This window comes from Geminicoccus sp. (genome assembly GCF_036263595.1).
Classification (GTDB): Bacteria; Pseudomonadota; Alphaproteobacteria; order Geminicoccales; family Geminicoccaceae; genus Geminicoccus.
Genome location: NZ_DATAGQ010000116.1, coordinates 1 through 56,143, shown reverse-complemented (window position 1 = coordinate 56,143; position 56,143 = coordinate 1). Strand labels below are relative to the sequence as shown.

Below are 56,143 nucleotides of genomic sequence, written 5' to 3'. Positions count from 1 at the left end.
CCGGGTCCTACCCCCATGATCGCTCCGCCGCGCCGCGCATCGAGCAGCCATCTGGCTTCGTGGCCCGGCAGCGCCCAGTTGGCAGCCTCGTAACGGCGAAAGCCCAGGGTCCGGGCCGCCAGATCGAAGCGAAGGCGTTGATCAGGCGGGACCGCAAGCCCAGGACGCAGGGCCAGGTGGACCACGCCATGCTCCAGCAGCCGGCGCAGCCGCTGCAGTTGATCGGCCGCGGCGAGGTCGGCCCGGCCAAGGTCGACCGCCTGCAACTCGCCTGGTGCCAGCCTGGCCGACGGGCTCGCATGTCGGGTGGCACCGAGCGCCTTGGCGGCTTCCTTTCCGGTAGCTTGCCCATACCAGGTGATCTCGGCATCGCTGGTCAGCCGGCCATCGCCTTCCAACAAGGCGCGGAGATCTCCCATCGGTCCGGCTTCGGCGCCATGGAGAGCATCGACGAGCATGGTCGCAAAGCGCGCTTCGGGACAGGTCGCCAAGGTCCGCCGGACGGCCTGCCCGAGCAGGTCGAGGCCGGTGTCGGACCGGTCGACCCGCAGGACGAGGCCGGCGCGGCTACCGTTCATGTCTGATTGAAGCAGCGTTCCTTCAGCAAAGCGAAGGCGCGGGTACGATGGCTCAGCGCGTTCTTGGTCGCCGGCGCCATCTCCGCGAAGGTCTGGACTTGGCCATCCGGCACAAAGATCGGATCGTAGCCGAACCCGTGGCTTCCCCGCGGTTGCGGCACCAGCATGCCCGTCACCTTGGCTTCCACCACCTCGTCATGTCCATCCGGCCAAGCCAGGCACAGGCAGCTCACGAAGGCAGCCGACCGGTCGGCTGCCTCGAAGCTTCCAAAGCGCTGGACGAGCTCGCCGACGACCCGCGCCATGGCTGGGCGGAAGTCCTTGCCGGGTCCGGCCCAGTTCGCGGAGTAGACTCCCGGCGCCCCGTCCAACCCGTTGCAGGCGATGCCGCTGTCGTCGGCCAGGGCAGGCAGGCCACTGGCCTTGGCCGCCGCATGCGCCTTGATCCGGGCGTTGCCGACGAAGGTCGTCTCGGTCTCGTCCGGCTCGGGCAGGCCGAGTTCGCCCGCCGTCACCAGCTCCACCGGATGGCTGCCCAGCAGGGCGCGCAGCTCGGCAAGCTTGCCCTTGTTGTGAGTCGCCACGACCAGGCGCGGCTCGGTGAAGCGGCGGGTCATGCCAGGCCTGCCGCGGCGAGTGCGGCCATCTGCGCCTCGACCAGCTGCCGCACGCCCTGCTCCGCCAGGATCTGCAGTTCCGCGATCTGGGCCAGTTCCAGCGGCGCGTCCTCGGCGGTGACCTGCAGCTCCACGACCTTGCCGGACGCGGTCAGCACGAAATTCGCATCCGCCTCCGCCCCGCTGTCCTCGACATAGTCGAGATCGAGCAGGGCCTGCCCCTTCACCAGCCCGCAGGAGATGGCCGCGACAGGCTCGCGCAACGGCAGCTTCGGCAGGTCGCCCTTCTTCACCAGTTTCTGCAGCGCCTCGTGCAGCGCCACATAGCCCCCGGTGATCGACGCGGTCCTGGTCCCGCCATCCGCCTGCAGCACGTCGCAATCCACGACGATCTGCCGCTCGCCCATCGAATCCACCAGTGCGACCGCGCGCAGCGAGCGGCCGATCAGCCGCTGGATCTCCATGGTCCGCCCGCTCTGCCGCCCCTTGCCGACCTCACGAGCCGTGCGGGAGTGGGTAGCCCGCGGCAGCATGGCGTACTCCGCCGTCACCCAGCCCTTGCCGGTGTTCCGCAGGAAGGGCGGCACCCGTTCCTCGACGGTAGCGGTGCACAGGACCCGCGTATGGCCGAAGCTGACGATGCAGGAGCCTTCCGCATGGCGGTTCACGCCGATCTCGATCGCCACCGGCCTGAGCACATTCGCCTGCCGACCATCTGTCCTCATCTGCCCATCGTCCTTGCTTGCTCCGGCGCGGCCAGCGACGGCACGCTCTTCGGCCGGCGCGATGGCACGCCTGGGCTGTCGGAGGCAAGGACAACGAGCCGCGCCGGCTGCTATGTTCGCGGCGACCGGACCAGAAGGGAACGCCCATGACCGCCGACGCCGCCATGCAGGCCGCCGCCGACCTCCTGTTCCGGTGCTGGCAGGAAGGGTGGAAGCTCCCGGCGCTGCCGGACGACATGCAACCCAGGACCCGGGCGGATGGCTACGCGGTTCAGGCATTCCTCGAGCATCGCAGCACGTCGCCCCTGTTCGGCTGGAAGATCGCCGCCACCAGCTTGGCCGGCCAGGCGCATATCGGTGTCGATGGACCGCTGGCCGGGCGCATCCTTCAGGAGCGCGTGGTCGAGCCGGGCGGCACGATTTCCCTGAAGGGCAACCTGATGAAGGTGGCCGAAGCCGAGTTCGCCTTCCGCATGGTCGAGGACCTGCCACCACGTCCGGCCGACTATACGGTCGAGCAGGTGATGGCCGCTGCCGGCACGCTGCACCCGGCCATCGAGGTCCCGGACTCCCGCTACGAGGATTTCGTGACGGCGGGCGAAGCGCAGCTCCTGGCGGACGATGCCTGCGCGCATCTGTTCGTCCTGGGCGAAGCCACGAAAACAGACTGGCGTTCGGTCGATCTGGTCGGCTTTGCGCCGCAGGCCGTCGTCCGCCGGAGCGGGCAGGTCGTGATGGACCGAACGGGCAGCGGCGCCAACGTTCTGGGCGATCCCAGGCTGGCGCTGACCTGGCTCGCCAACGAGCTGTCCAGGCTGGGCATCACCTTGCGTGCCGGGGAGGTCGTGACGACCGGGACCTGCATGGTCCCGCTGGCCGTGGAGGCCGGCGACCAGGTGCATGTCGACTTTGGCGAGCTGGGGCAGGTCCAGGTCGGTTTCTCGAACTGACCCCCCGGGAGCGGCGTCATTCCCACCAGGCACTATCTTCGTGAGCTGGCGGGGCTGACCCGGCTGGCTTTCCCGATCGTGTGCGGCCTGTCGGCCTTCGCGCTCCTCAACAGCACCGATACGGCGATCGTGGCGCCACTCGGAACCGACGCCGTGGCGGCGCTGGGCCTGGCCAGCGCCGTCTGGCTCCTGACCTACGGGAGCGTCTACGGCGCGCTCAGCCCGATCAGCATTGCCGTTGCCCGCGCCCATGCCGGCCAGGATCTCCGGGCGATCGACCGCATCCTGCGGGCCGGGCTCCTGCTGGGTGCCGCCATGGGCATGGTGGCCGCCGTCGTCGTGATCCTGCTCTATCCGGCCATGCCTTGGCTGGGCCAGCCGGACGAACTGCTGGCCATGGTGTTCGGCTACTGGATCACCCTGGCCCTGTCGCAGATCCCGATGGGCCTGCTGGAGATGACGCGGGAGACCTATGCCGCGATCGACCGGCCCTGGACCGGCGTGGCGCTGGGGAATGTCGCGGTGGTGCTCAACGTCCCGCTCAGCATCGTGCTGGTGCATGGTGGCCTTGGACTGCCAGCACTCGGCCTCTTAGGTGCCGGGATCGGCACGCTGGCCGCGATGATGGTTGGGGTCATCGTGGCGTTGGCCAAGCTCAGGCGTGATGGCCTGCTTCCAGGCGGCACGCCGCTGCAGGACATCCTCGCCGAGGCCAGGAGGCTGCTGCTGCCATGCCTGGGTGCCGGGGTGCAGTACCTGGCCGAGGCCAGCGCGTTTTCCGGCGGCATGCTGCTCATCGGCCTGCTCGGGCCCGTGCCGCTCGCCGCCAGCCAGATCGTGCTGTCGGTCGCCACCCTGGTCTACATGCTGCCGCTCGGCATCGCGGTGGCGGCAGGCCTGCGGCTAGCCGGCGCGCTCGGCGCCGACGAGACGACCCGCCTGCGCCCGATCGCGGTCACGACGCTGCTGGGCACCAGCCTGTGGATGGGTATCACGGCGCTGGTGTTCGTGCTGGGCGGCAGCGCCTTCGCCGGATGGTTCAGCGACGATCCGGCGGTTCTCGTCCTGGCCGCACAACTGTTCGGGCTGGTGGCGCTGATGCAGCTGGCGGATGGCCTGCAGTCGGTGGCGGTCGGCGGGTTGCGCGGCCTGAACGACGTGCGCGTCCCCACAATCGCGACGGTGGTCGGCTACTGGGTCCTGTCACTGCCGATCGGCTGGGGCCTGGCTTTCCCGCTGGACCTGGGGGCTGCGGGCATCTGGATCGGGTTCTTCATCGGCCTGTCGGTCGCCGCCGCCGTGCTGGTGCCCCGGCTGCTGGCCCGGACCGGATAGCCGGCCGGGCGCGATCCGCTCGGAACCATGCGGTCAGTTCGACCGGGCCAGATTGTCCAGGATCGCGCAGTCCTTGCGGTCGTCGCCGGCGCAGCGATCGGCCAAGGCCGACAAGGTCGCACGGATCGACATGAGCTCGCCGATCTTGCTGTCGATCTGGGCGATGCGCGCCAGGGCCAGCGCCTTCACTTCGGCAGCGCTCCGGTCGCGCGCCCGGTAGAGCGCCAGGAGGTCCCGGCAGTCCTCGATCGAGAACCCAAGCGAGCGCGAGCGCTGGATGAACAGGAGCATCTGCACGTCGGTCTCGTCATAGTCGCGATAGCCGCTGATGCGCCTGGCCGGCTTGTCGATCAGCCCGATCTGTTCGTAGTAGCGGATGGTCTTGGCTGGCAGGCCCGACCGCTCCGCCGCCTGTCCGATGTTCACCGCCCGTCCTCCGCGCGTGATAGCCCTTCGCCACCATGTCGCCACGAGAACTGCCGAACGCAAGGTTCGGCTCAGGCCGCGATCCGTGCCGGCACGGACGGCTGTTCCCATTCCGCCCCCCAGACCTGGACGACATGGCCAGGCGAAACCTCGCGGTACTGGCGGCGCGGCGGCTCGTAGTCGGGTGGGCGGACCGGGCTCTTGATCTCGTCCACGGCGACGTCCCGCCGCTCGTGGCGCCTTGCAGGATCCGCCACGGGCACCGCGGAGAGCAGCTTCTTCGTGTAGGGATGCTGCGGATTGCCGAACACGGCCGAGCGCGGGCCGATCTCGACGATCTCGCCGAGATACATGACCGCGACGCGATGGCTGACCCGCTCCACCACCGCCATGTCGTGGGAGATGAACAGGTAGGCCAGACCGAACTCCGCCTGCAGGTCGAGCATCAAGTTGATCACCTGCGCCTTGATCGAGACGTCCAGGGCCGAGACCGATTCGTCGGCGACGATCACCTTTGGCTGCAGGGCGAGAGCCCGGGCGATGCAGATGCGCTGCCGCTGGCCGCCCGAGAACTCGTGCGGCAGGCGGTCGGCCATGTCCGCCTGGAGGCCCACCCGCTGCAGGAGGTCCGCGACCCTGGCACGCGCCTCCGCCGGGCGGGCAAGACCGTGCGCCAGGATCGGTGCGGCGATGGCCGCCCCCACGCTGCGGCGCGGGTTCAGGCTGCCGAACGGGTCCTGGAAGATCATCTGCATGGAACGCCGCATCAGGCGCAGCCCCGGCTTGTCCAGGCGCCGGACATCCTGCCCGTCCACCAGGATCGAGCCGTCCAGCGGCTCGATCAGCCGCATGATCGAACGTCCCGTCGTGGACTTGCCGCAGCCGGACTCGCCGACCAGCGCCAGGGTCTCGCCGGCCCGCAGGTCGAACGACACGTTCTCGACCGCGTGGACGCGACCGGTGACCCGCCCGAACAGGCCGGTGCGGATGTCGAAGCGCGTGATCAGGCCGCTCACCTCGAGCACCGGCCGCGTGCCGGGTTCGATCGTGGTCCCGGTCTCGACCGGGACGTCCGACAGCCCGGTGGCCGTGTCGACGACCGGGAAGCGCATCGGCCGTGTACGCTCGCCCATCTCGCCCAGCTTCGGCACGGCCGCGAGGAGGGCCCGCGTATAGGGCCGGGTCGGCCGCTGGAAGACGTCCAGCGTCGGGCCACTCTCCACCACCTCGCCGCGGAACATCACCACGGTCCGGTCCGCGATCTCCGCCACCACACCCATGTCGTGCGTGATGAACAGCACGGCCATGCCGTTCTCGTCCTGCAGCTCCTTGATGAGTTGCAGGATCTGCGCCTGGATCGTGACGTCCAGTGCGGTGGTCGGCTCGTCGGCGATCAGGAGCTTGGGCTGGCAGGCCAGTGCCATGGCGATCATCACGCGCTGGCGCATGCCGCCGGAGAAGCGGTGCGGGTACTCGTGGAAGCGGGACTTGCCCGCCGGGATGCGCACCCGCTCCAGGAGGCGCAATGTCTCAGCCTCGGCCTGGGTCCGCGACATGCCGCGGTGCTGGACCAGCGCCTCGGCGATCTGGAAGCCGATCGTGAGCACCGGGTTCAGGCTCGTCATCGGCTCCTGGAAGATCATCGCGATGTCGTCGCCGCGAATCGCGCGCATGTCGCGCTCGGGCAGGCCCAGCAGTTCCTTGCCCGCGAGCTTGACGCTGCCGGTGATCCGCCCGGCCTGCTTGGGCACCAGCTGCATGATCGACAGCGCGGTGACGCTCTTGCCCGAGCCGGATTCGCCCACGATGGCCACCGTCTCCCTGGGCGCCACGTCGAAGGCCACGTCGCGCACCACGCTGCGCCATTGGTCCTCGACGCGGAACGAGGTGGAAAGGTTGGAGACGGATAGGATGGGGACGGTCATCGGCGGGAGGGCTCCGATGGTTCGATGATCACGCAGGGCGGCCACAATGATGACAGCCACCGTCCGCCGCGTCCACGCCAGCCGAGTGGCCCCTTAGGCGTCGATGGCCATCACATGCTCGAACGGCGCCATCGGCTCGCAGCCGGAGGCCGTCACCCGCAGCATGTACTCCGACCGCACGCCGCCGATCTCCGGGTCGTAGGCGCCCGGCTCCACCAGCACGACCATGTCTTCCCGGAATTGCGTCGTCTCGTAAGGTACCAGGCGCGGCCATTCATGCACGGCCGTGCCGATCGAGTGGCCGCTATGGTGCGGGTAGGCATAGCCGGCCTTGCCAACGAAGCCGCGGATCGCCCGGTCGAACGTGTCGATCGCCAGGCCCGGCCGGATCATCTCGATGGCCAAGCTCAAGGCATCCTTGGAGGTGCGGAACAGCCGCTCGTGCCCCTTGCGCGGCTTGCCCACGACAGTGACGGCGCAGCAGTCGCCCCAGTAGCCGCCGACCCGCGGCGCCAGGTCCGCCATGACCGGGTCGCCCGGCTCGATCACCCGGTCGGTCGGCCAACCCGTGAAGCCGGCGGTTCGCGCGACACCAGAGATGAAGTCGCCGGTGAACGGCACCCGCTCCCCGGCGAACTCCTCGACGGCACAGCGGATGTCCGCAAACACCGCGAGTTCCGTCCGCCCCGGCCGCAGCGCCTTCAGGAAGGCCGCCTGTCCCAGCGCCGCCGCATCCGCACAGCGCTGCAACGCCACGAGCTCGGCAGCCGTCTTGGTCGCCCGCGCCCGATCGAGCCCGGTCACCATGTCGATGGCCGGATCCACCTCCAGGACGTCCGTCAGCGCCGCCGGAAAGGAGCGCGGATCCGCAGCGACCTTTCCGTTCACGCCCAGTCGGGTCACCAGATCCCGGACGGCATGGCGGTAGTTCGCCACGTAGGGCGCTGCGTGCTCGAACCCGAACCCTTCATAAACGACACGCTCGGCCACCCAGGCCTTTTGGGCAGCACCGGCCTCGACATTGGCGGCCACCAGCCCGGCGGTCCCGTCCTTGCCGACGATGGCCAGGGTGGGACCGCCGGCGAACGGCGACGGACCGGCCTCGACCGGCACCACGTGGCCGGTCGCATAGGCCACGGCATCCGGGCTGGTCAGCACCGCCCAGTCCGCACCCGCTTCACCGATCGCGCGCGCCGTCCGTTCCAGCCGCTCGTCCATCCCGTCCTCCGCCTTGGTCCTGTTCCCGTCAGCCGCAGGGATTGGGCGTGCTTGCGAAGTCGTAGCCGGGCGAGCCGGCACCCTTGCGGAAGTAGCCGTCCAGCATCTGCTCGCTGATCGGGTCGCTCGGCGGCACCGGGAAGATCGAGCCGGACTCGACCGTCATGCAGGGTGCCGCCCACTTGTCGAGATCCTCCTGCTTGATCTCCGGCACCGGCACGATGATCGTGTTCACGAGCGGCTGCTGGCCTTCCAGGAGCCTCGTCGCGGCACGATAGGTGTTCTGCGCGGCCACGGTCGGCAGGATGGCGCCGCCATAGAACTTGAACGTGTCCTTGTGCTCCTTCCAGTAGCCGAGCGCGTCGCCCGACATGGAGCCGGTGACCAGCGGGACCGGCCGGCCGGCTTCCTCGAACGCTTCGGCGACCACGCGGGTCTCGCTGCCGGTGGTCCACACCGCGTCGATCTGCGCCGGGTTCGTGGCGAGCGTCTGCAGCACGACGCTCTTGGTGACGTTGGCGGTCCAGTTGCCGCTCACCATGCCGACGATGGTGATGTCCGGATGCTCCTTGAACGCGCGCTCGCCGCCGCTGTTCTCCTGCGCGACGATCGGGCTGCCGGGAATGCCTTCCACCATCAGGACGTTGCCGGGCCCGTTCAGGTAGGCGGCCACGCCCTTGCCCATGTTGTAGCCCCAGACATTGTGGTTGTGCTGGATGTTCAGGGCATAGGGGCTGGTCACGGCGCTGGCCGTGGTCACGACCGGAATGCCGGCCTTGTAGGATGCCTCGATCACGTCGTTCAGCGCGGTCGACGAGCCGGCGATCATGGTGATGACGCTGCAGCCCTTGTCCATGAACGCGCGGATCTGGGCGATCTGCTGGGTCACGTCGCCGTTCGAATCCGACATTTCGAACTCGGAGACCAGGCCCGCCGTCTTGGCACCCTCGACGAGCCGCTTGAGCTCGTTCGCCATGTTCACGCGCCAGGGATTGCCCATGTAGGATTCGGAGTGGCACCACTTCCAGGGCTTCGACGGCATCTTGAAGTCGTCATAGGCCGAGGGGCCGACCGGGATGCCGTCCGTGTAGAGCGCCTGGAGTTCCTGGGGCAGGTCGCTCAAGGACTGGGCCGCGGCCGGACCGGCTGCCGCCGCAGCCAATGCGGCCGATCCCAAGGCCATCATCAAGGCCTGGCGTGACAAGGCGATCGTCATCATTCGTCCCCCTGGCCGGTCTTGTAGCTGCACCGGCTCTCGTCATGAAAACGATAACAGGGCCCACTTGCGCCTGCCAGCGCAAAGCTTTACGGCCGAATCGGGGCTGCCGGAGAACGGCAGGGAGGGGAGAGCGGATTGGCGACGGCGATGCTGACGATGTCCAGCGTCACGAAGCGCTATGGCGAGACGATGGCGCTTGCCGATGCCGATGTCGCCTTCGCCCCCGGCCACGTCCACACCATCCTGGGCGAGAACGGCTCGGGCAAGAGCACGCTGGTGAAGCTGCTCTCCGGCGTGGTCAGGCCCACTGCCGGGGAAATTAGCCTGGACGGCCGCCCGATCGAGCTGGGTCGACCCGTCGACGCGCACCGGCTAGGGATTTCCACCGTGTTCCAGGAAGTGCTCCTGGCACCCGAGCGAAGCGTCCTCGAGAACATCTTCATGGGCTTCGACGGGCTGCTGACGTTCCGGCTGAGCAAGGCGGAACGGCGCTCCAAGGCATCGGCCGCCCTCGCCTCGATTACCCGCACGCCGCTCGACCTGGACCAGCCGGCAGGCAGCATGCCGCTCGCCCAGCAGCAGCTGATCGTCCTGGCCCGCTCGCTGGTGCGCGATCCGCGCATCCTGATCCTGGACGAGGTCACCGCCGCCTTGGACTTCGGCGACCGGGACGTCCTGTTCGGCGCCATCCGTGCCTTCGTCGAGACGGGCCGCCTCGCCATCTTCATCTCGCACCGCATGGACGAGGTCCGCCGCCTGTCCGACCGCGTGACGGTGCTCCGGAGCGGCAGGGTCGTGGAAACACTGGAGGCCGGCCAGATCACCGGCCCACGCCTCCTGTCGCTCATGCTGCCGGACACCCGCATCCCCGTCGGGCACCACGTCTAGCCGGAGCGGTCATTCCACCGGGCTCAGCCAGCGCCGATGGACCCATCCCGCCGCGGCATCGGCGCGCGCGATCCGGTACCAGTCATCGTCCTGGCCACTGGTCTGGACGATCTCCCCTTCGCTGAGGAAGCCGACACGGTCGAACGACGTGCCGGGCCCGGCCCGCAGGCTCACCGCCCCGACCACGCGGAAGCTTTCGACCGATGGCCCGGCGGCTGGTTCGGCGGCAACCGGCGCCGTCGCGATTATGGAGGTCTCGGGCACCTTCGGTTCCGGCGCCGAGAGCACTTCCATCGGCGGGGGCGCCGTCACTGGCATCGGCGGGGGCGCCGTCACGGGTGGCACAGGTGGCGCCAACGGCTGGACCCGATCAGGCGGTGGGGTGTCCTCGACGGCAGCGACCACATCCGCCGGAGGGTCTTGCTCGGGTGCATCGGGGGGCGGCGGCTGGACAGGCGCCACCGTGGCCATCGCCGCGGCTGGCCCGGCCGGGGCGCCGCCTGCCGCCGGCTCGGCCGGAGGACCCTCCAGGGCGGCCAGTGCCCCGCTCGCCGCCGGATCGTTCGGCTGGAGCATCAGCACGTGGCGCAGGTCCGCCGCGGCGCCGACCAGGTCGTGCATCTCGACCCTGAGCAGGCCGCGCTGCCGCAGTGCCAGGATATCGTCCGGATCGATCAGGAGAGCCTGGTCGTAGTCGTCGAGCGCCCGGTCCCGATCCCCGTTCGCGACATGCCGCAGGCCGCGCTGCACATAGGCATGCGCCAGGTTGCCGTCGACATTGGCCGTCTGGGGACCGAGCTGCCTCGCCTTCAGATATTCCGCGATAGCCTCGTCATAGCGGCCGGCCTTGGCCAGCGCGGCGCCACGATTGTTCAGCACGACGGCCATCTGATCCTGTGTCAGCTCTCCCGACCCGATCGCCAGCCCGAAGGCCTCGGCCGCCGCCTGGAAATCACCGGCCTGATAGGCCCGATAGCCGGCCTGGACATCGTCGATCGCCGAAGCAGCCGCCGGGCCGGTCGGAAGCGCCAGCACGCCTGCCAAGGCCATGACCGTGAGCAGGGAGCGCACAGGATTTCGCAGCGTCATGCGCTGCGCCTCCTTCCGGACGTTCGGCATGTGGCTTTGCGATCTGCGTGACGATCCGGTCATCCTGCTTCTTCTAGGTCCGCCTTCCCGACATGGGACAGGCATGGGACGAGCCGCCTGCCCGTTCGCGCGATTGTTCGGTCATCCGTCCCCGGCGCGGCAAGGGTCCGGGTCGTCGCATGGGAATGCAGGCCCAGCAGTCCGGCGCATCTGCCGATCTTCGGGCTTGTCCTGGCGACGAACTTCGGCAGGATCGGAAGAGGAAGGTGCCGGCCGTCGTGACGCCGGCCAATGACGAACAAGAAATTCATGTTCAGGAAGCAGACGCTCCCCGACCCGCGCGACGAACCGCTCCTCACGGCGCGCGGCATCCGGCTGGCACCTGCCGCGGCACCAATCGACTTCGCGGTCGGCAAGGGCGAGATCGTGGGCCTGGCTGGCCTGGAGGGCCATGGCCAGGACGCGTTCATCCAGGTGCTGTGCGGCCTGCATCGGCCGCAGGCCGGCCGGGTCGAGCTGGTCGGCAAGGATGACAGGTCCGTTCCCGTCACCGACTTCGCCAAGGCGGCGGCGCAGGGGCTCGCCTATCTGCCCCGCGACCGCCGGACGACCGGCGTGTTCGGCGGGCTCTCGGTCTTCGACAATTTCGCCATCGCGGCCCTTCCCGATCATGCCCGGCTGGGTGTGGTCGCGCGCACCGGCCTGAAGGCGAAGCTGGCCCATTTCACCCGCGAGCTCTCGATGGTCTACGGCTCGCCCGACGCCTCCATCGGCACGCTGTCCGGCGGCAACCAGCAGAAGGTGTTGCTCGCCCGCTGGCTGGCCCGGGAGCCCAGGGTCATGCTGATGAACGACCCGACCCGCGGCGTCGACCTGGGCACCCGCATGAAGCTCTACGAGGTCTTCCGCCGCCTCGCCGCCGACCAGGGCATTCCGCTGGTCGTGCTCTCCACCGAGATCGAGGAGATCCTGCAGCTCTGCCATCGCGTGCTGGTGTTCCGCGAGCAGGCCGTGTTCGCGGAGCTGGACCGAACGTCGATGACCATGGACCGCGTGATCGCCGCCATGTTCGGCCAGGAGGCCGCCTGATGCCCCGCTGGCTCGCCGGACGCTCCTATCTCGGGCTGGCCGCGACGCTGTTCGTCGTGCTGCTGCTGGTGAACCTGGTCCTGAACCCGACCCGCTTCTCGCCGGCGAGCCTGGGCGTCACCGTCGGCCTCGCCTCCGGCCTGATGCTGGCGGCGATCGCGTCCATGCCGCCGATCCTAGCCGGCCGTGGCGGCATCGACATCTCGGTCGGGCCGCTGATGGGGCTGGTCAATGTCGTGGTCGTCCGCTGGCTGGTGGAAGGTCTCGCCATCGAATCGCCGTTCGTGATCGTGCCGATGGTGCTCCTGCTCGGCCTCCTGTCCGGCATCCTGAACGGCTTCCTCGCGACCGTGGTCCGCATCCAGCCGATCGTGGCCACGCTTGGCACCTCGCTGCTCTATGCCGGCATCACGCTGACGATCGCACCCTCGCCGATTGGAACGGCGCCGACCTGGATCAAGGCGCTGGCCGGGCCGGCCTCAATCGTGCCGCTGGTCCTGGTGGCCCTGGCCTGGCTGCTGATCAAGCGCCTGCCTTTCTACGAGCAGCTCATGTGCGTCGGGAGCGACGACCGTGCCGCCTATACCGCCGGCATCCCGGTGACCACCGTGCGCTGGCTGTCCTACGTCCTGGCAGGACTGTTCGCCTCGGTAGGCGGCCTGTGCCTGACCGGCCTGATCGGCTCGGCCGATCCCAACATCGCGAATACCTACACGCTGCTGGCGATTTCCGCCGTGGCGCTGGGTGGCGTCAGCCTGGCCGGAGGCCGCGGCGGCCTGATCGCCGCGGTGCTGGGCGCCGCCGACATCTTCCTCCTGCAGACGGCGCTGACCTACTTCAATGTTTCCACCTTCGTGCTGCAGATCGTCTACGGCGTCGTGCTCACGGTGGCGGTGGCGCTGAACGCCGATCGCCTGCGCCAGTACCTCCGCCGCCGGAGCCCCGCATGACCGCCGTCCTGGCCAGGATCCCCCGCCCGGTCGCAGCGCTGCTGATCGCGCTGGCCATCCATCTGATCGGCATGGCGCTGATCCGCGGCTTCGGCACGATGTTCGGCATCCGCGCTATGCTGGTGCTGGCGACCCTCCTGGCGATCGCCGCGATCGGCCAGACGCTGGTGATCATCATCGGTGGCATCGACCTGTCGATCCCGTTCGTGATCGGTTTCGCCAACGTCACGGCCGCCCAGCTTTATGGCGATGGCGTCCCCTTCGTCCTCGTCCTGCCGATCGTGCTGGGCCTGTCACTGTTGATCGGCGCCTTCAACGGTGCCCTGTCGGCCTCGCTGGCCATCCATCCCCTGATCGTCACGCTCGGGACAGGGACGGCCCTGCAGGGTGCTGTCCAGCTTTGGACCGCCGGCTTCCCGACCGGGGCCGCCCCCTCCTATGTCACCAAGTTCGTCTCGATCGGCGGCTCCATCGGCCCCATCCCGGTGCCATGGCTCATCCCGGCCTTCGTCGTGCTGGGTGCCCTGGTGATCCTGGCGCTGAGCCGCACGGTCTATGGCCGGCGTCTCTACGCGCTCGGCAGCAACCCGCGCGCCGCCAGGCTGGCCCTGGTCGATCCGGTGCGGATGTGGACGATCACCTTCGCGCTCAGTGCCGGCTTCGCGGCGCTGGCAGGCATCCTGCTGCTGGGCTTCTCCGGTGCCGCCTATGCCCGCGTCGGCGAGCCCTACCTGTTCCAGACCATCGCGGCCGTCGTCATCGGCGGCACGGCACTCATCGGCGGCAAGGGCGGCTATCTCGGCACGATCGCGGGCGCCTTGTGCCTGATCGAGCTGACGACGGTGCTGGTGGGCCTCGGCCTAAAGCCGCCGCTGGTCCAGGCGACAATGGGCGCTGCGATCGTGATCCTGGTCGCGATCTATGGCCGCGAGGCGCATGTTCGCGAGTTGATCTGACAGACAGCTTTGCATCGGCCGATCAGATCTATCCAACTACTCGGCCGCGCTGCTTATCACGTTGCCGCGCCGTAGTTGTGCTTTCGGAATGCTGGAACCTCGCGTAGGATGCCGGCCGGAGACGGTCTGGCAGCCGCAACGATACGAAGAGACGTGAGGGGATACGCAAGACCATGAAGATCGACGGTACACCCCGCGGCGACAATCTGAGCGGCACGAACGGCAGGGACAGCATCTATGGCCGCAGTGGCGACGACCTGCTGTTTGGCCGCAGCGGCAACGACTTCCTGAACGGCGGACTCGGCAACGACCGCCTCCACGGGGAAGATGGCAGCGACCAGTTGTTCGGCGGTGCCGGCAACGACCTTCTCCGCGGCGGAGCGGGCGGCGATCATCTCGACGGCGGCAGCGGCTTCGACACGGCGACCTTCGCCGACGAGGTGGACGGGGTCACGATCGACCTGTTCGCCGGCACGGCGGAAACGTCGACCGGCATCGACACGCTCACCTCGATCGAGCGTGTCCACGGGTCCACTGGTGACGACGACATCACCGGCACCGACATGTTCTCGCTGACGCCCCGGTCCGTTGGCTATGCTGTTTCCCTCTCCGGCATGGACGGTGACGACTACGTCATCGGCGGGGCCGGCAACGACCGCCTGGAAGGCAATGCCGGCAACGATCTCGTCGGCGGCGGGCCTGGCAAGGATGTGCTGCTGGGAGGGGCCGGCAATGACGGCTTCTTCCTCGACATCCTGCTGGATGCGAACGAGGGCCAAGGCGCCGACAGCAGCACGACCATTCTGGATTTCGCCCGGGGTCAGGACAGCTTCGGCGCCTTCGCCTTCGTCAGCTATCCGACGCTGCAGGAAGTCTTCCTGCTCGATGTCCTGGAGGAATTCGACAGCAACGGCGACAGCAAGCTCACCGCCGCCGACGAGGCGGTAAGTCTCACCAGCATCACGCCGTCGGGCCAGGCGGCCAAGTCGTCGCTCATGCTAGACTTCTCGGACATCGATCCGGTGAAGGGATTCGGCAGCGACCACACGGTGACGTTCTACGGGATCACGACACTAACCGGCAGCGACCTGTCGGTAGGGTAGGAGCCGCATTCCTGCCGTGATCGGCACGGCAGCGGATCATCCGGGAACAGGTGAGAGAAGGCAGGCCGGGTCGACCGGCCTGCTTCGCGTCAGAGCGTCTTCAAATATTCGAGCAGCGCGCGCTTGTCGCTGGGCGACAGAGTCGTGCCGTACTCGTGGCCGCAGTTGCTGTTGCCCGAGTCGAGATCGTCGCAGCCTGTGGCCTGGTAGATGTAGTTGAACTGGGTCTGCGTCGTGGCGAGGCCGATATTGGTCTGGTCATAGTTCGGCCCGACCGCGAAGGACTTCACCCGCTGTGCTGCCGGCGTGAGCAACTGCGCCAGGGTCGGCACCGAGCCGTTGTGCAGATAGGGTGCCACCGCCCAGATGCCTTGCAGGACGCGCGACTCGTAGGCACCTGTGGTCGAGTCTTCCAGGTTGTACACACCACCTTTCAGACCACCCAGATCCTGGCGCTGCTGCAGGGCCTGCTTGCTGCCATCGAGCAGGCAGGTGGCCGGATTTTCCAGGCAGTACTGTTCGATGGAGCCCAGCACAGCCATGCCCAGGATGTTGATCGACAGGTCGACCGGCTTGATCGGCGTCGTGTCGGCCAGCGTGTAGGCCCCGTTCATCACGCCGCTCTGGGCGGTCCAGGGCAGGATGTTGTACTGCGCCGTGTCGGTGCCGACGTTCATGATCGGCGTCAGCCAGGTCTTCTGGTTGATCGGCCGGGTGATGCCAGGCTGGATGCCATGGCAGTCGGCGCAACCTCCGCTCGCCGTGGGAAGGTTGAAGATGTCCTCGCCGCGATCGGCGAGCGTGTTGTTCACCGTCCACGGCCACTGTGGCGGGCCGAGATCCTCCATCAGATCCCCCAGGGTGAACAAACCCGGGAAGTTGGCGGAGTTCACCTCGAGATAGTCGATCCCGTACCATCTCTGCTGCGGCATGAAGGTGGCGAATACACCATAGACTTCGCCGACATTGCGCGCGAGCGACAAGATCGTGTTGCCGTTGGCAGCGAAACCCGGCCACTGCGTATGGTCCTGGATGTCCGCGTTCCAGAGGAACGGATAGCGCACCGGTGCTGTCGCCTGGCGGATATTGCTGGGGATCAGGTAGCTGGGTGGCGGACCGAGATCGAGGCCGGTCAGGCGGTTGAAGATCATGGACACCGCATCGAGACGGCCCGGCCCCCAGGGCTGGGGCGGCAGGGCGCCCTTGACCAGCGTGTCGAAGCGCAGGAACCAGGCCTGGACCTCGGCCTGGAGCGCTGCCTGCTGGGCCGGCGAGGGCGAGGGGCCGAGCACGCTGGAGGCGAACGCGCTGAAGGCCGTGTTGCTGCCGAGCACGGTCGCGACGGCCGTATCGAGGTCCTGGAGGAAGCTCTGGAAATCGACGATCGCGGGCCCGCCGTCGATCCGGTACTGGATCCCGCCAGACGCGATCTGACGGGTATGGCAGGCGGCACAGGTCATGCCCACCATCGTGGTGCTGCCCGTGCCGTTGACGGTGAAGCCGACCGGCAGGCCGGGGGTGGGGCTGGCCGGGTTCGGCAGGTAGCCGTAGCGGCTCAGGCTCTGGCCAATGAAGGGCTGGCCGTTCGGCTGCTTCAGCGCCACGAACCAGGACAGCGGCATGATCTGCGAGCCCTGGTCCTGGCTGTAGAACTGCAGGCGCGTGGCGGAATTCCAATTCGGGCCCTGCGGGACGGCCACCGGCGCGGACGCACCGCCCAAGGGGTTCCGGTAGAGCTTGGCCAGCCGCTTCGACGCGAGCCCGCTTTGCCCCTGCAGGACCAGCCCCGGCTGATTCCGCGTCAGCCGCTCGGTAGCGCCGGCATGCTCCGCCGCGACGGCCAGACCGACAAAGGCCAGCAACGCCGATGCCGCGCGCCGGACAACTGCCCAGGTCATGTCGATTTCCCCCCGTCACGGCCGTTCGCCCGTACCGAATATCGCCTACTGGATGGCGTAAAAACTGTAAAGGAGGCGAAACATGAAATGATTTGGCAATTACTTGAAGCCGGCAAGTAGGCTCAGACGTTGCGGCTGAGATGACGGTGCCGGGGCACGGCTCGCGTCAAAGCTGAACGAGCATTGGCAATGAGATGGAAAACATTGGTGGTCCCTTCCGGTCCTGCCTGTCCGGCAAGTGGAGTCCTGTCCGCCAAGCGCGGCGTCCAGGCCATGCCGAACCGGTCGACCAGCCGAGCAGCGCCGACTTCGACCGCCAGAGCTGCCGGCAGCGCAACCTGGCCGAGCGCCTGGTCGCCAAGCCCAGGCAGTGCCGGCTTGTCGCGGCCAGGTACGACATGACCTGGTCTGGCAATCCGTCGTGCACCGCGCGCCTCGCATTCCCCTCGATGGTCCCGATCGGGCGCGCTGCCGCCCGGCGCGTCACTCGGCTTCGGTGACGGCGCGGACCTGGTAGCGCTCGAAGGCCAGCGGCTCCCGCCGCAGGGGCGCCAGCCGGTCCAGCACGTCGAGCCGTCCCATGTATTCGTGCCATTCGTCCACGCTCTCGTCCTTGCCGAAGAACGAGACCACCACGACATCGTGGCGTTCGGGATTGACGAGGAAATAGTTGAGCCGGGTCTGGCCCATCCGGGATTGCGCCGCCGTGAACTCCTCCTCGACGATCTTCGCGCCCTGCTCGAAGTCCTTGGCGTTGAACCTGTGGGTGTAGACGACGACTTCGTCGCCGGCGGCGGGTGCGTGGATTGGCCGGTCCTGCGCCATCGACGATCCGGCAGGCGCGAGTGCCAGGAGACCCGCGATCGCGAGGGCCGCTCTTCGGACAAACGCCTTCATCGGTCATCTCCCACGTCGGTCAGGGTTGCGTCGAGAAGCTAGCCATCCCGGCACTTGGCAGCAATTGCGGCAACACCGGAAACAACGGCTCCCATGCCTTTAAGCTCAGGCAGCATCCATGGGTCGGTCGACCTCCCGGAGCCTGGCGCCACGGTCCTGGGACGGCCTGCCCGACAAGCATGCTGCTGAACGTAGCGAGGTCGCACCCCGACCCGCTTGCAGTCCTCGCAGGTCCCCTGCCCCGTCCCGATTCAAGCCGCGCGGGTATCCACCTTTCCGAAGAAGTTGGCCTTCAGCCCCCGCTGGTTTTCGTAGATCGACCCCTGGCTCTTGGCCGGTGGCAGAGGCAGCCGGACCGGCACGTCGGCCAGCCTGGGCGTGATCGGGTCGGTCTCGCCCGTCAGCATCAGCGCCTGCCATGCGTCCCAGTCCATCTGGTTGGACGCGCAAAGCGGCCAGGCATCTGCCGCGCGGTACTGGAACAGCAGGAGCCGGCGCATCTTGTTGGATGTGTTCAGCGCGGAACCATGGATCGTGCGCGCGTGGTGGATCGAGATGCTGCCGGCCGGCCCGATGCAGGGCACCGCCTTGTCGAACGCGATGTCCGAGCCGGTCGGGTCGATGGCACCGCAGAAATGCCCGTCGGCATGGTGGTCATAGACCGGGCCCTTGTGCGTGCCGGGGATGCAGAGCAACGGCCCGTTCTCGATGGCGCAGTCGTCCATCATCACGCCCACGGCGCACAGGTCGTCATTGGTGTGCGGATAGAATGCCCAGTCCTGGTGCCACTCCACCGCCGCCCCATAGCCGGCCGCCTTCATGTTCAGCTTGGACGTGTCGAACCGGATGGCCGGGGACACGAGGTCCTGCAGGATGGCAAGGATGGTGGGATGGCGCATGACGCGGTCGTAGATCGGTGCTTGCAGATGGGGGCTCTTGATCCGCCGTACCCGCGGCTCCGCCTCCGAATGCGTGGGCTCCAGGTCGTAGACGTCGGTATGCGCTTTGACATCTCGCGCCTTCTCGACGAAGTCGTCGGTCACGGTCCGCAGTTCCTCGATTTCCGCCGGGGAAAGCACGTTCTTGACAACGATGAACCCGTCGCGCTGGTACGCAGCGATCTGCTCGCTGGTGAGCGTCGCCATGGTCTGCCTCCTGATCCTGTCCCTGCTTGATTGCCGATGAACGTGCGCGATTGGAATGAAAACGTCAACATGCAGAATGTTCACGTTTTCATTGTAGATTCCATTGCTGTTCGGCATTGGCGATGAGCCTGTCTCGGCGTCCCACGATCCGCGACGTGGCCCGTGCGGCCGGCGTCTCGACGGTGACCGTATCCAGGGTAAGCAACGAGCCGGAGCTGGTTGTTGCCGCGACGCGTGAACGGGTCCAGTCGGCGATGCGGGCGCTGGGCTATGTCCCCAACCTCGCGGCGCGCACGATGCGCACCAATGCGACCCACACGATCGGTTTCCTCGTCCCCGACCTGACGATCTATCCCAACGCCGCCGTCGCCCAGGCGGCTGCCCGCCGCCTGGGCGAGGCCGGCTATGCCCTGCTGCTGGCCAGCAGCGACCAGCAGCCCGAGCGGGAAATCGAGGCTCTCTCGATCCTCCGCACCCGCCAGGTCGACGGCGTCATCCTCTATGCCTGCGACCAGGACCATCCGAGCCTGCGCGCGGCCGTGCGGGACCTGGACGTTCCTTCCGTCCTGCTCGACCGCGACATGCCGTCCCGCGCGGACCGCATCTACAGCGACCATCGCTCGGCCATGCACGAAGCGGTGCGGCGGCTGGTCGATCTAGGCCACCGGCGGATGATCCTGCTGCAGTACGACATGCGGATCCGGCCATCGCTCGAGCGCCGCGCGGCCTTTCTGGAAGTGATCGAGGAGGCCGGGATCGTGGCGACCGAGGGGCAGGCGATCCGCCTGCCCCTCGACCTCATGACGCTGTCGGAGATCGGCGCTGCCCTGCTGGATGGCGATCCGGCCCCGACCGCCGTCATCGTGGAAGGAAGCCGGCTGCTCCTGGCGACCATCCAGGCCGCCCGCCTGCGCGGTCTGGCGATCCCGGCGCAACTTTCCGTCATCGCCATCGACGCCGCCGACGTCGCCACCGCCGCCACGCCCGAGATCAGCTGCATCCTCCGGGACTTCGAATCCATCGGCACGGCGGCCGCGGACACCATGCTGGCCCGCCTGAAGGACCGGGATTCCCGGCCTTCCGCCACCCACCTGCCCAGTCGTTTCGTCGAGCAGCCCAGCCTGGCGCCGCCGCCCCCGTCCTGAGCAATGCTCGCCGCCGCTCCTGCCCTGCTCTATGGAGGGGCCCAAGTCAGCCTCTTGGGGATCAACGTGACCAATTCAAACACGCGCGTGCTGGTGACCGGCGGTGCCGGCTATATCGGCAGCCACGTGGTCAAGTACCTTGCCAAGTCCGGCTTCACGCCGACCGCCTTGGACAACCTCTATGCCGGCCACCGCTGGGCGGTCACGTCAGCCGAGCTGGTGGAGGCCGACTTCGGCGACGAGGCACGCGTCGACGAGATCCTCGCCGCCGGGCGCTTTGATGCGATCGTCCACATGGCCGCCCATATCTGGGTCGGCGAATCCGGCAAGGACCCGGCCAAGTACTATCGCAACAACACCGTCAACGCGCTAAACCTGTTCAGCCTCGCCGCCAGGCACGGCATCCGCCACGTCGTGTTCTCGTCCACCGCCGCCGTTTATGGCGAGCCGGACATGGACCCGATCCCCGAGGATGCGCCGCTCAACCCGATCAACCCCTATGGCGCCTCGAAGATGATGGCCGAGCGGATCCTCTCGGACATCCAGGCGGCCTCGGGCGGCAACTATATTGCGCTGCGCTACTTCAACGTGGCCGGGGCCGACCCGGACGGCGAGATCGGCGAGGCCACGCCCGACAACAGCCACCTGGTCAAGCTCGCCTGCATGACCGCGGCCGGGCTTCGCCCGCGCATGGCGATCTTCGGCCGCGACTATCCCACGCCCGACGGCACCTGCATCCGCGACTACGTCCACGTCCAGGATCTCGCCCGCGCCCATGTCGACGCGCTGCGCTATCTGATGGATGGCGGCCGCTCGATGGCGCTCAACTGCGGCTACGGCCACGGCTTCAGCGTGAAGGAAGTGCTCGATACCTGCCGACGGATCACCGGCGTGAACTTCCCGATCGTGGACGAGCCGCGCCGCCCGGGCGACCCGTCCCGCCTGGTCGCCGACGGCCGGCGCATCCGCGAGGTGCTGGGGTTCAAGCCGGACTTCGACGACCTCGACACCATCGTCGCCCATGCCTGGCGCTGGGAGCAGAAGCTGGCGCAGATGCGCGCTGCCTGACCGGCCATGGAGCGGACCGGCCACGTCCTCATCGCCTTCGTGCCGGTTCTGCTCCTGGTATCGGGCGGCTACCTGGCGCAGCGCACCGGCAAGGTCGACGCCTCCTTGCGCAGCGGCCTGGAGCGCATCAGCTATCACGTCTTCCTGCCGGCCCTCCTGTTCGGCAATGTCGCCTCCTCGGCCGCACCGTCCGCGATCGTCCTGCCGCTCCTCGCGATCACGGTCCTGTCCATCCTGGCCGCCTCGGCAGCCATGCTCCTCTGGTGCAAGCTCGCCGGAACGCCTTCGCCTCAGGTCGGACCGATGGTCCAGGCCTCGATGCGCTTCAACAATTTCGTGGGCTTCTCGCTGCTCTCGCCCCTGTTCGGCCAAGCTGGCCTCGCCGCCGGCGCCCTGGTCGCGACCTTCGCCGTGATCACCGCCAACACGGTGAGCGTGAGCGTCCTCCTGGTCCATGCCGGCAAGGAGCCGCCCGGCTTCGTGCGGCTGGGCCGCGAGCTGGCCCGCAACCCGCTGATCCAGGCATCCGCCGCCGGCCTCCTGTGCAAGGCGCTGGGCCTGGACCTCCCCTCGCCGCTGGCAACGACGCTCGGCATGCTGGGTCAGGCCGGCATCGTCACCGGCCTGATCGTGGTCGGTGCCGCCCTTGCCGCCGCACCCAGCGTGCTGCCACCGCTGCACGCCCTGCTGCCGGCTTCGGCGATCAAGTTCGTGCTGCTGCCGGGCCTCGCCTGGGCGGCCTGCCGCTGGGTCGGCTTCGACCCGGTGATCACCGCGGCCATCACCATGTTCTTTGCCCTGCCGACCGCCCCCGCCTCCTACCTACTGGCCCGCCAGCTTGGCGCGGATGCGGACCTGATGGCGGGCCTCGTCGTGGCGCAGTCGGTCCTGGCGCTGCTGACCCTGCCGACCGTGGTGCTGCTGACCTCGCCCTAGCGGCGGGACACTTGCCGTCCCGAGGTCAGACCCGTCGGACCCGCCCGCTCGCCAGCAGGTCCGCCACGAACGGGAACACCGTCAGCCCGCCCTGGACCTTCGCCAGCGTCGCCGCCTCGGCCGCGCGCACGGCCTTCAGCGCCTCGGCCACCTGGGCCAGCCGCTCGCGGGGCACGATTACGACGCCGTCCGGATCGCCGACGACGACATCGCCGGAGCGTACCACCACGTCACCCAGCACGATCGGCAGGTCCACCGTGCCGGGGCCGCTGCGTGCGGGCGAGTTCGGCACGAGGCCACGCGCGAAGCAGGGGACGCCCATGTCGCGGATCCCTTCCAGGTCGCGCACCATGCCGTCGGTCACGAAGCCGACCACGCCCTGGTTGCGCGCCATGCCGAGCGTCAGGTCGCCCGTCACCGCCGCCTTCTCGTAGCCGGCCGTGGTCGTCACCAGCACGTCGCCGGGCTTGCAGTCCGCGATCGACGCCATCAGGGCCAGGTTGTCGCACGGGCCGCAATCGGACGTCCGCGCCACGCCGCAGAACCGGTCCTGCCCCGGCACGATCGGCTTGATCCGCCAGTCCACGGCGCCGCTGCCGCCCATCGCGTCCACGATCTGGCTGGTGAGCATCCCGCGCATCGCGTCGACCAGCTCGGCCGGCGGCCGCTCGAAGCCTTCGGCGATGGTCAGGATGGGCGCTTCGTCGATCATGCTGCAATGGCCTTGGGTCGGATGGATGGGACGATGCCGGGTGCCAGCAGGCTGGCGTCGACATCGGCAAAGCGGCTGACACCGCATAAGGTGAGCGCCCGGTCCAGGTCGCGGCGCAGGATCTCCAGCACCGCCGCGACCCCCGCCTCGCCGCCAACCGCTAGACCCCAGAGCTGTGGCCGTGCGATCAGGCAGGCATCGGCACCCATGGCCTTGGCGATCAGCACGTCGACGCCGCGCCGGATGCCGCCATCCAGCAGCACCTTGAGCCGCCCGCGCGCCGCTTCCGCGACGGCCGGCAAGGCGTCCAGGCCCGCCGCCGCCTTGTCCAACTGACGCCCGCCATGGTTCGACACGATCACCCCGTCCACGCCATGGTCGATCGCGATCTGGATGTCGGCCGGGTGGAGCACACCTTTCAGGATCAGCGGGCCCTGCCAGTGCTTGCGCAGCATGGCGACATCGGCCCAGGACATGGTCGGGTCGAGCAGCGCGTTCATCCGCCCGGCCAGCGTGTTGCGGTCGGCCCCGCCGGCGATCTCGGCATAGTTCGCGAACGTGAAGTCGCGCCGCTCGCGCATCCGCCACAGCCAGGCGGGCCGGATCGCCATGGAGCGAATCACCTGCGCCTTCAGCTTGGGCGGGATCGAGAAGCCGTTGACGACGTCCCGCTCGCGCAGGCCGAGCGCCTGGTTGTCGATCGTCAGCACCAGCGCGTCGTAGCCGGCAGCCTGCGCGCGGTCGGCCAAGGCACGGGTGAAGGCGCGGTCGCGGTACACGAAAACCTGCATCCAGCGATGCCCGCTCTTCGGCAGGGCCTCGATCGGCACCGTCGACGCATGGCTCAGGCAGAAGCCGGTACCTTCGCTCACCGCGGCGCGATGCGAGTGCAGCTCGCCATCCGGCCACAGCATCCCGGACAGGCCGGTCGGCCCGATCAGCACCGGCATGGCGAGCCTGGTGCCGAACATGTCCACGGACAGATCACGATCCCCCACGCCCTGGAGCGGGCGCGGCAGGAGCGTGGGCTCGCGGAACGCGGCCTCGTTGCGGCGCAGCGTGACTTCGTCCTCGGCTCCGCCATCCGTGAAGTCGAACACTGGCCGCGGCAGCACCCGCATCGCTGCGCGCCGAAAGCCGGCCACGTTCAGGTGGCGCTGCACCAGCAGATCCCGGGTCATCATCCGGCTGCCTCCCCTGACACCGGTCGTGTGCCTGTCAGCTAGGCCCCAGGAGGGAGCATGGTCAACCGCGGCGTGGCCGGATGATCAGCCGGGGATCTCGTCGGTCACCACCTTGAACCCGGTGAGCGTGCCTGGGCCGAAGGTATGGCTGAGCGGCACATCCGCGGCATCACGACTGCGCGCGATCAGGATCCGGCCGTACATCGGGCGGTTGTTGCGCGGATCGAAGGTCCGCCACTGTCCGCCCAGGAACACCTCGATCCAGGCGGCGAAGTCCATGGGCGCATAGGGCGGTGGCTGGCCGATGTCGCTGATATAGCCCGTGCAGTAGCGCGCCGGGATGTTCATGCAGCGGCAGAAGGCGAGGGCCAGGTGGGCGAAGTCGCGGCACACGCCGGTCTTCTCGCGATACGCCTCGGACGCCGTCTTGGTGGGACGCGCATGGTGGTAGCCGAACGAGATGTGCCGGTTAACGAAGTCGCAGATCGCCTGGACCCGCGCCCAGCCCGGCGGGGTCGACCCGAACAGGCGCCACGCCTCGTCGAACAGAAGGTCGGTGTCGCAGTACCGGCTCCCGAGCAGGTACATGATCGTGTCGTCCGGCAGGTCCTGCACGGCATGCTGGATCGCGTCCGGGACCACGGGATCGCTCTTGCCACTGTCGCGAATGACCGTGTCGGCCGAGAACCGGACCGGACCCGCAGGTGCCACCAGCCGGGTGCACCAGTTGCCGAACGCGTCACGGTACCCCTGCATCGGCAGAGACGGGCGGGTGATCAGGTGGTCGGGTGCTTCCAGGTCTCCTACCCGCGACCAGTGCACGTGCAGCATCAAGATCATGGGTGTCGGCTGCGGGAAATCGTAGTCCATCTCGTAGCCGATCCGGATCCGCATGCGCTCTCTCACGATAACCCTGCCGCCGCACCGACGCGGAAATCGCACCGGCGGAACCGCAGGTCCCTTTGTCCACCTGCATGTAGCATGCCAACAGGGCGGGCGCGCCGTCCGGTGCGACGCAAGCGTGCATGACCTCTTTGGGCATGGCCCTGCCCCGGCAGGTACGCCACATTCCGGCCCGGCTAGGCGGCGGATAGCTGTCCGGCCAGCAGCGAAAAGGAGCTTCAGGATGTTGTCGCGACGCTCGGTCGTCGTCCTGGTCGTGCTGCTGGCGATCGTCGGGGGCGGGTTCCTCTGGTGGCGGAATCAGGCGCCGGAACTGCCGCCCGGCATTGCGCGCGGCAACGGGCGTATCGAGGCCGAGCCCATCGACATCGCGTCCAAGTATGCCGGGCGCGTGCTGGAACTCCGGGTCGAGGAGGGCGACCGGGTCGAGGCGGGCCAGGTGGTGGCCGTGCTCGAATCGACCGAGACGGAGGAAATGCTCCGTGAGGCCGAGGCCGACCTGCGCCGCTATACCCTGCAACGCTCCGAGACGCTGGCGCTGCTCTCCAGCCGGCAGAGCGAGTTGGCCCTGGCCCAGATCGAGTTCGACCGTGCCAGCGAGCTGCGCCGCGCGCAGAACATCAGCCAGGCCGTGCTCGACCAGCGCCGGGTCGCGCGCGATGCCGCGGCTGCCTCGGTGGAAGCGGCCAAGGCCGCCGTGGGCCAGATCGAGGCGGCCATCGAAGGGGGCGAGGCCGCCGTGGCCCGCACCCAGGCCATGCTCGACGAGCTGACCCTGCATGCCCCCCGTGCCGGGCGCGTGCAGTACCGGCTGGTCCAGACCGGTACGGTGGTCGCCGCGGGGCAGCGGGTCTACACGCTGCTGGACGTCACCGACGTCCACATGACGATCTTCCTGCCGACGGCTGATGCCGGACGGCTGGCGATCGGCTCGGAAGCCCGGATCGTGCTGGACGCGGCACCCACCTACCGCATCCCTGCCCAGGTTTCCTTCGTCGCGTCCGAAGCGCAGTTCACGCCGCGCTTCGTGGAGACCCAGGACGAGCGCAACAAGCTGATGTTTCGGGTCAAGGTGCGCCTCCCCCGCGAGCTGCTGGCGAAGTTCGCGGACTATGTGAAGACCGGCGTGACCGGCGTGGCCTATGTCCTGGTCGACCGTGAGGCGACCTGGCCGGCCGATCTTGAGCTGCGGCTCCCCGATGAACCTTGATGAGCCCGGCAACGTCGTCGAGCTTTCCGGCGTAGCACACCGCTACCGCCGGACGATCGCGCTGGAAGGCATCGGCCTTGCGATCCGCAAGGGCCAGATGGTCGGGCTGATCGGCCCGGACGGGGTCGGCAAGTCCACCCTGATGGCGCTGATCGCAGGCGTGAAGCGGGTCCAGGCGGGACAGGTCCTGGTCCTCGGCGGGTCCATGGCCGAGGAGCGCCACCGGGACAGGGTCTGCCCCGACATCGCCTACATGCCGCAAGGGCTCGGCAAGAACCTCTATCCTACCCTGTCGGTCGCGGAGAACCTGGCCTTCTTCGGCCGGCTGTTCGGCCAGAGGAAGCGCGAGTATCTCGCGCGGATCGAGCACCTGACACGCTCGACGGGGCTGTTCCCGTTCCTGGACCGTCCGGCCGGCAAGCTGTCCGGCGGCATGAAGCAGAAGCTGGGCTTGTGCTGCGCGCTGATCCACGATCCGGAGCTCCTGATCCTGGACGAGCCCACGACCGGGGTGGACCCGCTGTCCCGCCGCCAGTTCTGGTCGCTTATCGGCGAGATCCGCCGGGAGCGCCCGTCCATGACGGTGCTCGTGGCCACCGCCACCATGGACGAGGCGCGCCAGTTCGACCGGCTGGTCGCCATGGATGGCGGCCGGATCCTGGCCGACGACACGCCCAGCAACCTCCTGGCCTCCACGGGCAGCGACAGTCTGGAGCAGGCCTTCATCCGCCTCTTGCCCGAGGAGCGGCGCAAGGACCATGTCACGCCGGTGCTGCCACCCAGGACGTCGACCGGTGGCCCGCCGGTGATCGAGGCCAGGGGCCTGACCCAGCGCTTCGGCGACTTCGTGGCGGTCGATCATGTCGACGTGCGGATCGAGCGGGGCGAGATCTTCGGCTTCCTCGGCTCGAACGGGGCCGGCAAGACCACGACCATGAAGATGCTGACCGGCCTCCTGCCCGCCACCGAGGGCACGGCCACGCTGCTCGGCAAGCCCATCGATGCCAAGGACATCGAGACCCGCCGCCGGGTCGGCTACATGAGCCAGGCCTTCTCGCTCTACGAGGAGCTGACCGTCCGGCAGAACCTGGAGCTGCACGCCCGCCTGTTCCGGCTGCCGACCGAAAAACGTGCTTCCCGCATCGCCGACATCGTCGAGCGCTTCGACCTGCACGAGGCCGCGGACCAGCTCGCCGACGCCCTGCCGCTCGGCGTGAAGCAGCGCCTGTCGCTGGCGGTCGCGGTCCTGCACGAGCCGGAACTCCTGATCCTGGACGAGCCCACGTCCGGCGTCGACCCGATCGCACGCGACAATTTCTGGACGCTCCTCATCCGGCTCTCCCGCGAGGACGGAGTCACCATCTTCCTGTCCACCCATTTCATGGGCGAGGCCGAGCGCTGCGACCGGATCTCCTTCATGCATGCCGGCCGCGTCCTGGAAGTGGCGCCGCCCGCTGAGCTGAAGGCCGCCGTTCCCTCGCACGACCTGGACGACGCCTTCATCGCCGCCATCGAGCGTGCCGCACCCGAGGCGACCCAGGACGAGCGCGACCAGCCGGGATCGGCCAGCGCACCGGTGCTGTCGCCCGCACCCTCGCCTGGGCCGGCCGCGAGGCCAAGGAGCTGCAGCGCGACACGATCCGGCTGGTGTTTGCCGTGCTCGGCCCCGTCCTGCTCATGGTGGCCTTCGGCTACGGCATCAGCTTCGACGTGGAGAACGTGGCCTTCGCCGCGCTGGACCAGGACCAGACAGCGGAAAGCCGCGCGTTCGTCGAGGAGTTCCGCGGCTCGCGCTACTTCGCGGAACAGCCGGAACTCGTGGACCTGGCCGACCTCGACCGGCAGCTCCAGGCCGGTGCCATCAAGGTCGGCCTCGTCGTCCCGCCAGACTTCGGCCGGGACTTGCGGGCCGGGCGCAGCCCCGAAATCGGTGTCTGGATCGACGGCGCCATGCCCTTCCGTGGCGAGACCGCCCGCAGCTATGCGATCGGCATCGCCCAGGGCTTCGGCGGCCGGAGCGCCCGTGAAGCCGGCTTGGACGACCGCAGCGCCGCCGTGCCGGTCTCGATCGAGACCCGCTACCGCTACAACCAGGAGTTCGAGAGCGTACGCGCGATGGTGCCGGGCGTGCTCATGCTGCTGCTGGTGATCGTCCCGGCCATGCTGACGGCACTGGCCGTCGTGCGCGAGAAGGAGACGGGCGGCATCATCAATTTCTATGTCACGCCGACCCGCCGCCTGGAGTTCCTGGTCGGCAAGCAGCTACCCTATGTCGGCGTGGCCTTCGTCAGCTTCGTGCTCCTGACCCTCATGGCCGTGTTCCTGTTCGGCCTGGAGATCCGGGGCAACCTGCCCACCCTGGCCCTGGGCGCGCTCCTCTATGTCTTCGGCACCACCGCCGTGGGCCTCGTCTTCTCGACCTTCGTAAACAGCCAGGTGGCTGCGATGTTCGGCACCGCGATCGCGACCACCATTCCGGCCATCAACTTCTCGGGCTTCATGGTGCCGGTGAGTTCCCTGGAAGGTGCCACGCCCTGGATCGGCCGCCTGTTCCCCTCGGCCTGGTTCCAGATCGTGTCGGTCGGCTCCTTCGCGAAGGGATCCGGCCCCGGCGAGCTCATGCTGCCGCTCCTGGCGCTGGCCGGGTTGGCGCTCGCCTTCTTGTTCCTGGCAGCTCTTTTGCTGCGCAAGCGGGCGGTCTGAGCATGCGTACCCTGTCCGCCGCCTTCTGGCTGGGCCTCAAGGAGATCGCTTCGCTGCTGCGCGACCCGGTGCTCCTGTTCCTGATCGTGTACTCGTTCAGCATCGCCGTCGTCTCGGTGGCGCGCGGTGCCAGGATGGAGGTCAACAACGCCGCGGTCGGCATCGTCGACGAGGACGGGAGCAGCCTGTCCCGCGCGATCGCGGCCGCGCTGCTGGAGCCGCGCTTCCAGCCGCCGATTCCGCTGCAACTGGACGAGGTGGACGAGGCCTTCACCCTCGCGCGCAGCACCTTCGTCCTGGACGTTCCCCCGGACTTCGAGCGCGACATCCTGGCCGGCCACACGCCCGATCTCGGCCTCGCGGTCGATGCCACCGCGATCGCCCAGGCCGGCTCGGGTGCGGGCTATATCAGCCAGATCGTCCAGCAGGAGGTGGCAACCTTCCTCTCGCTGGCCCCCGACACGACGCCGCCCGCCTTCACCCTGGCCGTCCGCACCGCCTTCAACCCGAACCTGGACAGCCAGAGCTTCAACGCCGTCATGCAGATGGTGAACTCGGTCTCGATCCTCTCGATCATCCTGACCGGCGCGGCCGTGATCCGCGAGCGCGAGCACGGCACGCTGGAGCACCTGCTGGTGATGCCGCTGCGGCCGCTGGAGGTCATGCTGGCCAAGATCTGGGCGAACGGCCTGATCGTGCTGGCCGCTGCCACCTTCTGCCTCACCATGGTGATCCGCTGGTTCATGGCGGTTCCCATCGCTGGCTCCACCGGCCTGTTCGTGGCCGGCACGGCGCTCTACCTCCTGGCCGTCACCTCGCTCGGCATCATGCTGGCCACGATCGCGCGGACCATGCCGCAGTTCGGCCTCCTGGCGATCCCGGTCTTCGTGGTGATGAACCTGCTCAGCGGCTCCTCCACGCCGCTGGACGCGATGCCGCCCATCCTGCAATGGCTGATGCAGGCCTCGCCCTCCACCCATTTCGTGAGCTTCGCGCAAGGTGTCCTCTACCGCGGCGCCGGGTTCGAGATCGTGTGGCCGCAGATGTTGGCGATCCTGGCGCTGGGCGGCGTGTTCTTCGCGATCGCGCTTCGCCGCTTCCGCACCGCCCTGTTCGCCTGACCGCTCCGCCGCCTCAGGCAGCACCTTCCGCCCGCTCCTCCACCATGGCGACCGCATCCGGCCCGAGAAGGCCGCCTGCGACACCCTGGCGCTGGCCGAGCGCCGCCTTCGCGTGCCGCGCCAGCAGCTCCGTCCCGATCACCGCCTCGGCCTGCCGTGCCAGTGCCTTGCGGCTGTGGACCTCCCAGGAAAGCACCGGGTCGTGGAACACCATCTCGATGCGGCAGCCACGGTCGCCCAGCACGCGCAGGAGATGCGGCGCGAACACCGCGTCGTCGAACCAGGCATATCGATCGGCGTTGTCCGGCCCGATCGGCGTGCCGTCGGCCAGCGCCACATAGGCGAGCGTGACTGCCTGCACCGCGACCGGGCGATCGAGGATCTGCGGCTCGGCCGCCCCGAACAGGCTGCTCTTGAACCGTTCGACCGCATGGCCGGGCGTCGAGGTGCCCTCGGGAAACAGGATGATGTCATGGCCGGAGCGCAGCCTCGCCGCCAGCTCGTTGCGCTGGATCAGCGCCATGCGCCAGTGCCGTCGGATGAACATCGTGTCGACCAGCCGGGCCAGCCAGCCGAAGACCGGCCAGCCCGCCACCTCCGACTTGGCGACGAACGTGCCGTCGATGGCAGCACCCAGCACCAGGATGTCCAGCCAGGAGACGTGGTTGGCGACGAACAGGGTCGGACAGGCGCGAAACGGTGCGCCGTGCCGCTCGACCCGGATGTTCAGGAGCAGGAGGCAGCCTTTGAACCAGACCAGCTTGCCGAGGCGGGTGGCGCTGACGCCGAACGGCATCCCCAGGAGATAGACCACGAGCCCGGCCAGCAGGACGGCCAGAAAGCCGATGGACCTCAGGCTGAAGCGGATGGCGACCACGAAGCCGGGCGTTACCACCTGCTCAGGCCGCTGCGAGGATCGGCTGGCGGACCGGGCGCTCGAACCGCTTGCGGTTGCGCTGCCGCACCCTTTCCGATGGCAGCAGCACGCAGACGTCGATCGTGTTGAAGTCCCGGTCCAGGCAGGCGCCGTCGCCCACCATGGCGCCGGCCAGGAGATAGCCCTTCAGGAGCGGCGGGAGCTGCCGGCGTGCCAGGGTCTCGTCGATGTCGGCAGGCGCCAGGATGTCCATGGCGACGCGGCACGCTGGCAGGGCACTCGGCCGGAACGAGGCCGGTGCCCGGTGATGCAGGTGCAGCCAGGAAAGCGCCTGTGCCACCGCTTCCGGATCCGTCCCGGGAAGGCTGGCGCAGCCGAACATCACGTCGACATCGTGCCGGTCGATATAGTTGCAGAGCCCCCGCCACAAGAGCTGCACGACATGGCCGCCGCGATGCGCCGGGACCACGCAGGACCGTCCCAGTTCGAGGACCTCGCCACGGGTCGCGAGGAGCGAGCCCAGGTCGTACTCCCCGGCGGTGTAGAAGCCGCCGGCCCGCTCGGCCACACTCCGCCGCAGCAGCCGGTAGGCACCCACCACGGCCGGGTGGCCGGGGCTGGAGGCCGCATGGTCGATCACCACGAGATGCTCGCAGACATCGTCGAAGGGATCGATCTCGCGCCGTACCGCATGGCAGGCCCGGCTGACGGTCGCCCCCATTTCCTCAACGAACACGCGATAGCGCAAGGCCTGGGCAGCCGCGACATCGCGCTCGTCGCGAGTGAGCCGCAGCTCCAGAGCACTGTCCGCAAGCGCAGGCGTCATCGCCATCTCCTCGACCAGCCGCGTCTACGCGAGCCCTGGTTCAGCCAGGAACTCTACTTGGCTTCGACTGTTACCCTTGGGGTGCTGCGTCCTTGCGACCGTGCCATGACATGCGCTTCGCGGTACGACGACAGGTTGATGACGACAGCGATCTTCACGTTTCGTTAACGGGCTTTGCCCCAGGATCCTCCTCGCGGCCAGCTGTGGTGGAGGCGAGGATGACCGACGTGACGATGCAGGCGTCCAGCATGGAGACGGTGGGCAGGGGAGCGGCACCGGATCTGCGTCCACCGCCCTGCGGAAGGACAAGCTGCCCTTGCCCGGGTCGGTGATGCTGGTCGTGGTGGCTTCCAGCGGTGCCTGGTTCGTGCTGGCCACCATCGTGCGCTGGATGTTCTTCTAGGCTGACGGCCCCTGCCGCCCGCGTGCGGCGATCAGTGGCGATACCGGAATGCGCGGTCCACGGGACGAATGAAGTTGCGCGCCTGCCTGGCCGTACCTCCCGTCCGTCCTTCTCGTCAGGAACCCGTTCAGGGCACGGCAGTTGGTCCTTGAACGGAACTACACTCGTGCCGATGTGAGTGTCGGTTCGATGAAGAGGAAGGATGACACCGTGGCTGCAACTGCGGCAGATGTCCGGGATGCCGCCCGGCATCTCGGCTACGCCGTCGGCAAGGCCGCCCGCACCCTGGGCGCCGAGGCACCGGCCGATATCGTCGAACGCGCCCATGAGGTGAACGAACAAGCCTTGAACACTGCCGACCATGCCCGCGCCTCGCTGACCGCCAACTACGAGCAGATCAAGCGCGACCTCGACGTGCTGCGAGGCCAGATGCTGGGACTTGGCGCCGATGCCACCGAGGAAGCCAAGCTGCGGCTGAACGATGGCCTTGAAACGCTGGCCAAGCGCGTCGATGCCCTGTCGCAGGACGCGCAGGTCTATGGCGGCCGCAAGATCGAGGAAGCCGAGCGCCTGATCCAGGAACGCCCCTTCACCAGCGTGCTGGTGTCGTTCGGGCTGGGAATGCTGTTCGCCCAGTTCTTCCGCCGCTGAGGTCGTCCGGCATGTGGCCGCTCCTGCGCACGTTCCTGCCGGTGGACGTGATCCGTCCGCAGGCCCGTGCGCTCACGGCCCGCCTGGGCGCCTTCGCCCTGGCCGGGCTCCTGGGCATCGTCGCCCTGTTCTACCTGCTCGACGCGGCCCTGCTCGGGATGATGCGGGTGATGCCGGCCTGGGCGGCATCGCTCGTGATCGCCGCCTGCCTCGTGATCCTGGCCGTCATCGTCGCCCTGATCGGGATCGCGGTCGGCAAGCGGCACGAGCGGCAGGCGCGCGTCCTGGCGGCCGCGGCACCACCACCACCCATGCAACTCGCAGCCGTGGCAACGCCGCTGGTCATGCGGGTCCTCCAGCACCCAGGCAAGCTCGTCCTGGCCGGGCTCGCCGCCGGCGCCCTGACCGAGTTGCTGCGCAAGCGCTGACGGTCCGCTGCCGGCGCTGCGAGGCGCAGGCTTCGGCCAACGCTCCAGGCCCGCGCAGGACCCGCCATGGCGGGTCAGGCCGAACTATGGAGCGCTTCGCGACGACCTCGATCTGCGTCTTGCGGCTCCAAGGATAAGCGCTCGTGGCTTCGCTCCGGGAATCGGTGACGGTCGAGCCGGGTCGGCATTTGCAAGACCGGGCATCGTGGGTGGGGCGCGATGGCGGGTCGACTGGCGAACCCCTGGCAATCGTCACGGGTGGGCGAGGAAGCCCGTCGGTCAGCGGGCTGACATTGCCGGCCACGGATGCCGCGATAGCCCATCGAGCCCCCCGCCGCAGGCAAGCCATCCCGCCGTCTCGGCCGGCCCAGGTCGAGCCTGCCTGCTTCCGCCCCCCCGCCCAGGAATCATCCGGCGATGAACCCCGCCCTCGGGTCCGGCCGCTCGTGCGAGCCCGCATCAGCAGGGCAATCCGTTCGGAGCCGGTCGGATGCACATGGTCGCAGCTCGCGCAGACGGCCGCCGACGGCTCACGGCACGCTTGGGCGTCCCGGCACCGAGATAGCGTGACGAAAAGCAGCGCCCGTGGTCCGATGGATCGCAGGGTCGCCACCTGCATTGCCAAGCTGCCAGCCTGCGCCCTTGGCTACGGCTGCAGGATTCTGCTCGACGACCCTGCCGACGGGGACAAGCTGCGCCAGCAACCCGCGCGGCCCGCTCCATCCTCTTCAGGCCCGGGCCGTGGCGCCGTCGTCGCCTCGCCCATTTTATGTGGCTCAGTAGCCCCGCTTGCTCAAGAAGGCCCGCATCCAGGCGATCTCTGTCTCCTGCGCCGAGATGATCTCCTCGGCGAGCTTGCGCACCTCGGGGTCCTTGCTCCGCTTGAGGATGACCTGCGCCATCTCGATGGCGCCCTGGTGGTGCGGGATCATGGCCCGCACGAAGTCGACGTCGGGATCGCCCGATATCTCGGCGTTCATGTCCTGATGCATCCGGTCGTTGATCGCAGCCAACTGCTCGGCGACCGATCCACCCTTGGTCGCGGCCGGCATGTCGTGCCCGGAATGGTCCTGCGCCATGGCCCCGCTGCCCCAGGCCAGCAAGCCCGCGACGAGAAACCCGCCAAGCGTCCGCATGTCATGTTCCTTTCATCGATGCCCACGGAACCGAAACCGTCACCGAACGTCCGTACGGAGCTCACGCAATCCGGCCATTCTCAGGAAGGGACGGCTCCGCGTTCAGATGTCGCAACTGCTCCTTCCTCCTGCGGGAAGGTCAAGAACCTGGGCGGCCCGATGTTTGCATCGGGGCGAGGAGGGTTCGATGCAACGAAGGGCATTCGATGGCCTCGGTGAACCTGCCGATCGTGGACGCTTCCGCCAAGGGCGGGAACCTGGACAGGCTTGCAGCCGACATCGGCAAGGCGGCCCGTGCCACCGGCTTCTTCTACCTCGTCGGTCACGGCATCCCCCGCGACCTGACCCGCTCCGTCTTCCAGCAGGCCGCGGGGTTCTTCGCGAAGGACGAGCAGGTCAAGCGCATGATCGCCGCCGACCGCTCCATGCACGGCCGGGGCTATCTCCCGTTCCGCGCCGAAAGCCTCGATCCCTCAGGCGCGGGCGACCTCCGCGAAGCCTTCACCATCGGGCTGGAACTCCAGGAAGACCATCCCGAGATCGCGATGGGTGCCAGGTTGCGCGGGCCCAACCAGTGGCCGGAGGAGCGTGCGTTCCGCCACACCATGCTGGCTTATTTCTGGGCCTGCTGGTCGCTCGGGCGGCGGCTGCACCAGGCGATCGCCCGCGACCTCGCAATGCCCGCCGACTTCTTCGAGGACAAGTTCGACCGCCCGCTGGCGACGCTGCGCCTGTTCCGCTACCTCCCCCATCCCGACGGCGGTGCCGGAGGATCGATCGGTGCCGGCGAGCACACCGATCCGAACGTCCTCACCCTGCTCAAGACCGACGGCACGGATGGGCTGGAGATCCGCCGGCCCGACGGGTCGTGGCAGGAGGTGCCGCACGTCCCTGGCGCCTTCGTCGTGAATGTCGGGGACTGCCTCATGCGCTGGACGAACGACACCTACGTGTCGGCGCCGCACCGCGTGGTGAATCGCAACGGCGCCGACCGCTACTCGCTGGGCTACTTCCTGGACCCCAATCCAGATGCGAGCGTCGCGGTGCTCCCGACCTGCGTGACCCCCGATCGTCCCGCCCGCTATGCACCCATCACGAGTGCTGCCTACCTGGCCGAGCGGCAGAACAATCTGGGCATGCTGCGGCGCGCCTGCTGATCGAAAAGCAGGCACTGCCTCCGGTCCATGCAGAACCTGCGCGGACGAACGCGCGTATTGGGGATCTCCACCGGATGGCATGAAGCTTGCCGCCCATGGCTTGCCTCGACCACCCGTCCCTTGCCAGGTGATGCCCATGGCCACGATCCAGTCGGACCCTTATCCCTGGCCATATGACGGCAGCCTCCGCCCGGACAACACCGCGCTGATCGTGATCGACATGCAAACGGACTTTTGCGGGGTGGGCGGCTATGTCGACGCCATGGGCTATGATCTCTCCCTCACCCGCGCGCCGATCGAGCCGATCCGGACCGTCCTGGCGGCCATGCGACATGGCGGCTACCATGTGATCCATACCCGGGAAGGCCACCGGCCGGACCTGGCCGACCTGCCGGCCAACAAGCGCTGGCGCTCGCAGCGGATCGGTGCCGGCATCGGCGACCCCGGTCCGTGCGGCAAGATCCTCGTGCGCGGCGAGCTCGGCTGGGACATCATCCCGGAGCTCGCACCCGAGCCCGGCGAGATCGTCATCGACAAGCCGGGCAAGGGCAGCTTCTGTGCCACCGACCTGGAGTTGATCCTGCGCACCCGCGGCATCACCAACCTCGTGCTGACCGGGATCACCACCGACGTATGCGTGCACACGACCATGCGCGAGGCGAACGACCGCGGCTTCGAGTGCCTGCTGCTGGAGGACTGCTGCGGTGCCACCGACCACGGCAACCATCTGGCCGCCGTCAGGATGGTGACCATGCAAGGCGGCGTGTTCGGCGCGGTGGCACGAAGCCCGGACCTCCTGGCCGGGATCGGCTGATGCCGCAGGCGCGGGTCCATCGCATTCCGGCCAGGGCACCGGACGACATGCGTGGCATCGCGCGCCTGATCCAGGACGGCGTGATCGACCCGACGGGCATCCTGGCCATCCTCGGCAAGACCGAGGGCAATGGCTGCGTCAACGATTTCACCCGGGCGTTCGCGGTCAGCGCTTTGAAGGCGGAGCTGTCCCGCCACCTGACCGAGGCATCCGTGAACCGGATCGTCTACGTGATGTCCGGCGGCACCGAGGGAGGCCTGGCACCGCACTGGCTGGTCCTGGAGCGCAGCAGCCATGACGAGGGCCGCAGGCCCGCCCTGGCCATCGGCACCCATCACACCGCCGACCTGCCGGCCCGCTCGCTCGGCCGGCTGGCCCAGGTGGAGATGGTCCGTCAGGGCGTCCTGGCGGCGATGAAGGAGGCCCGTCTTGCCGATGCGGCCGAGGCCCATTTCGTGCAGATCAAGGTGCCGCTCTTGACCGCCGAGCGGATCGCGGCGGCCAGGAGCGACGTGCGCACGACCGATCCGCTGAAGTCGATGGGCCTTTCGCGTGCCGCCGCGGCCTTAGGCGTGGCGGCCGCCCTTGGCGAGGTGGCGCCCGGCAAGATCACCGAGGACGCCATCGGCAGCGACCATGACCTCTGGTCCGGCCGGGCCAGCACCTCGGCCGGCGCCGAATTGCTCAACCACGAGATCGTCGTGATGGGCATGAGCGGGCAATGGTCGGGGCCGCTCGCTATCGATCATGCCGTCATGACCGACCAGCTCGACATCGACCCGGTCCGCGAGGCGGTGATCCGCCTGGGCCTGCCGGTCAGGGCCCAGCTCGTCCCGGCCGAGCGCCGCCGGGTGGTGGCGGTGCTGGCCAAGGCCGAGGCCGGCTCGACCGGGCGGCTGCGCGGCCACCGGCACACCATGCTGGACGACAGCGACATTTCGTCGACACGTCACGCCCGCGCCTTCGTGGGCGGGGTCCTGGCCGGCCTGATCGGGCATGCGGAGCTGTTCGTCTCCGGTGGTGCTGAACATCAGGGGCCGGATGGCGGCGGCCCGGTCGCCATCATCGCAGAGCGGGGTTGATCGACACATGCCGGCGCAACCGAGCGACGAGGAACTGGCGCAGATGATCCAGGCGCAGGCCGCCTGCCAGGGCCTGACGATCCTGCCGGAATGGCAGCCGGAGGTGCAGCGGCAACTGAAGGTGGCCTTTGCCATGGCGGCACTCCTGGACCAGCAGGATCTGCCCGATGAGGCCGAGCCGCTGCCGGTGTTCACGCCATGACCGACCTTTGCAGCCTGCCCGGCCACGCCCTGGCCGACCTGGTCGCCCGGCGTCAGGCGAGCGTGCGCGAGATCGTCGACGCTCATCTGGGCCGGATCGCCGCCCATGACCGGCAGCTCGGCGCCTTTACCGACCTCGTCGCCGAGCGGGCCCGCGCCCGGGCCGCGAAGCTGGACGGCGAGCGCAAGCCCCTTCCGCTCAAGGGCGTCCCGTTCGCGGTGAAGAACCTGTTCGACATCGAGGGCCTGCCGACCCGCGCCGGCTCGAAGATCAACCGGCAGCGCCGCCCCGCCGCCCGCGACGCCACCGCGATCCGTCGCCTCGAAGCCGCCGGCGCCGTGCTGCTGGGCGGCCTGAACATGGGCGAGTACGCCTACGACTTCACCGGCCGCAATTGCCATGACGGGCCGTCCCTCAACCCGCGCGACCCCACCCGCATGTCCGGCGGCTCGTCGGGCGGCTCGGGCACGGCGGTGGCCGCCGGCTTCGTGCCGGTGGCCCTTGGCTCGGACACCAACGGCTCCATCCGGGTGCCAGCCTCGTTCTGCGGCCTGTTCGGGCTGAAGCCCACCTATGGAAGGCTGTCGCGCGGCGGCAGCTTTCCCTTCGTTGCCAGCTTGGACCATGTCGGCCCGCTTGCACGCTCGGTGCGGGACCTAGCCGCCATCCACGATGCCTGGATGGGCGTGGATCCGGACGACCCGGTCGTGCCGCCGACCATGGCCATCCCGCTCCTGCCCACGCTCGACCAGAGCATCGGCGGTCTGCAGATGGCGGTCCTGGACGGTTGGTTTGCCCGGAGCGCACAGCCCGAGGCGCTGGCCGCGGTGCATCACGTCGCCGAAGCGCTGGGCGTTACCCACCGGGTCCGGCTCGACGGCGCGGAAGCGGTGCGGGCTGCCGCCTACCTGATCACGATGGCCGAAGGGGCCGCCCTGCACAAGCAGCGCCTGCGCACCCGGGCAGCCGACTTCGATCCCGAGGTGCGCGACCGCCTGCTCGCCGGCACAATGCTGCCTGCCAGCTGGGTCGTCACCGCCCACAAGCTGCGCCGCCGCGTGCTGGAGCAGGCCCGCCGGCTGTTCGGCAACCTCGACATCCTGCTGGCCCCGGCCACGCCCTGCACCGCACCCGCCGCCGATGCCCGCATGATCGTGCTGGACGGGGTGGAACTGCCGCTGCGCGCCAATATCGGCCTGTTCACCCAGCCGATCTCGGCCATCGGCCTGCCCGTGGTCGCCGTCCCGGTCACCACCGTGGCACCCATGCCGATCGGCGTGCAGATCATCGCCGCACCCGGGCGCGAAGATTTGGCCCTGCGCGTCGCGCGGCATCTGGAAAAGTCCGGGGCCGTCGCCAGCGGGGTCGCCAACGGATACGGAACGCCATGACGCTTCGCGACATTCCGGCCGTCAAAGCCGAAGTAGAGAAGATCTTCGCGACCTATGAAAAGGCGCTGGTCGAGAACGACGTTGCAACGCTTGACGCGCTGTTCATCCACCACCCCGCCACCATCCGCTACGGCATCGCCGAGAACCTCTACGGGATCGAGGCCATCCAGGCATTCCGCGCCGCCCGTTCGCCCGCCGGACTGCAGCGCCGGCTGGAGCGGACGGTCATCACCACCTTCGGCCACAACACCGCCGTGGCCTCGACCCTGTTCTACCGCGACAGCCAGCCCGGCAAGGTCGGCCGCCAGCAGCAGACCTGGATCCGGACGGACGACGGCTGGAAGATTGCCGCCGCCCATGTCTCGGTCATCCCGGACCCGGACCACCCTGAGCCAGGAAAGCGCGCCACCCGCCGAGGCTCGTAATGTCCTCGGCACCTTCGGCCGCATGTCCCTCGCAGATGAAGCCGGCCACCACCCGCCCATCGGCCAGGGTCACCTTGCCGATGCCCAAGGGTGCCGGGATGCCGGTCACGAACCGCCCGAACGCTGCGTCCGGCAACGCCCAGAGCTCGCCCGCGATCGATGCGCCCTGGCCAGCACCCACGCGGATCAGGCCCGGCCGGTGCGGCGGCCCGCCGGGCAGAGCATAGAAGCGGTAGTGCGGTGCTGTTTCCACCTCTTCCAGGAACACGCCGCCGGCACCGGTGATCTGCGGGTTGAGCGGCAGGCCGCTCAAGTGCGCGCCCACGACCAGGAACGGCACCGAGCCCGACGGGACCGGCCTGGCCGGTAGCGCCTCGCCCAGGAAGGCCGCCCCCAGGCATGCCAGCCGCAGGTCCCGCCCGGCCGGCGCGATCCAGGTGATCCCGGCCGGCGTCCCGTCGCTGCGCTCCGGCCCCGGCACCGCCAGCGCGCACAGATCGAGCAGGTTTACGAAGTTCGTGTAGGTGCCAAGCTCGCTGTTGCGGAGCACGGGCTCGGCGTCGACCTCCTCCAGCGTCACCGGCCGAGGGATCGACGGCACCACCAGCGCCTCGATCCCCTGCCACACGGCCTCGGTCGCCCGCTTGAGCTCGGCCAGGCGATAGAAGGCCTTGAAGGTGGCCACCGCGTCGAACCGGCTGGCCCCTTCGATGATCCTTCGGGTCACCGGGTGGAAGGCCTCGGGATCGCGCGTCAGCAGATCCTCGACCGCGGCGTAGCGCTCCGCCACCCAGGGCCCCTCGTAGAGCAGCCGCGCCACCGCGAAGAACGGCGCCAGGTCGATCGGGACGGGCACCGCCCCCATCTGCTCCAGCCGACGGAGTGCTGCATCGAAGGCCGCTTGTGCCAGTCGGTCGCCCAGGAAGATCCGGCTGTCGGCGTCCGGCACGCCGATCCGCAGGCCGGGTGCGCCTGCCCCTCCAGCCATCAGGTCCAGGCGGCGTGAGAATGGATCGCTTGCATCGAATCCCTCCGCCACCTCCAGCACCGCCAGGGCGCCGGCCACGTCCCGTGCGAAGACGGAGATCGTGTCGAGGGTGCGGCAGGCCGGCAGCATGCCGGTCGAGGACAAGAGGCCGACGCTGGGCTTCAGGCCGACAATGCCGTTCAGGGCGGCCGGCACCCTCCCCGAGCCAGCCGTGTCGGTGCCGAGCGCGAACGGCACGAGGCCAGCCCCCACCGCCACGGCCGAGCCGGACGACGACCCGCCCGGCACCCATGCGGGCACGCGCGCATTCCTCGGCACGCCATAGGGGCTGCGCACCCCCACGAGCCCCGTCGCGAACTGGTCGAGATTGGTCTTGCCGATGACGATGGCGCCGGCCGCCGTCAGCTTCTCCACCACCACGGCCGAGCGCTCCGGGACCCGGGCGAAGGCAGGGCAAGCCGCGGTCGTCGGCAGCTCGGCAACGTCGATATTGTCCTTCACGACGAATGGCACGCCAAACAGCGGCAGCCTGTCCCGGTCCTCGGGCTTCAGCGCCCCCGCATCGATCAGCGCCTCGTCCTCCGGGCGGAGGGTGATGAAGATTGCGTGATCGTCATGGGCGCGGATGCGCGCGTAGCAGGCCCGGATCGTGTCGAGCGGGTCGGTCCCGCTCCGATGGGCCTGGACGATCTCCGCGATCGAATCCGTCATCTGCCTGCCTTCCCCTTGCACCGCGATCCCTGCCCATCCGAGCAAGCGCCGTGCCGTAGGGCAAGGCTCAGCTGGCGGCCTGCCGGTAGATGGCCTCGGCCTCGGGCAGCTGCTCCTGAAGCCGCGCGATGCGGTCCTCGCCGCTCGGGTGGGTCGAGAGGAAGGTCGGCGTGCCGCCCCCGCCCGCCCGGTTCATGTTCTGCCAGAAGTCGACCGATTCGGATGGGTCGTAGCCGGCCTTCGCCATGTAGGTGAGCCCCAGCGAATCCGCCTCCAGCTCCTGGCCGCGGGAGTAGGGCAAGATCACGCCATACTGGATCAGTGCGCCGCTGGCTGCGGCCGCCAGCTCCGGCGAGATGCCCGCGATCTGTGCGCCGAAACCTGCCGCCAGCTGGCCGTACTGGGAGAGCCTGGTCGTGCCCATCCGCTGGGCCGCGTGGCGTGCGTTCACATGGCCGACCTCGTGGCCCATCACGGTCGCGAGCTGCGAGTCGTTCTCGGCCACGTTCAGGATGCCGCGATACACGCCGATCTTGCCGCCCGGCAGCGCGAAGGCGTTGATCTCGTCGCTATCGAAGACGACGACCTCCCATTCCGAGAACGGGATGTCCGAGCCGCTCGCCGGCACGATCCGCGCCGCGATGTCGCGCACCCGCTCCTGCGCCGTGCCACTCTGCAGTGGCGGCGTCTCGCTCTTGATCGTCTGGAAGGCCGAGGCACCGAGCTGCGCTTCCTCCTCCGGTGAGACCGCCGAGGCCGCGAACCGGTTGTAGGATTCGCAGCCGCTGAGCGTCCCCATGGCCGCTACGCTCGCCAGGCCCAGCATGTGCCGGCGGGACAAGGGAGCACAGCAGGTGCAGAACATGGGGCTTCCTCTTCCTGATCAGACGTCTGCGCAAGCGTTCTAGCGGCCCGCCCGGTTCCCGACAAAGGCACTGTCGAATGGGATCGACTGGCTAGTGACGATCGCCGCCGCCCATGCCAAACCGGTGCCGCGCCGGTCCGCCCGAGGGCTGGCTGCCATTGCCTGCGAAGAAGATCCCATGCCCCGTCGGTCCCCTGCCACGTCGGCCATGCTGACCGGCGTCGCCCTGGTGATTGTCGGCGTCACCTGCTACGCGATCATGGACGGCCTGGGCGTCTTCCTGTCGGAGAGCCAGAGCATCGTGCAGATCGTCTGGGCACGCTACATGTTCGCCCTGCCGGTGGTCCTGTTCGTCGCCGCACGGCACGGCATCGTCCGGACCTATGCCAGCACCCGCCGCCCGTTCATCCAGGTCCTGATGGGCCTGTTCCCGGCCTTGGCCAGCTTCTCTGTAGCCGGCGGCTTCGGCCTGCTCGACCTGGCCGAGCTCACGGCGATCACCTTCGCCTCGCCGCTCCTGGTGGTGGCCCTGTCCGCCCCGCTGCTCCGCGAGCACACCACGCTGCACGACTGGATCGGCGTGATCGGCGGCTTTGTCGGCATCCTGCTGGTCGTCCGGCCCGGTGCGGATGCGCTGGCCTGGGCAGCGATCTTTCCGCTCGGCTGCGCCTTCTTCTTCGCGCTCTACCAGATCTCGATGCGCTTCGTCGGCCGCGAGGACGACCCGGTCTCCACCCTGGCCTGGTCGATCACCACCGGCCTCGTCGTCACGATCCCGCTGGTCTTCCTCGACTGGCGCCCGGCCTCCCCTGGCGCCTGGGTTGCCATGATCGCATCCGGCCTCGTGTTCGGGGCTGCCCAGTTCTGCCTGATCGCAGCCTTCCGTCGCGCCGCACCGGCCCTGCTGACGCCGTTCACCTACGTCCAGATCGTCCCGGCCGTGCTGATCGGCATCGCCGCCTTCGGCAACTGGCCGGACCTATGGACGATCGTCGGGACCGTCCTCGTGATCGCGGCCGGGATCTACGTGCTCGACCGGCGTCGGCGCGGCCCCGCGCCTGGCCAGCGCTCAGAAGTGCTCGGTGATGAACTGGTGGGCAAGTAGCCCGATCCGGTAGCCGACATAGGCCCCGGCGATGTGGCCACCTACGAACCCGGCAAACGCGATGATGGTCATGTCAGGCGATCCAGCACGGATGGGAAGAAGGGTCCTCTCCTCCCGACCGGTGGTTCGGGCAGGCCAGAAGCTTGTAGTGCATCTGGCTGGCTTCTCATACCATCAGTTGAATTCACTTATTGTCGCGCAACCCTATGGCTAGCTTGTGCACGCCGTCGGCAGGCTCCGTCCCGCCCAGGTCAGGGCATCGCTCAGTGCCGGCCGCCAGTGCTCCCAATTGTGCGCGCCATCGACGACCCGCAGTTCCGCTTCCACGCCCGCCGCCCGAAGTTGCAGGAAGAAGTCGACATTGGTCGCCAGAAGGGACGGGAAGTCGTCGTCGCCGGCATCCAGCCAGATCGCCGGCCGCTCCTGCGTCGCCGCCAGCGCCGGGATCCGCGGGAACAGGTTCCATCTGTTGAAGCGCTGCCAGTCGAACGGGTCGCTGAACAGGGCGCCGAACATGAAGACATGGCGGCGCGCCCGCTCGGCCGGGTCGTCCGGCATCGGCGGGAAAATCGCGCTGGACAGGCCCAGCACAGCGCCGAAGCGATCGGGATGGTCCATGCCCATGAGCAGCGCCCCGTAGCCACCCATCGACAGGCCGCCCGCCAGGCGCAGCTCCCGGCAGGCGGCGGTCGGAAAGGCGGCGTCGACCGCCTCGACCAGTTCCTGGGAGAAGGCCTGGAACACCGGTCCGAAACCGCTCGGCCGCGGATCGTCGATGTACCAGCTGTCGTTGCCGTCCGGCATGACCACGAGCATGGGCGGGATGCGGCCGCTTGCGATCAGCGGCTCCATGATCTCGTCGATCCGGCCGGCATCGACCCAGTCGCGCTCGTTCCCGGCCAGCCCGTGGAGCAGGTAGAGGACTGCCCAGGGCCGTTCCGCCTTGGTCGGATCGGACGGCAGGAACAGCTCCGTCCGCACCTCCCGGCCGAGCACCTGGCTGTGGAACGTCCAGGAACGGACCGACCCTGCCATGGCCCCTTGGAGCAGCGTCACCAGGATCAACGCCGCGACGGCAGCACCCGCCATGGCTCGCCGGCAATCTAGGACAATCGTCCTCGGCATGGTAGAATCGTCGGCTGATCCGCTCGCGCGATCCATGCTCCGCCAGACGGGCCTACCCATGATTTTGCATGAACGAACCCAACAAACCATTGATCTGCCTGGAAATTCGCCGTCAACCGGTCCCGACCAGCGGCACGTGCCGGCCGATCCAACTCCACAGGAACGGCACCAGCGACCGGTCCACGAACACGCGGACCCGGTCGCCCCGGGCCACCAGCGTCACCGGCTGCAGCGCCAGGAGCGTCCGCGCCGAGCAGCCATCGGCCACCTCCACCGAACAACCATGGGCCAGCAGGGCGCGCGCCCCCGACCCCGTCAGCTCGATGGCCGGCAGCCCGTCCGTCACGTCGGTGACCAGCACCGAACGGGGTACCGCCGCCATGATCCCGGCCACGAACGCAAAGCGCTCCACCCGGTCGCTCGTCACCAGCCAGCGATCCGGCGCAGTCCAGATCGAGCAGGGGTCATTGCCCTGGCAGCTGCCCGGCCGCCGGTCGAGCCGGTGGCCGAGCACCCCCTCCAGTGACTCCGGCAGGCCGGCCGAGCCGTGGGTGGAGGCCAGGCCCACCGCCGCACGGATCGGCGCCACCGTCACCCGCAGGCCGGCTACGCCCGGGATCGGCGGCAGGTCCAGGGCCTGCTCCAGCGGTGCCGGCGTGAGGATGGACGGCTCAGCCACGCAGGCGCTCCCCGGCAGGATCGTAGAACACCGGGCTTACCACCTTGGCATGATACACCTTGCCCAGGTGGAACAGGTCGACCCTGGCACCTTCCGCCTGAAGCCGGCGACCATCGGCCACGATGCCGAGCGCGATCGGCCGGCCGAGCGTCGGCGACTGGTAGGCGGAGGTGACATAGCCCCGGCTGCGCCTGGAACCGCCCGCGTCCCGCTCGAACATGTGGGCGCCCGTCGGAATGGGCTCGTCCGGAACAGTGTTCAGCAGCCCCACCAGCTCCAGCCGCCGCTCGTCCCGGCTGACCGGCCGCATCAGGGAGCGCCGCCCGACAAAGTCGTGCTGCTTCTTGCGCAACGGTGCGGTGATGCCCAGGTCCTGCGGCTCCGTATTGCCGTCGGTGTCGCGCCCGACCAGCACGTAGCCCTTCTCCGCGCGCAGGACGAGCAGGGCCTCGGAGCCAAGCGGCACGATCCCCTGCTCCTTCCCGAGATCAGCCAGCAGCCGGTACAAAGACGGCCCGTACCCGGCGGGCACGCTGATCTCGAACGACAGCTCGCCGGTGAAGCTCACCCGCGCGATCCGCACCGGCACGTCGCCGAGCCTGCCCTGCACGAAGCCCATATGCGGCAGCGCCTGCGCCGACAGGTCCACGTCCACCGGCAGCCTGCCCACCACGACTCGTGCCTTCGGTCCGGTCACGGCGAAGGTTGCCCACGCGGTCGTCACGTTGCTGGCGACGACCCCCAGCTCCGGCCAGCCCGTCTGCCGCCACTCCTCCACCAGCGCATGCACGCCTGTGGCATGGCTCGACGACGGCGACAGGAGGAACCGGTCCTCCGCCAAGCGGGAGACCACGCCGTCGTCGTAGAGCTTGCCATGCTCGGTCAGCATGAAGACGTAGCGGACCCGCCCAGGCTTCAGGTCGCCGAGCGAGTGGTAGAACAGCCGGTCCAGGAAGACGGCCGCGTCCTTGCCGGCCAGCTCGATCTTGCCGAGCGGGCTGCCGTCGAACAGGGCCACGCCCTGCCGCGTGGCCAGGACTTCCCGCGCAATCGCCTCGGCACGTCCCTCGCCTTCCTGGGGATAGAAGGCCGGACGCGACCAGCCGCCATAATCATCGAACACCGCCCCGACCCGGACATGCTCGCGATCGGCCGGCAGCAGGCGCAGCGGCGTCAGCAGTGCCTCGCGCCTGGAGCCGGCGATGGCCGCGAACGAGACCGGCGTGAAGGGCGGGCGGAAGGTCGTCGTTCCGACCTGCTCCACGGGCACCGCCAGCTCGTCGGCCATGAGCGCCAGCCCGTTCAGGTTGCTGGTCTTGCCCTGGTCGGTCGCCATCCCGAGCGTGGTGTAGCGCTTGAGATGCTCGACCGAGACGTAGTTCTCCTGCCTGGCCAGGCTCACGTCCTTGGCGGTCACGTCGTTCTGCAGGTCGACCCACTGGCGCACCTTTGGCCGGTCGAGCTTGCGCCAGCGTGCCTGGCGATAGGCCGGCTCTGCCTCCGCTTCTGGCGCGGCAAAGCTGCCCGACCCGATCGATCCTGCCCGATGCCCGTCCGCCAGACAGCCGGCCGTATCGAACCGGCCATTGGCAGCACCTACCGTCGCCACGGAACCGGCCTCGCCTGCGGGAACGAACGCATCGAGCCGCTCGTCGAAGCGGAGCTTGCCGCCGGCATGCATGTGCAGGTGCACGGTAGGCGTCCATCCGCCCGACACGGCGACCAGGTCGCAGGCGAGTTCCGTGCGCGGGCCGCCGGCCAGCGGCTCCACGACCACGCCCGCAACACCCACGCGGCCTTGCACGGCGATCACTACCGAGCCGACATGCGTCGGGATGGACGGATGGGGCGCCACGTCGGGGCGCAGGTCGACGATGACCGGCTCCGATCCGGCCAGGGCCAGCGCCTCGGCGGTGCGCCAGCCGGAATCGTTGCCCGTCAGCACCACCACCGCCTGCCCGGCCCGCACGCCATGCCGTGCCAGATAGGCGCGCGCCGCAAAGGCCGACATCACGCCCGGCCGGTCATTGTCCGGGAACACCAGGGGCCGCTCGATGGCCCCGGTCGCGAGGATCGTCCGGTCCGCGCGCACCTTCCAGAGATATTCGGGCGCAAAGCCGGCCGGCACCGGCCGCCGCTCCGCCAGGATCGCCAGCCCATGGTCGAACAGGCCCATGGCGGTCGTCGATGGCAGGAACGTCACGTTAGGCATGGCGCCGAGGTCGGCGATCACCCGGTCGACCCAGGCGGCAGCCGGCATCCCGTCGATATCAGTCGGATCCACCAGCAGGGCACCGCCAGGTGCCGGCTGGTCGTCGACCAGAAGCACGCGCTGCCCCGCGGCCGCGGCCGCGCGCGCCGCCGCGAGCCCGGCCGGGCCGGCGCCGACGACCAGCACGTCGGTGTGGTGATGCCGCTGGGCGCGCAGCAGTGGCTCGCGCTCCACCGGCACCACGCCCAGCCCCGCCATGGCCCGGATGCGCGGCTCGAACAGGTGCCAGTTCGGCCGGATGAAGGTCTTGTAGTAGAAACCGGCTGGGATCAGCGGATGAAGGCGGTCGAGAAAGCCGTAGACGTCGCGGCCGGCCGATGGCCAGCCATGCACCGTCTTCACCGCTTGCCCGTCCTCCAGCGGGACCAGGGTCGCCCGGGCGTTCGGATCGTGCCGTCCGTCCGGATACTGCACGTCCAGGATCGCGTTGGGCTCCTCGGCGCCGAAACCCCAGAGACCGCGCGGCCGGTGGTACTTGAACGAGCGGGCCAGCACCGCCTGTCCGTTCGCCAGCAGGGCCGATGCCAGGCTGTCTCCCGCGAAGCCTTTCAGGCGCCGCCCGCCAAAGGTGAACGAGAGCGGCCGCGACCGGTCGAGCGCCGACCCTCCCTGCGCGACACGACCGGCCCGCGTGCTCAAGCCTGCTCTCCCGCACCGCCCATCACGGTCTCGGAAGGAGCCGGCGCCTCCATGGCGCCATGCTGCTCGCCGGCTGTCCGGCCTTCGGTCGAAGGATGCCCCGGCAGAACTTCCGTCCTCTCGATCCGGTGCGTGACCGTGTCCCGCTCGGCCAGGAACCACTGCCCGCAGCCGCCGGCATGGCACCAGAGTTCACGATGACGCCCGCGGTGGTTCTCGCGCAGGAACAGGTACGCAGCCCATGCGCGGTCGTCGGCCGCGTCCGGCTCCGGGCGGGTCACCCCGGCTTCGATGCCGAACCTGAATTCGGTCTCGTCCCGTGGCCCGCACCACGGACAGGCAATCAAGAGCATTCCACCTCCAGCGTCCGGCGAACCAGGCCAGCAGGTGGCGAAGGGAGCCGTTCCACGGGGCCGGAAGCTAGAAGCAGCCGCGTGATCCCGCTAGCGCCGCGTGTGTGCACTTGGGCGGGGTCGCACGATCTTCGTTGCCCGGTCTTGTGTTTTGCGGGCGGCATCGAAACCTACTGCATCGAAGGCGGCAGGCCTGAGCGGGACCTTGAACCGAGGATCGACGCGATGAAGAAGCAGACGACGTTCCATTTCTGGTACTGGATCGCCGCCTTCGTCGGCATCCTGATCATCCAGTATCTCTACACGACTGCCCAGACGGTGGCGCCCGTCCTGTACAGCGACTTCGAGCAGTATCTGCGCGAAGGCAAGGTCACCGAGGTGGCCATCTCGGACAATTTCATCCAGGGCAAGCTGCGCGATCCCCTGCCGGGCGGCCAGACCCAGTTCGTGACGACCCGGGTCGACCCTGCCTTCGCGGAACAGCTCCAGCAGTACAATGTCCGCTTCACCGGCCAGATCGAGAGCACCTTCCTGCGCGACCTCCTGTCCTGGGTCCTGCCGGTCGCCCTGTTCTTCGGGCTGTGGATGTTCCTGCTCCGCCGCGTCGGCGGCGGCATCGGCGGCGGACTGATGCAGATCGGCAAGAGCAAGGCCAAGGTCTATGTGGAAACCGACACGAAGGTGACCTTCGAGGACGTGGCCGGCGTCGACGAGGCCAAGGACGAGCTCAAGGAGATCGTGGCCTTCCTGAAGAACCCACAGGAGTACGGACGGCTGGGCGGCCGGATGCCCAAGGGCGTGCTGCTGGTAGGCCCGCCCGGGACCGGCAAGACGATGCTCGCCAAGGCGGTGGCCGGCGAGGCCAAGGTGCCGTTCTTCTCGATCTCCGGCTCCGAGTTCGTCGAGATGTTCGTAGGCGTCGGGGCGGCACGGGTGCGGGATCTGTTCGAGCAGGCCCGTGCCAAGGCGCCTGCCATCATCTTCATCGACGAGCTGGATGCGCTGGGCCGCGCGCGGGGTGTCGGTCCGTTCGCCGGGGGCCATGACGAAAAGGAGCAGACGCTGAACCAGCTCCTGGTCGAGCTCGACGGGTTCGACGCGTCAGGTGGCCTGGTCCTGCTCGCCGCCACCAACCGCCCCGAGATCCTGGACCCTGCCCTGCTGCGGGCGGGGCGGTTCGACCGCCAGGTCCTGGTCGACCGGCCCGACAAGGTGGGGCGCATCCAGATCCTGAACGTCCACATGAAGAGGGCGAAGCTTGCGCCCGACGTGGATGCCGAGAAGGTGGCGGCGCTGACCCCCGGCTTCACGGGGGCCGATCTCGCCAACCTCGTGAACGAGGCGACCCTGCTCGCCACCCGGCGCCATGGCGATGCCGTGACGATGGACGATTTCAACAACGCGGTCGAACGGATCGTGGCCGGGCTGGAGAAGCGCAATCGGCTCCTCAACCCACGCGAGCGGGAGATCGTGGCCTATCACGAGATGGGCCATGCGCTGGTGGCCATGGCGCTGCCGGGTGTCGACCCGGTCCACAAGGTGTCGATCATCCCGCGCGGCATCGGGGCGCTCGGCTACACCATTCAGCGGCCGACCGAGGACCGCTTCCTGATGACCCGCGAGGAGCTGGAGAACAAGATGGCGGTCCTCCTGGGCGGCCGCGCCGCGGAGTGGATCGTCTACGGCCACCTCTCCACCGGTGCAGCCGACGATCTTGGCCGGGTGACTGACATCGCGCGGGCCATGGTGACGCGCTACGGCATGTCCCAGAAGCTCGGCCACGTGGCCCTGGAACGGGACCAGCGCTCCCTTCTCACCCCCAACGCGCTCGCTGGCGGCCCGCAAGAGCGGGACTTTTCCGACGAGACGGCGGCTAAGATCGACGCGGAGATACGAGCCATTGTGGACGGCGGGTTCCAGCGGACCGTCGACCTGCTCACGGAGCGGCGGTCGCTGCTGGAACGGACGGCGCGGCGTCTCCTCGAGAAGGAGACGCTCGACGAGGCCGAGCTGGCCCGCCTAGTCGGCGCAAGGCCGGCCGCACAGCCGCAGGTGGCCTGATGGGCGTCCTCTCGAGCTGCCCTACATCATGACCCGGCGCACCAGGCGCTGCGGGCCGTTGCCCCGCCGTCCAGGATACAGCTGTGCCTCCTCGATTATGGGGATGGCCACTGGGTGCAGCTGGGTCATGCTGGCCAGCCGCTCGACGCGCTCGCGCAGCGGCGGGTGGGTGCGGAACCAGTGCAGCCAGCGGCCGCCGCGCGAGGCAAACCGTTCCCAGTCGTCGCCCTGGATCATGTGCAGCCGTTCCAGCGCCTGGATCATCCCCACGGGGTCGCCGGTCAGCTCGGCAGCCCCCGCATCGGCCAGGAACTCGCGGCGCCTTGAAAGGGAGCGCTGCAGCAGGTCGCTGATCAGCGGCGCTGCCAGCAGGAGCAGGACGGCCAGGGGCGAAACGACCACGCCGGCGCTCCAGGCGAGCGGCAGGAGCAGGATCAGCAGGATCATGCCGGTGTTGGCCATGGCACTCGTGAGCGAACCCGCCGTCTGCGCCAGGCGCATGATGAACAGGTCGCCATGACGAAGATGGGCCACCTCATGCGCCAGGACGGCGGCCAATTCGCGCGAGGGCAGCGCGCGTACGAGGCCGCTGGTGACCGCGATGGCCGGACGCTGGCGGGTACCATAGGCCATGGCCTGAAGCACCGGCGACGGCAGCAGGTAGAGCTGCGGCTGCACGCCAAGGCCCGCCCTCCTGGCCAGGTCATGAAGCAGGCGGACGAGGCCCGGGGCGTGGTGCACGGTCAGCGGAAGCGCTCCGTACAGGTGCCGGAACGTCCCGTCGCCCGAGGTCGAGCCGAACAGGAGGAGGCCGGCTGCCATACCGATGCCGAACAGGACCCCGGAAGATCCGGCCAGGCCGTAGCCGGCAACCGCCGCAAGCCCGATGATCGCCGCCAGCAGCAGGCCGGACTGCAGGCGGTTCAGCGCCCGCTGTCGGGCCAGGGCGCCGGGATCGATCCTGGAGCGAAACACCTGGCTCACCGCCTGCCGCCTCCGGTCGCAAGGTCAGCCATGCAGCGCCAGCGAGTCGGCCGGCGCTTCGTCCCGCTCGCTCATGCCGTAGTCCCGGATCACCGCCGCCACCCGCAGCCGATAGTCCTCGAAGACCTGCTCCCTGCCGGCCTTCTGTGCAGCCCGGTGCCGCTCGACCTGCCGCCAGCGTGCCACCGCCTCCTCGTCGCGCCAGAACGACAGCGACAGGAGCTTGCCGGGCTGGGTCAGGCTCTCGAACCGCTCCACCGAGATGAAGCCGTCGACCTCCTCCAGCACAGGCCTGAGCCCGGCAGCGATCTCGAGATAAGTCTGGCGCAACTCCGGGCGCGGAACGACCTCGAAGATGACGGCGATCATGGCACGGGTCTCCAGGCAGCGAAGGAACGTTCTGGCATCGCTCTGGATGAAGGACGTGACGGGCGCAAACCGGAAGTTCACGAACGTCCGGGATCAGCCGTTGCGTTCGCGCTGCTCGTCGTCGTCCTTGTGCACCAGATGCAGGTGCTGGGCTGCGGAGCGCAGCTTGTCCTTGGTCTTTCCGGCCACGGCATGGGCCGTGCCCTTGGCGAGGCTCGACGCACCCGCTCCCGCGGTCATCAGTGCCGCCTTGGGGTGCTCACGCACCAGCACGGCTGCAGCGTGCATCAGCGCGCGAACGAGAACGCCCCGCGCCCTCGGCGAGCCGAGCAGCCGCTGCACCAGAACCCCCAGCGCCTTCGGCACCTTCCGGCCCGGTCGCGCCTTTCGCCTCCGCTGCGCCATCCTCACCACCCCGTTATCCAGCCGTCACGGAACCGCCTCTGTCCGGTAGCGTTCCCTTGGCGATCCGGTCGACCTTGTGCAGGCCATGCGACGAGACATCGAGCTGGCCTGCCGATCGGCCGACAGGCGGGAGCATACCAGTTGGCCAAGGCGTACAAGATCCCAAAGAAGATCGCGGGCGTTAAGGTGCCGCGGGCACTGCGCAAGTCCAAGTCCATTCGCAAGTTCCTGAAGGACCCCGACAACCGCCAGATGATCACCAGCGCGCTCATGGCTGCAGGCGGCGCGCTTGCCACGGCGCTGGCCGAACACAGGCCTGGCGGCAAGCAGGTCAAGCATGCCTTGCACGAGGCAGGCGACATCGGGTCCGGCGCCGCTGGCGGCGTGCAGTCAGCAGCGGGGGCCATGGGCAACGTCGTCGCAGGTGCCGCACGGTCCCTGGCCTCCACGCTGACGCACGACAAGGACAAGAAGCATACAGGTTATGCCAAGGGAGCCGATGGCGACGACCTGGACAGTAGCCCGAGGCACTAGCCGCCAGAGCCGGATCGGACCAGTCGGCGGGAACATGCGGGCCCGGCCGGTCTGCAGCATCCGTTGACGTGCATCCTCCCGATTCCTACATCGGGTCCTGGCTGCGAAGCCGGGCACCAGGACCGATGATCACCGAACTGAACAGCCGCTCGCGCGAAATCTTTCGCCGGATTGTCGATGCCTATGTGACGACAGGGGAGCCTGTCGGCTCACGGACGATCGCGCGCAAGCTGGACGAGCAGCTTTCCTCGGCCACGATCCGCAATGTCATGGCCGATCTCGAGGATGCCGGGCTGCTCTATGCGCCGCACACCTCGGCCGGCCGCATGCCGACCGCCGCTGGCTTGCGCCTCTATGTCGATGGCCTGCTCGAAGTCGGCAATGTCGGCGACGAGGACAAGCGCAGCATCCGGGCTCAGTGCGTTGGTACCGGGAAAAGCCTGGAGGCGGTGCTGGGCGATGCGACCGAGACCTTGTCCGGCTTGACACGGCATGCGGGCGTGGTCGCCGCCCCGGCCGGGGACCGGCCGTTCCGGCATGTCGAGTTCGTCTCTCTGGGCCCGGGCCGGGCGCTGGTCGTCACGGTCAGCGATCATGGCATGGTCGAGAACCGGATCATCGACGTACCGCTGGGCATGCCGCAGACCTCCCTGATCGAAGCCGGCAACTACATGACCGCGCGCCTGTCCGGCCGGAGCTTCGCCGAGGCACGGATGCTCGTTCACCAGGAGATCGAGGCCCGCCGCGCGGAGATCGACGAGGCCACCCAGCGGGTGGTGGAAGCCGGCTTGGCGACCTGGGTGAAGCCGGGCGACAATGGCGACGGCTTCCTGATCGTGCGGGGCCAGTCCAAGCTCCTGGAGGATGTCCAGAACCTGGCGGAGCTGGAACGTGTCCGGCATCTCTTCGAGACGTTGGAGACACGCAAGAACCTGCTGCGGCTCGTCGAGGCGGCGCAGAGCGGCAATGGCGTTCAGATCTTCATCGGTGCTGAAACGGAACTTTTCGACCTGACTGGCTGCTCCATGGTGATCGCACCCTATCGCGCCCCAGCGCCGAACCAGGGCCAGTCTTCGGTCGTGGGAGCGATCGGCGTGATCGGTCCCACTCGGATGAACTATGCGCGAATCATCCCGATGGTCGATTACACGGCTCGGGTGGTCAGCCGCATGCTCGGTCATAACGATAGTGGAACCCAGGAATGACGACGGAACACGACCAGACCCAGCCGGAGGCGGTGAACGAGGCGGTCGAGGCAGTACAGGTGGATGGTCCCGAGCAGGAAGTCGCGGACCTCAAGGACAAGCTGCTGCGCGCGCTGGCCGACGTCGAGAACACCCGCCGGCAGAAGGAGCGCGAGGTCGACGAGGCGCGGCGTTACGCGGTCACAAGATTCGCGCGTGACCTGCTGGACGTGGCGGATAATCTGCGCCGGGCGCTGGCGGTGCCTGCGGCGGCTGCCGAGGAGAATCCGGCGCTCAAGAGCCTGCTCACGGGCGTGGAGATGACCGAGCGCAGCCTCCTCTCGGCTTTCGAGCGGCACCAGATCAAGCGCATCGAACCGGCAGTGGGCGAGAAGCTCGACCCGAACCGCCACCAGGCCATGTTCGAGGTTCCGCGTGCCGACGCAGCGCCGGGTACGATTGCCGAGGTGGTTCAGGCCGGCTATTTGATCGCCGACCGCCTGCTGCGGCCGGCCATGGTCGGTGTCGCGGCACGGCCGGCCGAAGCGGTGCCCGAGACGCCGGCGCCGGGCGAACCTAGCCAGACCGTGGATACGCGGGCCTGAGGCGCATCGCCCGCCGACCCATTCGGGTGTGGTCCGGGGCAGAGGACATTCGATGAAGAATGCTGTGAAGCGGGTGGTGCTGGCCTATTCGGGCGGGCTCGACACCTCGGTGATCCTGCGTTGGCTGCAGGACAATTATGGCTGCGAGGTCGTGACCTTCACGGCCGACCTGGGTCAGGGCGAGGAGTTGGAGCCGGCGCGCGCCAAGGCCGAGATGATGGGCGCCACCCAGATCTTCATCGAGGATCTGCGTGAAGAGTTCGTGCGCGACTACGTGTTCCCGATGTTCCGGGCCAACACCGTGTACGAAGGCGCCTACCTGCTGGGCACCTCGATCGCACGGCCGCTCATCGCCAAGCGCCTGGTGGAGATCGCACACGAGACCGGTGCCGACGCCGTGGCGCATGGGGCCACCGGCAAGGGCAACGACCAGGTCCGCTTCGAGATCTCCGCCTATGCTCTGGATCCCTCGATCCGGGTCATCGCCCCCTGGCGGGAGTGGGACCTGAACTCTCGCGACAAGCTCATCGAATATGCCGAGGCCCGGCAGATCCCCATCCCGCGCGGCAAGCGCGGCGAGCCGCCCTACAGTACCGATGCGAACCTCCTGCACATCTCCTATGAGGGCAAGGCGCTCGAAGACCCGTGGGTCGAGCCTGACGAAGAGATGTTCACCCGCTCCGTCGCCCCGGAGGCTGCTCCCGACCAGCCGAGCTATGTCGAGATCGATTTCGAGCAGGGCGATCCGGTCGCCGTGGACGGGATCCGGCTGTCCCCGGCGGCCCTGCTGTCCCGCCTGAACGACCTGGGCGGTGCGAACGGCATTGGTCGCCTCGACCTGCTTGAGAACCGCTTCGTCGGCATGAAGTCGCGCGGCGTCTACGAGACGCCCGGCGGCACCCTCCTCCTGGCGGCCCACCGCGCCATCGAGAGCGTCACGCTCGACCGGGGTGCGGCGCATCTCAAGGACGAGCTGATGCCGCGCTACGCGGAGCTCATCTATAACGGCTTCTGGTTCACGCCCGAGCGGGAAATGCTCCAGGCGGCGATCGACAAGAGCCAGCATAACGTGACCGGCACGGTCCGCCTGAAGCTGTTCAAGGGCAGCGTGCAGGTCGTCGGCCGCAAGTCGCCCTTCACGCTCTACAGCCATGAATATGCGACGTTCGAGGCCGATACGGTCTACGATCAGCGCGATGCCGAAGGCTTTATCAAGCTCAACGCCCTGCGCCTGCGCATCAAAGGGCTATCGGGCCGACTCGCAGCGAAGAACGAGGAACAGCGGCAAGGTTGACTAGGTAAGTCGGCGCAGACACCGCCAGCGCTGACCGTAACACTAGAAATGTGCGAAAGTGCACCATCAACCAGCCTGAAAAATTCTGTAGTAAATGATTCCCTCGATCTACGCATTAATGGTGTTGATCCGGAAATGTTTCTATCTTGATGTCTCACGGCAGGAGAAAATTCTGCTGGCGGTGTCGCAGTTGAATTGAAGTCCAGGTACGCCTCTTCTATCTCGCCTCCAAATGGGACTAATTTCCAGGAGTGGATGATGCTGAGGCGTTTCCTGGCGGCCGCCGCACTCGTGCCGGTAATGGCACTTGGCTTGGCGCAGGCAGCTCAGGCTGCATCGCCCAACCGTTGTGGTGGGCAGTACACCTCGAACAATCTCTACTGGCGTACCGTCGCTCCCTCGCTCGGCCAGGTCATGGCGCAGCTGCCAGTCGGCAAGCGACATACCTCCGGCAACATGATGTCGCTGGACTATCGCGTCGATGATGCCGGGAGGCCCGTCTACCGCGCCGAGTTCGCCAAGCAGTGGCAGCACATCTTCGGCACGAACACGGCGACCGGCTATGGTCGCCTGGTCCGCGGCAGCTGG

54 protein-coding genes and 1 pseudogene (1 of these 55 cut by a window edge) are annotated in these 56,143 nt (G+C 68.5%); 29 read left to right on the top strand and 26 right to left on the bottom strand.

The window, feature by feature from the left end; genetic code table 11:
- The 3 genes in view from VHL31_RS10660 to rph are tightly spaced (each overlapping or abutting the next) and all read right to left on the bottom strand, a layout consistent with a single transcriptional unit that may run on beyond the window.
- A protein-coding gene (locus VHL31_RS10660; protein WP_329661191.1) for a hypothetical protein crosses the window boundary here: on the bottom strand, positions 1-578 show its 5' portion. Its footprint begins 373 nt before the window's first position; only the first 578 of its 951 coding nucleotides appear in the window; its start codon is at positions 576-578; the stop codon falls past the left edge of the window.
- The gene (gene rdgB / locus VHL31_RS10655; protein WP_329661190.1) at positions 575-1,195 is read right to left on the bottom strand and encodes an RdgB/HAM1 family non-canonical purine NTP pyrophosphatase; all 621 of its coding nucleotides are present in this window, start codon (positions 1,193-1,195) and stop codon (positions 575-577) included. Before rdgB ends, VHL31_RS10660 begins: the two co-directional genes overlap by 4 nt.
- Positions 1,192-1,920: a ribonuclease PH gene (gene rph / locus VHL31_RS10650; protein ID WP_329661189.1), complete on the bottom strand. Its 729-nt coding sequence runs from the start codon at positions 1,918-1,920 to the stop codon at positions 1,192-1,194. Before rph ends, rdgB begins: the two co-directional genes overlap by 4 nt.
- Positions 1,921-2,066: 146 nt before the next feature.
- Between rph and VHL31_RS10645 the strand changes: the two genes are divergently transcribed.
- Positions 2,067-2,870, top strand: a complete 804-nt coding sequence (locus VHL31_RS10645; protein WP_329661188.1) for a hydratase — start codon at positions 2,067-2,069, stop codon at positions 2,868-2,870.
- A 78-nt stretch (positions 2,871-2,948) separates the two neighbouring features.
- Positions 2,949-4,205, top strand: a complete 1,257-nt coding sequence (locus VHL31_RS10640) for an MATE family efflux transporter (RefSeq protein ID WP_329661187.1) — start codon at positions 2,949-2,951, stop codon at positions 4,203-4,205.
- Positions 4,206-4,238: 33 nt separating this feature from the next.
- Here VHL31_RS10640 and cueR read toward each other — a convergent pair whose 3' ends face one another.
- From cueR to VHL31_RS10620, 4 genes are all read right to left on the bottom strand, one after another.
- Positions 4,239-4,631 (bottom strand): Cu(I)-responsive transcriptional regulator, encoded by a 393-nt coding sequence (gene cueR / locus VHL31_RS10635; protein WP_329661186.1) that lies wholly within the window; start codon positions 4,629-4,631, stop codon positions 4,239-4,241.
- A 71-nt stretch (positions 4,632-4,702) separates the two neighbouring features.
- Positions 4,703-6,556, bottom strand: coding sequence for an ABC transporter ATP-binding protein (locus VHL31_RS10630; protein ID WP_329661185.1), 1,854 nt, complete (start codon positions 6,554-6,556; stop codon positions 4,703-4,705).
- 93 nt (positions 6,557-6,649) lie between these two features.
- Positions 6,650-7,774 carry a Xaa-Pro peptidase family protein gene (locus tag VHL31_RS10625; RefSeq protein WP_329661184.1) on the bottom strand — a complete coding sequence of 375 codons (1,125 nt, stop codon included), beginning with the start codon at positions 7,772-7,774 and terminating at the stop codon, positions 6,650-6,652.
- Between the two features lie 28 nt (positions 7,775-7,802).
- A complete protein-coding gene (locus VHL31_RS10620; protein WP_329661183.1) occupies positions 7,803-8,993 on the bottom strand; it encodes a substrate-binding domain-containing protein in 1,191 nt (396 codons plus the stop codon).
- Between the two features lie 135 nt (positions 8,994-9,128).
- Here VHL31_RS10620 and VHL31_RS10615 point away from each other — a divergent pair, with 135 nt between their 5' ends.
- Positions 9,129-9,881, top strand: a complete 753-nt coding sequence (locus VHL31_RS10615; protein WP_329661182.1) for an ATP-binding cassette domain-containing protein — start codon at positions 9,129-9,131, stop codon at positions 9,879-9,881.
- 9 nt (positions 9,882-9,890) lie between these two features.
- Here VHL31_RS10615 and VHL31_RS10610 read toward each other — a convergent pair whose 3' ends face one another.
- Positions 9,891-10,970: a tetratricopeptide repeat protein gene (locus VHL31_RS10610; protein WP_329661181.1), complete on the bottom strand. Its 1,080-nt coding sequence runs from the start codon at positions 10,968-10,970 to the stop codon at positions 9,891-9,893.
- A gap of 291 nt (positions 10,971-11,261) precedes the next feature.
- On the opposite strand from VHL31_RS10610, the gene VHL31_RS10605 reads away from it, so the two are divergent.
- From VHL31_RS10605 to VHL31_RS10590, 4 genes are all read left to right on the top strand, one after another.
- Complete coding sequence (locus VHL31_RS10605) at positions 11,262-12,059, top strand: ATP-binding cassette domain-containing protein (RefSeq protein WP_329661180.1); 798 nt, start codon at positions 11,262-11,264, stop codon at positions 12,057-12,059.
- Positions 12,059-13,009 carry an ABC transporter permease gene (locus VHL31_RS10600; RefSeq protein WP_329661179.1) on the top strand — a complete coding sequence of 317 codons (951 nt, stop codon included), beginning with the start codon at positions 12,059-12,061 and terminating at the stop codon, positions 13,007-13,009. Before VHL31_RS10605 ends, VHL31_RS10600 begins: the two co-directional genes overlap by 1 nt.
- Entirely contained in the window at positions 13,006-13,965 is a 960-nt protein-coding gene (locus tag VHL31_RS10595) for an ABC transporter permease (protein WP_329661178.1), read from the top strand. Before VHL31_RS10600 ends, VHL31_RS10595 begins: the two co-directional genes overlap by 4 nt.
- A 173-nt stretch (positions 13,966-14,138) precedes the next feature.
- Positions 14,139-15,068, top strand: coding sequence for a hypothetical protein (locus VHL31_RS10590; protein WP_329661177.1), 930 nt, complete (start codon positions 14,139-14,141; stop codon positions 15,066-15,068).
- An 89-nt stretch (positions 15,069-15,157) separates the two neighbouring features.
- Here VHL31_RS10590 and VHL31_RS10585 read toward each other — a convergent pair whose 3' ends face one another.
- Entirely contained in the window at positions 15,158-16,966 is a 1,809-nt protein-coding gene (locus tag VHL31_RS10585) for a di-heme-cytochrome C peroxidase (protein ID WP_329661176.1), read from the bottom strand.
- Positions 16,967-17,160: 194 nt separating this feature from the next.
- Here VHL31_RS10585 and VHL31_RS10580 point away from each other — a divergent pair, with 194 nt between their 5' ends.
- Complete coding sequence (locus tag VHL31_RS10580; protein ID WP_329661175.1) at positions 17,161-17,466, top strand: hypothetical protein; 306 nt, start codon at positions 17,161-17,163, stop codon at positions 17,464-17,466.
- On the opposite strand, the gene VHL31_RS10575 is transcribed toward VHL31_RS10580, so the two are convergent.
- Both VHL31_RS10575 and VHL31_RS10570 read right to left on the bottom strand, forming a co-directional pair.
- Positions 17,450-17,863 (bottom strand): hypothetical protein, encoded by a 414-nt coding sequence (locus VHL31_RS10575; protein WP_329661174.1) that lies wholly within the window; start codon positions 17,861-17,863, stop codon positions 17,450-17,452. The two genes, VHL31_RS10580 and VHL31_RS10575, sit on opposite strands and share 17 nt — an antisense overlap.
- A gap of 251 nt (positions 17,864-18,114) precedes the next feature.
- Positions 18,115-19,008, bottom strand: coding sequence for a phytanoyl-CoA dioxygenase family protein (locus VHL31_RS10570; protein WP_329661173.1), 894 nt, complete (start codon positions 19,006-19,008; stop codon positions 18,115-18,117).
- A gap of 122 nt (positions 19,009-19,130) precedes the next feature.
- Here VHL31_RS10570 and VHL31_RS10565 point away from each other — a divergent pair, with 122 nt between their 5' ends.
- The 3 genes from VHL31_RS10565 to VHL31_RS10555 all read left to right on the top strand — a co-directional run bounded on the left by VHL31_RS10565 (position 19,131) and on the right by VHL31_RS10555 (position 22,157).
- A complete protein-coding gene (locus VHL31_RS10565; protein WP_329661172.1) occupies positions 19,131-20,153 on the top strand; it encodes a LacI family DNA-binding transcriptional regulator in 1,023 nt (340 codons plus the stop codon).
- A 66-nt stretch (positions 20,154-20,219) separates the two neighbouring features.
- Complete coding sequence (galE, locus tag VHL31_RS10560) at positions 20,220-21,221, top strand: UDP-glucose 4-epimerase GalE (protein ID WP_329661171.1); 1,002 nt, start codon at positions 20,220-20,222, stop codon at positions 21,219-21,221.
- Positions 21,222-21,227: 6 nt separating this feature from the next.
- The gene (locus tag VHL31_RS10555) at positions 21,228-22,157 is read left to right on the top strand and encodes an AEC family transporter (RefSeq protein WP_329661170.1); all 930 of its coding nucleotides are present in this window, start codon (positions 21,228-21,230) and stop codon (positions 22,155-22,157) included.
- Between the two features lie 25 nt (positions 22,158-22,182).
- On the opposite strand, the gene VHL31_RS10550 is transcribed toward VHL31_RS10555, so the two are convergent.
- The 3 genes from VHL31_RS10550 to VHL31_RS10540 form a co-directional block, all read right to left on the bottom strand.
- Positions 22,183-22,869 (bottom strand): hypothetical protein, encoded by a 687-nt coding sequence (locus tag VHL31_RS10550; RefSeq protein ID WP_329661169.1) that lies wholly within the window; start codon positions 22,867-22,869, stop codon positions 22,183-22,185.
- Positions 22,866-24,053 (bottom strand): alpha-hydroxy acid oxidase, encoded by a 1,188-nt coding sequence (locus VHL31_RS10545; RefSeq protein ID WP_329661168.1) that lies wholly within the window; start codon positions 24,051-24,053, stop codon positions 22,866-22,868. The genes VHL31_RS10550 and VHL31_RS10545 overlap by 4 nt, the downstream gene beginning before the upstream one ends.
- An 84-nt stretch (positions 24,054-24,137) precedes the next feature.
- Positions 24,138-24,947, bottom strand: coding sequence for a transglutaminase family protein (locus VHL31_RS10540; RefSeq protein ID WP_349262407.1), 810 nt, complete (start codon positions 24,945-24,947; stop codon positions 24,138-24,140).
- Positions 24,948-25,179: 232 nt separating this feature from the next.
- On the opposite strand from VHL31_RS10540, the gene VHL31_RS10535 reads away from it, so the two are divergent.
- The 3 genes and pseudogenes from VHL31_RS10535 to VHL31_RS10520 all read left to right on the top strand — a co-directional run bounded on the left by VHL31_RS10535 (position 25,180) and on the right by VHL31_RS10520 (position 29,990).
- Positions 25,180-26,166 (top strand): HlyD family secretion protein, encoded by a 987-nt coding sequence (locus VHL31_RS10535; protein ID WP_329661166.1) that lies wholly within the window; start codon positions 25,180-25,182, stop codon positions 26,164-26,166.
- Positions 26,156-28,869: pseudogene (rbbA, locus tag VHL31_RS26640) on the top strand (ribosome-associated ATPase/putative transporter RbbA). The gene VHL31_RS10535 and the pseudogene rbbA overlap by 11 nt, the downstream one beginning before the upstream one ends.
- Positions 28,870-28,871: 2 nt before the next feature.
- Positions 28,872-29,990 carry an ABC transporter permease gene (locus tag VHL31_RS10520; RefSeq protein ID WP_329661164.1) on the top strand — a complete coding sequence of 373 codons (1,119 nt, stop codon included), beginning with the start codon at positions 28,872-28,874 and terminating at the stop codon, positions 29,988-29,990.
- Between the two features lie 13 nt (positions 29,991-30,003).
- On the opposite strand, the gene VHL31_RS10515 is transcribed toward VHL31_RS10520, so the two are convergent.
- Together VHL31_RS10515 and VHL31_RS10510 are read right to left on the bottom strand one after the other, a co-directional pair.
- Complete coding sequence (locus VHL31_RS10515) at positions 30,004-30,885, bottom strand: lysophospholipid acyltransferase family protein (RefSeq protein ID WP_329661163.1); 882 nt, start codon at positions 30,883-30,885, stop codon at positions 30,004-30,006.
- 4 nt (positions 30,886-30,889) lie between these two features.
- Positions 30,890-31,693, bottom strand: a complete 804-nt coding sequence (locus VHL31_RS10510; RefSeq protein ID WP_329661162.1) for a GNAT family N-acetyltransferase — start codon at positions 31,691-31,693, stop codon at positions 30,890-30,892.
- Positions 31,694-32,306: 613 nt separating this feature from the next.
- On the opposite strand from VHL31_RS10510, the gene VHL31_RS10505 reads away from it, so the two are divergent.
- Positions 32,307-32,747, top strand: a complete 441-nt coding sequence (locus tag VHL31_RS10505) for a hypothetical protein (RefSeq protein WP_329661161.1) — start codon at positions 32,307-32,309, stop codon at positions 32,745-32,747.
- An 11-nt stretch (positions 32,748-32,758) separates the two neighbouring features.
- Entirely contained in the window at positions 32,759-33,175 is a 417-nt protein-coding gene (locus tag VHL31_RS10500; protein WP_329661160.1) for a phage holin family protein, read from the top strand.
- A 776-nt stretch (positions 33,176-33,951) separates the two neighbouring features.
- Here VHL31_RS10500 and copM read toward each other — a convergent pair.
- Positions 33,952-34,311 (bottom strand): CopM family metallochaperone, encoded by a 360-nt coding sequence (copM, locus tag VHL31_RS10495; protein ID WP_329661159.1) that lies wholly within the window; start codon positions 34,309-34,311, stop codon positions 33,952-33,954.
- Positions 34,312-34,517: 206 nt separating this feature from the next.
- Here copM and VHL31_RS10490 point away from each other — a divergent pair, with 206 nt between their 5' ends.
- From VHL31_RS10490 to hpxZ, 6 genes are all read left to right on the top strand, one after another.
- Positions 34,518-35,468, top strand: a complete 951-nt coding sequence (locus VHL31_RS10490) for an isopenicillin N synthase family dioxygenase (RefSeq protein WP_329661158.1) — start codon at positions 34,518-34,520, stop codon at positions 35,466-35,468.
- 136 nt (positions 35,469-35,604) lie between these two features.
- Complete coding sequence (locus VHL31_RS10485; protein ID WP_329661157.1) at positions 35,605-36,282, top strand: isochorismatase family cysteine hydrolase; 678 nt, start codon at positions 35,605-35,607, stop codon at positions 36,280-36,282.
- A complete protein-coding gene (locus VHL31_RS10480) occupies positions 36,282-37,364 on the top strand; it encodes a ring-opening amidohydrolase (protein ID WP_329661156.1) in 1,083 nt (360 codons plus the stop codon). Before VHL31_RS10485 ends, VHL31_RS10480 begins: the two co-directional genes overlap by 1 nt.
- 7 nt (positions 37,365-37,371) lie before the next feature.
- Positions 37,372-37,566 (top strand): DUF4089 domain-containing protein, encoded by a 195-nt coding sequence (locus VHL31_RS10475; protein ID WP_329661155.1) that lies wholly within the window; start codon positions 37,372-37,374, stop codon positions 37,564-37,566.
- Positions 37,563-38,957: an AtzE family amidohydrolase gene (locus VHL31_RS10470; protein WP_329661154.1), complete on the top strand. Its 1,395-nt coding sequence runs from the start codon at positions 37,563-37,565 to the stop codon at positions 38,955-38,957. Before VHL31_RS10475 ends, VHL31_RS10470 begins: the two co-directional genes overlap by 4 nt.
- Positions 38,954-39,382 carry an oxalurate catabolism protein HpxZ gene (gene hpxZ / locus VHL31_RS10465; RefSeq protein WP_329661153.1) on the top strand — a complete coding sequence of 143 codons (429 nt, stop codon included), beginning with the start codon at positions 38,954-38,956 and terminating at the stop codon, positions 39,380-39,382. Before VHL31_RS10470 ends, hpxZ begins: the two co-directional genes overlap by 4 nt.
- On the opposite strand, the gene atzF is transcribed toward hpxZ, so the two are convergent.
- Positions 39,324-41,081, bottom strand: a complete 1,758-nt coding sequence (gene atzF, locus VHL31_RS10460) for an allophanate hydrolase (protein ID WP_329661152.1) — start codon at positions 41,079-41,081, stop codon at positions 39,324-39,326. The two genes, hpxZ and atzF, sit on opposite strands and share 59 nt — an antisense overlap.
- Positions 41,082-41,148: 67 nt before the next feature.
- Positions 41,149-41,946: a M48 family metallopeptidase gene (locus tag VHL31_RS10455; RefSeq protein ID WP_329661151.1), complete on the bottom strand. Its 798-nt coding sequence runs from the start codon at positions 41,944-41,946 to the stop codon at positions 41,149-41,151.
- A 178-nt stretch (positions 41,947-42,124) separates the two neighbouring features.
- Here VHL31_RS10455 and VHL31_RS10450 point away from each other — a divergent pair, with 178 nt between their 5' ends.
- Complete coding sequence (locus VHL31_RS10450) at positions 42,125-43,051, top strand: DMT family transporter (protein ID WP_329661150.1); 927 nt, start codon at positions 42,125-42,127, stop codon at positions 43,049-43,051.
- Positions 43,052-43,261: 210 nt separating this feature from the next.
- Here VHL31_RS10450 and VHL31_RS10445 read toward each other — a convergent pair whose 3' ends face one another.
- From VHL31_RS10445 to VHL31_RS10430, 4 genes are all read right to left on the bottom strand, one after another.
- Entirely contained in the window at positions 43,262-44,176 is a 915-nt protein-coding gene (locus tag VHL31_RS10445) for an alpha/beta hydrolase (protein ID WP_329661149.1), read from the bottom strand.
- A 112-nt stretch (positions 44,177-44,288) separates the two neighbouring features.
- Positions 44,289-44,855 carry a hypothetical protein gene (locus VHL31_RS10440; protein ID WP_329661148.1) on the bottom strand — a complete coding sequence of 189 codons (567 nt, stop codon included), beginning with the start codon at positions 44,853-44,855 and terminating at the stop codon, positions 44,289-44,291.
- Positions 44,848-47,766: a 2Fe-2S iron-sulfur cluster-binding protein gene (locus tag VHL31_RS10435; protein ID WP_329661147.1), complete on the bottom strand. Its 2,919-nt coding sequence runs from the start codon at positions 47,764-47,766 to the stop codon at positions 44,848-44,850. Before VHL31_RS10435 ends, VHL31_RS10440 begins: the two co-directional genes overlap by 8 nt.
- Positions 47,763-48,119 carry a sarcosine oxidase subunit delta gene (locus VHL31_RS10430; RefSeq protein WP_329661146.1) on the bottom strand — a complete coding sequence of 119 codons (357 nt, stop codon included), beginning with the start codon at positions 48,117-48,119 and terminating at the stop codon, positions 47,763-47,765. The genes VHL31_RS10435 and VHL31_RS10430 overlap by 4 nt, the downstream gene beginning before the upstream one ends.
- A 225-nt stretch (positions 48,120-48,344) precedes the next feature.
- Between VHL31_RS10430 and ftsH the strand changes: the two genes are divergently transcribed.
- Complete coding sequence (gene ftsH / locus VHL31_RS10425; protein ID WP_329661145.1) at positions 48,345-50,180, top strand: ATP-dependent zinc metalloprotease FtsH; 1,836 nt, start codon at positions 48,345-48,347, stop codon at positions 50,178-50,180.
- Positions 50,181-50,201: 21 nt separating this feature from the next.
- Here the strand turns inward: ftsH and VHL31_RS10420 are convergent, their stop codons facing one another.
- The 3 genes from VHL31_RS10420 to VHL31_RS10410 all read right to left on the bottom strand — a co-directional run bounded on the left by VHL31_RS10420 (position 50,202) and on the right by VHL31_RS10410 (position 51,938).
- Entirely contained in the window at positions 50,202-51,164 is a 963-nt protein-coding gene (locus VHL31_RS10420; RefSeq protein ID WP_329661144.1) for a zinc metalloprotease HtpX, read from the bottom strand.
- Positions 51,165-51,188: 24 nt separating this feature from the next.
- Positions 51,189-51,533: an antibiotic biosynthesis monooxygenase gene (locus tag VHL31_RS10415; RefSeq protein WP_329661143.1), complete on the bottom strand. Its 345-nt coding sequence runs from the start codon at positions 51,531-51,533 to the stop codon at positions 51,189-51,191.
- Positions 51,534-51,626: 93 nt separating this feature from the next.
- Positions 51,627-51,938: a hypothetical protein gene (locus VHL31_RS10410; RefSeq protein WP_329661142.1), complete on the bottom strand. Its 312-nt coding sequence runs from the start codon at positions 51,936-51,938 to the stop codon at positions 51,627-51,629.
- A gap of 141 nt (positions 51,939-52,079) precedes the next feature.
- Here VHL31_RS10410 and VHL31_RS10405 point away from each other — a divergent pair, with 141 nt between their 5' ends.
- The 5 genes from VHL31_RS10405 to VHL31_RS10385 all read left to right on the top strand — a co-directional run.
- Positions 52,080-52,472, top strand: a complete 393-nt coding sequence (locus VHL31_RS10405; protein WP_329661141.1) for a hypothetical protein — start codon at positions 52,080-52,082, stop codon at positions 52,470-52,472.
- A gap of 125 nt (positions 52,473-52,597) precedes the next feature.
- Positions 52,598-53,677: a heat-inducible transcriptional repressor HrcA gene (gene hrcA / locus VHL31_RS10400; RefSeq protein ID WP_329661140.1), complete on the top strand. Its 1,080-nt coding sequence runs from the start codon at positions 52,598-52,600 to the stop codon at positions 53,675-53,677.
- Complete coding sequence (gene grpE / locus VHL31_RS10395; RefSeq protein ID WP_329661139.1) at positions 53,674-54,261, top strand: nucleotide exchange factor GrpE; 588 nt, start codon at positions 53,674-53,676, stop codon at positions 54,259-54,261. The genes hrcA and grpE overlap by 4 nt, the downstream gene beginning before the upstream one ends.
- A 52-nt stretch (positions 54,262-54,313) precedes the next feature.
- Positions 54,314-55,555, top strand: coding sequence for an argininosuccinate synthase (locus VHL31_RS10390; RefSeq protein ID WP_329661138.1), 1,242 nt, complete (start codon positions 54,314-54,316; stop codon positions 55,553-55,555).
- A gap of 258 nt (positions 55,556-55,813) precedes the next feature.
- On the top strand, positions 55,814-56,143 hold a 330-nt coding region (locus tag VHL31_RS10385; RefSeq protein ID WP_329661137.1), incomplete at its 3' end, for a hypothetical protein.

Bases quoted from the DNA above. Each gene is read 5' to 3' on its own strand.
- hpxZ (WP_329661153.1), top strand. From the start codon at position 38,954: ATGACGCTTCGCGACATTCCGGCCGTCAAAGCCGAAGTAGAGAAGATC.
- VHL31_RS10555 (WP_329661170.1), top strand. From the start codon at position 21,228: ATGGAGCGGACCGGCCACGTCCTCATCGCCTTCGTGCCGGTTCTGCTC.
- VHL31_RS10590 (WP_329661177.1), top strand. From the start codon at position 14,139: ATGAAGATCGACGGTACACCCCGCGGCGACAATCTGAGCGGCACGAAC.
- VHL31_RS10545 (WP_329661168.1), bottom strand. From the start codon at position 24,053: ATGATGACCCGGGATCTGCTGGTGCAGCGCCACCTGAACGTGGCCGGC.
- VHL31_RS10625 (WP_329661184.1), bottom strand. From the start codon at position 7,774: ATGGACGAGCGGCTGGAACGGACGGCGCGCGCGATCGGTGAAGCGGGT.
- VHL31_RS10540 (WP_349262407.1), bottom strand. From the start codon at position 24,947: ATGCGGATCCGGATCGGCTACGAGATGGACTACGATTTCCCGCAGCCG.
- VHL31_RS10580 (WP_329661175.1), top strand. From the start codon at position 17,161: ATGGAAAACATTGGTGGTCCCTTCCGGTCCTGCCTGTCCGGCAAGTGG.
- VHL31_RS10455 (WP_329661151.1), bottom strand. From the start codon at position 41,946: ATGTTCTGCACCTGCTGTGCTCCCTTGTCCCGCCGGCACATGCTGGGC.
- VHL31_RS10620 (WP_329661183.1), bottom strand. From the start codon at position 8,993: ATGATGACGATCGCCTTGTCACGCCAGGCCTTGATGATGGCCTTGGGA.
- atzF (WP_329661152.1), bottom strand. From the start codon at position 41,081: ATGACGGATTCGATCGCGGAGATCGTCCAGGCCCATCGGAGCGGGACC.
- VHL31_RS10565 (WP_329661172.1), top strand. From the start codon at position 19,131: ATGAGCCTGTCTCGGCGTCCCACGATCCGCGACGTGGCCCGTGCGGCC.
- VHL31_RS10485 (WP_329661157.1), top strand. From the start codon at position 35,605: ATGGCCACGATCCAGTCGGACCCTTATCCCTGGCCATATGACGGCAGC.
- VHL31_RS10390 (WP_329661138.1), top strand. From the start codon at position 54,314: ATGAAGAATGCTGTGAAGCGGGTGGTGCTGGCCTATTCGGGCGGGCTC.
- VHL31_RS10450 (WP_329661150.1), top strand. From the start codon at position 42,125: ATGCCCCGTCGGTCCCCTGCCACGTCGGCCATGCTGACCGGCGTCGCC.
- VHL31_RS10520 (WP_329661164.1), top strand. From the start codon at position 28,872: ATGCGTACCCTGTCCGCCGCCTTCTGGCTGGGCCTCAAGGAGATCGCT.
- VHL31_RS10570 (WP_329661173.1), bottom strand. From the start codon at position 19,008: ATGGCGACGCTCACCAGCGAGCAGATCGCTGCGTACCAGCGCGACGGG.
- VHL31_RS10610 (WP_329661181.1), bottom strand. From the start codon at position 10,970: ATGACGCTGCGAAATCCTGTGCGCTCCCTGCTCACGGTCATGGCCTTG.
- VHL31_RS10490 (WP_329661158.1), top strand. From the start codon at position 34,518: ATGGCCTCGGTGAACCTGCCGATCGTGGACGCTTCCGCCAAGGGCGGG.
- VHL31_RS10430 (WP_329661146.1), bottom strand. From the start codon at position 48,119: ATGCTCTTGATTGCCTGTCCGTGGTGCGGGCCACGGGACGAGACCGAA.
- VHL31_RS10575 (WP_329661174.1), bottom strand. From the start codon at position 17,863: ATGAAGGCGTTTGTCCGAAGAGCGGCCCTCGCGATCGCGGGTCTCCTG.
- VHL31_RS10605 (WP_329661180.1), top strand. From the start codon at position 11,262: ATGACGAACAAGAAATTCATGTTCAGGAAGCAGACGCTCCCCGACCCG.
- grpE (WP_329661139.1), top strand. From the start codon at position 53,674: ATGACGACGGAACACGACCAGACCCAGCCGGAGGCGGTGAACGAGGCG.
- VHL31_RS10480 (WP_329661156.1), top strand. From the start codon at position 36,282: ATGCCGCAGGCGCGGGTCCATCGCATTCCGGCCAGGGCACCGGACGAC.
- VHL31_RS10415 (WP_329661143.1), bottom strand. From the start codon at position 51,533: ATGATCGCCGTCATCTTCGAGGTCGTTCCGCGCCCGGAGTTGCGCCAG.
- VHL31_RS10500 (WP_329661160.1), top strand. From the start codon at position 32,759: ATGTGGCCGCTCCTGCGCACGTTCCTGCCGGTGGACGTGATCCGTCCG.
- rdgB (WP_329661190.1), bottom strand. From the start codon at position 1,195: ATGACCCGCCGCTTCACCGAGCCGCGCCTGGTCGTGGCGACTCACAAC.
- ftsH (WP_329661145.1), top strand. From the start codon at position 48,345: ATGAAGAAGCAGACGACGTTCCATTTCTGGTACTGGATCGCCGCCTTC.
- VHL31_RS10630 (WP_329661185.1), bottom strand. From the start codon at position 6,556: ATGACCGTCCCCATCCTATCCGTCTCCAACCTTTCCACCTCGTTCCGC.
- VHL31_RS10595 (WP_329661178.1), top strand. From the start codon at position 13,006: ATGACCGCCGTCCTGGCCAGGATCCCCCGCCCGGTCGCAGCGCTGCTG.
- VHL31_RS10475 (WP_329661155.1), top strand. From the start codon at position 37,372: ATGCCGGCGCAACCGAGCGACGAGGAACTGGCGCAGATGATCCAGGCG.
- VHL31_RS10510 (WP_329661162.1), bottom strand. From the start codon at position 31,693: ATGACGCCTGCGCTTGCGGACAGTGCTCTGGAGCTGCGGCTCACTCGC.
- VHL31_RS10410 (WP_329661142.1), bottom strand. From the start codon at position 51,938: ATGGCGCAGCGGAGGCGAAAGGCGCGACCGGGCCGGAAGGTGCCGAAG.
- VHL31_RS10600 (WP_329661179.1), top strand. From the start codon at position 12,059: ATGCCCCGCTGGCTCGCCGGACGCTCCTATCTCGGGCTGGCCGCGACG.
- hrcA (WP_329661140.1), top strand. From the start codon at position 52,598: ATGATCACCGAACTGAACAGCCGCTCGCGCGAAATCTTTCGCCGGATT.
- VHL31_RS10645 (WP_329661188.1), top strand. From the start codon at position 2,067: ATGACCGCCGACGCCGCCATGCAGGCCGCCGCCGACCTCCTGTTCCGG.
- VHL31_RS10445 (WP_329661149.1), bottom strand. From the start codon at position 44,176: ATGCCGAGGACGATTGTCCTAGATTGCCGGCGAGCCATGGCGGGTGCT.
- VHL31_RS10585 (WP_329661176.1), bottom strand. From the start codon at position 16,966: ATGACCTGGGCAGTTGTCCGGCGCGCGGCATCGGCGTTGCTGGCCTTT.
- VHL31_RS10550 (WP_329661169.1), bottom strand. From the start codon at position 22,869: ATGATCGACGAAGCGCCCATCCTGACCATCGCCGAAGGCTTCGAGCGG.
- VHL31_RS10535 (WP_329661166.1), top strand. From the start codon at position 25,180: ATGTTGTCGCGACGCTCGGTCGTCGTCCTGGTCGTGCTGCTGGCGATC.
- VHL31_RS10470 (WP_329661154.1), top strand. From the start codon at position 37,563: ATGACCGACCTTTGCAGCCTGCCCGGCCACGCCCTGGCCGACCTGGTC.
- copM (WP_329661159.1), bottom strand. From the start codon at position 34,311: ATGCGGACGCTTGGCGGGTTTCTCGTCGCGGGCTTGCTGGCCTGGGGC.
- rph (WP_329661189.1), bottom strand. From the start codon at position 1,920: ATGAGGACAGATGGTCGGCAGGCGAATGTGCTCAGGCCGGTGGCGATC.